We start from the raw sequence: 55,554 nt of genomic DNA, 5'->3' as shown, positions 1-55,554 counted from the left end.
CTCCTTCATGGCTATCAAGTAATTTATCAACATGATTTGAATAGTCATTATAAGCTAGATACATTCCTAAATGATCTAATTCATCATTCAATTTTACTTTTGGGTTACGTGATGCTTTACTTCTTTGATATAAAAAATTCAAAAAGTGACTAGGCGAATCTATAATTTCCGCATATACTCTTAAATCTCCTACCGAGATACACCATACTGGTAAAGACGAATTTTGTATTAAGTCTGTTTTTTCGATTTGTGCAGCTATTTCATTGAAATCATCTAGAGTGATACAACAAGCTTGAATGAACTTAATATCCTTTATTTCTTTAACGAATTGGTACTTTCTTTTCGATTCCTTACGATAAATTTCAATTTTATTATTTTTAATAAATTCTTTATAAAATCTAATAGCTTGACTATATGGGTTTTCTGTCAATTGCTTTATTGACGATTTAAAGTTTTCTTCGTCAGAAAATGGTGAAGCTGGTGAAATTGCACCTGCTTTAACTTCAACAATTATCATTACATCATCATAAATAATTACCCCATCACATTCGCACCATTCATTTCTTCCATTCGTTCCAACAGGAGCCTTATAAAAAATATTTTTATACATTTCTTTACTTGTCAAACCAAATGTATCTTCACAAATTTTTGAATATGGCTGTAATAAAGAGGTAAAATGTTCTTCTTCAAAATATGGATTATAAAATAAGGGTTTTTGGAGATATTTTGATCAAACTTTTTTTCAAAGCTACATTTTGTGCCCGTTCTTTTTTTACCTGCAAATATAAAAAAGTTCTAATGCAAGCCCCATTGTATTAAAAATATTGTTAAAACAGATATGCCGGGGGATGGCCCAGTTTTTTTCCTATTTCACTGTAAACAACGCTTACTGCCCGGCGGGAAATGAAGGCGGGGCTTGCAATGGAAATTGACGCTGTTTTTTCCGGCGGAGGCGTGAAAGGGCTGGCACTGATCGGCGCGCTGGAGGTATTGGAAAAGAAGGGGTTTACCTTTAAACGCCTGGCCGGCACAAGCGTGGGGTCGATTTTTGCGGGGCTTAAAGCGGCGGGCTATACAAGCAGCGAAATGAAACAGCTGCTTGACGCGACCGATCTTGGCGGTTTCCTCGACCCGAGAAAAACGTTTCTGCCGATGCCGCTCGCGAAATGGCTTTTGTTGTATTGGCGCCTCGGGCTTTACAGGGGTGCCGAATTCGAAGAATGGCTTGAAAAAAAGTTGGCAGCCAAAGGGGTGTATACGTTTAAAGATGTTCCGGAGGGTTCCCTTTATTTTATGGCATCCGACCTCTCCCATAACCGGCTTGTCGTTTTGCCGGATGACCTGGAAAACTACGGCATCCCTCCCCAGACGTTTCCGGTGGCGCGGGCAATCCGGATGAGCTGCAGCATTCCGTATTTCTTCGAACCGGTCAGGCTGCGGTCTCTTGAGGGCACAAGTATCATTGTGGACGGCGGAGTGTTAAGCAATTTCCCAATGTGGCTGTTTGTGAATCCTGAAGAAAAGAGAGAGCGGCCGGTGCTTGGTATCACCCTCAGCCAAAAAAAGTTTGAGCAGCTGAAAGCAAACATTCAAAATGCGATCCAGCTGTTTGATGCCTTGTTTACGACAATGAAAGACGCGCACGATGCCCGTTACATTTCAAGAAAACTGGAAAAGGACATCATCTTTATCCCGACGGAAGGCATTCTCTCCATCGACTTTAAGCTCACTGATGAAAAAAAGGCCGCCCTCATTGAATCAGGCAGAAAAAAAACAGAAGCCTTCCTGAAGACATGGACGTATTAACGGAAAAAGGCAAAAAGAGAATCGAGCTTAATAGACAGCTCGATTTTTCTTTTTGCCTTTTTTTCCTTCGATCACAGTTAATTGAACGTTAGATCTTTTACGCAACGGGCGTTTTTGAAATTTCACCGTATGATGCGTATGGACTCTCATATTCCGCTTTTTCATTCTTTTTCTCGATTTGCGGGCGGCTTTTAAAAACGCTCTTTGTTCCTGGTTGGAAACACTCATCCCCCTGCGGAGCAATAAACGCAAGCCAACCACCAGTACTGCCGCAAAAATTGCGATTGCCGCCACCCTTTTCAGAAATATAACAGGATCGTGAAACAAAGATGCACCAAGGCCGACCAGGGCCAGGAGAATAATGCTGGCAATGATCCATTGACGAGCTTCCAACAAAAGCCACCTCCTCATGTTTTCTGAATCATTTTTTCCATCATTCTATCAGTTTATACGGTTCTCTCCGCAAATATTTTTGGTGTTCAAGTCTCCTGATTTTCCCGATGCGCTCTCCTGTTTGGAATATTGAATGCATTCCCATCCGCTGGAAATTTCAGATGTTTTTTTAAAGGACAGCAGATGTCGGGTGTTCCGATTCCATTTTCAGCAGTTCATTGAAAGATGCAATGGCCACTTCAATCTGTTTTTCGTCCGGTTCTTTTGTGGTCAAAAGCTGAAGCCAAAGGCCGGGATAGCCGAGATACTTTAAAACCGGTATGTTTCGGGCTTTGTTGGTCAGCTGCAGCACTTCAAATGACACGCCGAGCACGACCGGGATCAGCAAAATCCGATCCATCACACGCAGCCACAGCGGATCGGTTGGCACAAGCGTGTAAATCAGTACGCTGACAATCACGGTGAACAGGATAAAACTGCTGCCGCAACGGTAATGCAGCCTTGACTGTGACTTGACGTTTTCGACGGTCAGCCCAAGGCCGTTCTCGTATGCGTTAATGACTTTGTGTTCCGCCCCGTGGTACTGGAATAACCGTTTAATCAGCGGGGTAAAGGAAATGGCATAAATATATGTGAGCACAAGCAGTAGTTTAAATGCACCTTCAACCAAAATTTGCGCGAGGCTGCCCGGAAAAATGGGTCTCATCAACTCGGCCAAAAACACCGGGATGATCGTCATGAAAAATTTGGCAAATAGAAACGACAGGACACCGGCGACGGCCACACCCAAAACGAGCGTTGTTTTTGAAGGGGATTCTTCCTTTATTTTTGCATCGTCTTTCGGGTCGACATCATACCGTTCGCTTGCAAAATTTAAATGTTTGGCCCCGTTTGCGCTCGATTCAATGATCGCAACAATCCCGCGCAAAAAAGGGATTGTTTTCATGGCTTGCACGGATGGGATAGTTTTTTTTGGCAGATAAAAATAGTCGATACTGTTGTCTTTGCGGCGGATGGCGGTTACAGAAATGTGTTTTCCACCAAACATGACCCCTTCAATGACCGCCTGGCCACCATATGCTGGTTTTGTCACTTTTTTCTATTCCCCCAAATATCACTAATCTATTCATCATTCAGCCATAAGGCAAAAGCTGTTTTCAAATCCTCATTTCTACCTTCATTTTACTAAAAAATTTTAAAAACGACTAGAGGAAAGCTTTCTGGTAAAGATAAGAACAGTTGGCATAACTTAAACGTTCTGGGGTGGGAATATGGCAATCGGCAGCGAAAAACTGAAATACCAGGAACATACATTGACTTTTTTCCAAATGGTGATTGTAACTGGTTTTACCGGCGGAATCATTTGGAGCGTTGTAGCTTATTTGTGCTTTTACCTTCATTTTACAACGATTGAGCCTAATATCCTTCTGGAACCTTTTACAGTTGGAAGCTGGCGGAAAATATGGATTGGCAAAATGATCGCCATTCTTGCTTACGGGCTTATCTCGATCGGTGTTGCCATTGTCTATTATCTTTTCTTTAAAAAAATCAAATCAATGTGGGCGGGGGCGGCATACGGCCTTTGCTTGTGCGCGCTCGTGCTGCTCGTACTGAATCCGATTTTCCCGGGCATGAAGCCGCTTTTAAAACTGGATGCCAATACGATCACCACATGTGCATGCATATACATCCTATACGGAGTCTTTATCGGATATTCGATTTCTTTTGAGTATGAAAGGGGCCAAAAGTTTAAAAAAAGGGTAGCCGGACAGACAAATACCCGGCAGTGAAAGTTAAAAAAATAGAAATTTCCTTCAATTTATGATAAAATGGGCACGTTAAAAAATGTCAAAATAAGGTGCTAGGAATGGAAAAATATCTTGTTGTAAACGGCCCGAACCTAAATTTGCTCGGGAAAAGGGAGCCGGGCATATACGGGACGGATTCTTTGCAGTCCCTGATGGAGCGTATGAAAAGGCTAGCGGAAAAGCACCGCGTTTCAGTCGGCTTTTTCCAGTCGAACCATGAAGGCGCATTGATTGACAGGCTCCATGCTGCGGAGGAAGAGGGTTATGCCGGTATCATTTTTAATCCCGGCGCACTGACGCATTACAGTTATGCTTTGCGGGATGCAATCAGTTCCATCAGTGTACCGGTTATTGAAGTACATATTTCAAACATCCACGCCCGCGAGGAGTTCCGCCACCGTTCCGTTACGGCGGCAGTTTCGCGCGGGCAAATTGCGGGCCTCGGGCTTTACGGCTATGAACTGGCGCTTATGGCTTTTCTCGGGGCAAGAGAGGGAGAGGAATAACGATGTCCAAATTGGAAAAACTAAGGGAAAAATTTTCGGAATCAGGCATTGACGGGATCTTGATCACGAGCCCGTACAACCGCCGCTATATGTCCAATTTTACAGGGACAACCGGAATTGTCCTGATATCTGAAGATGCAGCGAAATTCATTACCGATTTCCGGTATGTCGAGCAGGCTTCCGAGCAGTGTGAAGGCTATGAAATTGTTCAGCACCAGGGCCCGGTGGAACAGGAAGTGGCCAAACAGGTGGAGGCGATGGGCATCAAAAAGCTCGGCTTTGAACAGGACTATATGAGCTACGCACTTTTTAAAACGTACGAGCGTGTGCTAAAAGCCGAGCTTGTCCCTGTTTCCGGCCTTGTTGAAAATTTGCGCTTGATAAAAACGGAAGCGGAAATTAAGATATTAAAGGAAGCTGCGGATATTGCGGATGCTGCTTTTAAACATATTTTGGATTTTATCAAACCGGGTATAACAGAATTGGAAGTCTCCAATGAACTGGAATTTTTCATGAGGAAATGCGGCGCAACCGCTTCTTCCTTCGATACGATTGTCGCATCCGGCACACGCTCTGCACTGCCGCACGGTGTAGCCAGCAATAAAGTGATCGAAAAAGGCGATTTTGTGACGTTGGATTACGGTGCGCTCTACAAAGGTTACTGTTCCGATATCACAAGGACGGTTGCGGTCGGGGAGCCTTCGGAACAATTGAAAGAGATCTATCATATTGTGCTCGAATCACAAGTTTTGGCCGTAGAGAAGATCAAACCGGGCATGACAGGTGTGGAAGCAGACGCGGTCAGCCGCGATTATATTGCGTCAAAAGGTTACGGAGAAGCATTCGGACATTCCCTGGGCCATGGGATCGGCCTTGAAATCCATGAAGGACCGAATCTTTCCAAGCGTTCAGCCTACACTTTGGAACCGGGCATGGTCGTGACGATTGAACCGGGGATTTACCTGCCGGGCGTCGGCGGCGTGCGGATTGAAGACGATGCTTTGATTACGGAAGATTCCAATGAATTGCTCACACATTCCACAAAAGAACTTATTATATTATAATGATACAGTCCCCATCAGGGATTGTATGAAGATGTAGGAGGAAAAATATGATTTCAGTAAACGATTTTCGCACCGGCTTAACGATTGAAGTGGACGGCGGTATCTGGCGCGTCCTTGACTTCCAGCACGTTAAACCAGGAAAAGGCGCTGCGTTTGTGCGCTCCAAACTCCGCAATTTGCGCACCGGCGCGATCCAGGAAAAAACTTTCCGTGCTGGCGAGAAAGTGGAAAGGGCCCAAATTGACAACCGCAGGATGCAGTATTTGTATGCAAACGGCGACCAGCACGTTTTCATGGATACGGAAACGTACGAACAAATCGAACTGAGCACTGCCCAAATCCAGGATGAGTTGAAATATTTGCTGGAAAACATGGAAGTGCAGGTCATCATGTACCAAGGGGAAACACTAGGGATCGAACTTCCGAATACGGTTACGCTCACGGTCACCCATACGGAACCGGGCGTGAAAGGCGACACCGCAACAGGCGGATCGAAACCGGCCACCCTTGAAACCGGCCTGACCGTGCAGGTGCCTTTCTTCGTCAACGAAGGCGATAAATTAATCATCAATACAACGGACGGTACTTACGTATCCCGCGCTTAATTTGAAAAAAAGCTTGACGGCATGTTCTGCCACAAGCTTTTTTATTTTGGCGGAGTGATTGTCATTTGTTGTTTTTGTGCACGTAGGCATTGATCCTATGATTGAGTTTACATAATGAAATTATAGTTAAATTATGAATAACAGAAACTGTTCTTTGCATATTTTTTGATGCGTTGAATAGATTGTATTATCAATGAACCAAGCTGTATGGGTTTTTAGTAAGCGAGGGGATTAGGATGAAAAATTTGCTGGGCGTTTTGCCAAAGGCGATTTCACAGCAGTTGGAAAATTTGAGGGAAAACATCCTTGATGATGTGGAGGAAATCCGCATCCGCGTGAACCGCCCGCTTGAAGTGACCGCAAAAGGAAAGCCTTATTTTATACGCTATATACCGACGGAAAACGACGCCGAACAGCTGATTAACCGGCTGGCCAATTTCTCATTTTATACATTGGAAGAAGAGCTGAAAAAAGGGTATGTCACAATCGAAGGCGGGCACCGCGTAGGGATTGCCGGAAAAGTGATCCTTGAAAATGGACAAGTAAAGGCGATCCGTTATTTCTCTTCTTTTAATATCAGGATCGCCCGCGAAAAAATCGGGGCCGCAGAGCCGTATGTCCCCTACCTGTACAAGGGCCGTTGGCTGTCCGCCATGATCATCGGCGCACCCCAGGCCGGGAAAACCACTTTTTTAAGGGATGTTGCACGGCTCATCTCAAGCGGCGTCCCGGAACGTGGGATTCCACCCTGTAAAGTGGGCATTGTCGATGAGCGGTCTGAAATCGCGGGCTGTGTGCGCGGCGTTCCGCAGCTCCATTTCGGTCCGCGTGTTGATGTGCTCGATGCCTGCCCGAAAGCGGAGGGGATGATGATGCTGATCCGGTCAATGAGCCCCGAAGTCTTAATCGTCGATGAAATCGGGCGTGAGGAAGATGCACAGGCGATCATGGAAGCGGTAAATGCCGGAATTTCTTTAGTCATGACGACCCATGGCGAAACATACCGGGACATTCAGAAGCGCCCGATCTTAAAGAAAATCCTGAGCCAGCAGGCGTTTGACCGCTTTTTTGAACTGGCGCGCGGGGGCAGGCCGGGATTCGTTGCGGCAATCCGGAATGCGGATGGGGATTTGATCAAAAGCAATGAGGGTGTTTCCCGTGCTTAAATTGATCGGTGCAGCATTGATTGTGCTGGCAACGAGCCTGGCCGGATTCGAGATGGCGAGACGTTTAAGCGAGCGCCCCCGCCAGTTAAGAATATTCAAAAGTGCGCTTCAGGCGTTGGAAACTGAAATTATGTACGGGCACACGCCGCTCCATGAAGCAGCAAGAAAACTGGCTTTGCAGCTGCCGGAACCGGCCTCCTCTTTCTTTCAAACGTTTGCCGGGCAATTAACAACAGTGGAAACGACGGTAAAAGAGGCATGGGAAAAAAGCCTTGCACAAATTTGGGGGAACACGGCCCTAAAGGAAAGCGAGCATGAAGTGCTGCTGCAGCTTGGGGAAAACTTGGGAAAACATGACCGTTATACCGAGCAGAAACAGATCATGCTCGCACTCACGCATTTGGAACGGGAAGAAAAAGAAGCGCATGAGCGGCAGATGCGCTATGAAAAAATGGCAAAAAGCCTTGGCGTTCTCACGGGATTACTGATCGTCATTTTGCTGATCTGACCTTTCCGGGGCGGATCAAATTTGGGGGAGAGGCAATGGGCATTGATGTGGATATCATTTTCAAAATTGCCGGGGTCGGCATTGTCGTAGCATTTCTGCACACCATACTGGACCAGGTTGGCAAGAAAGAATATGCGCAATGGGTGACGCTCCTCGGGTTTCTTTACATCTTATTTTTGGTCACTTCCATTGTGGGGGATTTATTTTCCAAAATCAAAACCGTTTTTCTTTTTCAATAGGCTGTGTTCGTGATCCATGTTGATTATCTCATTTCTTAGACTCCTGCGGGATAGTAGAGACCTCGCAACAAGGTATCGAGTGAGGGGTCTCGCGATGCGTTCGGAAAGTGAGCGAATTTCGCGATCATCAACAATAAAATTTAACAAATCTTTTCAATAAAGAGGCCAAGCCAAAAACGAAAGGAGGGGATTTCCCATTGAAATGCTGCAAATTGCAGGTATTGCGCTCATCACCACATTCCTTGCGCTGATTTTAAAAGAGCAAAAGCCGAATTTCGCGTTTTTGCTGACGCTTTTTGCCGGCTGTTTCATTTTTCTTTTTCTCATGGACAAGATTTATGACATTATCCGGCTCCTGCAAAAAATTGCCCAAAAAGGCAATGTGGACACGATGTACATCGAAACGATTTTAAAGATTATCGGAATCGCCTATATTGCCGATTTTGCCGCCAATATTACAAAAGACGCCGGGCAGGGGGCGATGGCGGCAAAAGTTGAAGTGGCGGGGAAAATCATCATTTTAACGATGGCCATTCCCATTATCACGGTATTGATCGAAACGATTGTTAATCTCGTTCCGAAAGGCTAGGAGTTGAAAAACATGCGGCGCAGGATATGGATCAAAGTGCTGGCCATTTTGTTTGCATTATTTTACTGCGGGCAATCGGTTTGCGCTGCAGGGGAAAATTCGGGTAAGGATGACAGCATATCTGAAAAAATTGTCGATGAACAATTGAATCAATTGGACTTATCGGAATTGAAAACGTATTGGAACAAAATTGTCAGTGAATATGGCGGCTATTTGCCGGAAAGCCAAAAAGGGAGCCTGATGGATTTCATCAAGGGCGAAAAGCATTTTTCTTTGCAAGCCTGGCTGAAGGGCTTTCTCTCGTTTATTTTCCAGGAACTGCTCATCAACGGTAAGCTGCTCGGCTCCCTCATTATCCTTACAATCCTGAGCATGCTGCTGGAAACAATCCACCATTCCTTCCAGCAGGGGACGGTCAGCAAAATCGCATATGCTGTCGTTTTTATGGTGCTGGTGGTCATTGCGCTGAACAGTTTTCATGTCGCACTCGATTACGCACTTGAGGCCATCCGGGCGATGGGTGGGTTTATCCTTGCCCTGATGCCGCTTTTGCTTGCGCTCTTATCGACTTCAGGGGGCGTCACTTCGGCGGCATTTTTCCACCCCGTGATCATTTTTTTGTCGAGCACAAGTGGGATGTTGATCCAGTATATTGTGCTGCCGATGCTGCTGCTTTCCACTTTGCTCAGCGTTGTAAGCACCCTCTCCGAACAGCATAAAGCAACGCGCCTTGCGCAACTCATGCGCAACCTCGCAATCGGGATACTGGGCGCGTTTATGTCGGTTTTTTTAGGAGTGTTATCCGTGCAGGGGACGGCAACCGCCATTACCGACGGGCTTGCGATCCGCACCGCAAAATTTGTAACCGGAAATTTCGTCCCGGTTGTCGGGCGGATGCTGACAGATGCTGCCGATACGGTGATCAGCGCTTCCGTATTATTGAAAAACACGCTCGGGATCGCGGGAGTGGCCATCGTGCTTCTAATTGCGGTGTTCCCGGCGATTAAAATTTTCACGATGTCTTTAATGTTCAAACTTGCTTCCGCCCTGCTGCAGCCGCTCGGCGGGGGGCCTGTCATCAGTTGCCTCGACATTATCAGTAAAAATATGCTGTATGTATTTGCCGCGCTGGCGATTGTCACGATCATGTTTTTTCTCAGCATCACCATGATCATCACTGCCGGAAACCTCACGATGATGATGCGTTAAGGGGGAAATGTATGGATTATTTAACAAAATGGGTGCTTCATATCATCATTTTTATCCTTTTGACCATGGTCGTGGACATGCTCCTTCCCGAATCCGGGATGCGGAAGTATACAAAACTGGTGATTGGCCTACTTTTAATCACCATTATTTTAACGCCTGTCTTCCAGCTTTTTTCCATGAATCCCGAAGACATCATTGCCAAATTTAAAGTGGGAGGCGCAAATTTTTCAAACGGGGAAGAAAATGCGCTGGAAACGCAGAAAAAAGAAATAAATGCCATGCAGCAGGAATATACATTACAACAAATGGCTGTCCAACTGAAACAGGATGCGGAAGGGGAGGTTGAAAAGCAGTTCGGCAAATCCATATCGGATATTAAGCTTGAATGGAAAGACGGAAAGGGAAGCGGGGATATGGCAGCTTTAGGAAACGTGACCAATGTAAAAAAAATCAAAGTCTACTTAGCAGCTGAAAACGAAAAAGGCTCAGTAGCTGTGATTGAACCGATCGAAATAGGCGCGGATGAAAATACGGAAAAAGAAAGCTCCACAGAAAAGAACTCCATCATCTCAATGTTGTCAAACCGCTGGAATGTACCAAAAGAAAAAATCGAACTCCATATCGAAGGGGGGCTTGGAAACGAAAATGGACCGTAACCAGGGGCCGTTTAACAAACTGAAAGAAAAGTGGCTGCCTTCCGGACCGCCTGATGAATCGAAAAAACATAAAAAGCTCTATTTGGTCACCCTTTTATTTGTTTGCGGGCTCGGGGCCATGTTTATCAATGACCTGTTCGGGCATTCAGGCCAAAAAAATGAAGCTGTCACTGTTTCATCCTCCGCAAAGACTGCGGGAAAAGAAACGGCGGCATTCGGATCAGGCACATCTAAGAAATCGAAAACGATCCTCGCTTACGAAAACCAGTATGAAAAAGAGCTGAAGAGCATTCTTGAACAGATTCAGGGTGTCGGCTCCGTCACCGTCCGCGTCAATGTTTCCACATCTGAAAGCAAAGTGTATGAAAAAAACTCCACAATCCAGAACGAAACAACAACCGAAACCGACAAAAACGGTGGGGAACGGAAAATCGAAAGCATATCAAAGGACGATAAAGTCGTAACGGTCCAGGACGGGGATAAGGAAGTGCCGCTTGTTACCGAAACAAAAATGCCGGAAATTACCGGTGTGCTCGTTGTCTGCGACGGCGGCGGCGATATTTCCATCCAAAAATCGGTAAAAGAAGCCGTATCGAATGCTTTGAATGTGGCAAGTTACCGGGTTTCCGTGATGCCGAAAAAGAATTAGGAGGAATGAATGATGCTTTTGAAAAAACAAACAGTCTGGCTGTTGACAATGCTTAGCCTTGTCGTCGTATTATCGGTTTATTACGTGACGGCCGATCCGAAAACAACGAACCAGGTTGTCCAACAAAATAAAGAAAAGGAGACTTCGTCATCAAAAGAAAATGCGTCTTCTTCGCAAAAAATCAAGTTGACAACGAAGCCCGCCAGCGATGAAGTCTTTGAAGCGCTCCGCCTCGAGCGGCAGGATGAACTGAGCAAAAAGCAGGAAGAACTGACAAATAAACTCGCTTCAACCGACCTCACGCCGGAAGAAAAAAGCAAGGCGATGGATGAAATGAAAAAATTGACGGAAACTGCGAACAAAGAGCAGGTGCTGGAAAGCCTGATCAAGGCAAAAGGATATGAAGATGCGCTCGTGCAGGCAGATAGCGACGAAGTCATTGTAACCGTGAAATCGAAAAAGCATGACAAAGCGGCTGCAAACGAAATCGTCCAGCTCGTCAACCAGGAACTCGGCAATACGCCGAAGCTGGCGGTAGAGTTCCAGACAAATTGATGAAACAAAGAATACGATTCAGACAGGGGCGTCCAGCCCTTTTTTTCTATATTTGAAAAATTATAGAAAAGTATGAATGGTTCGTTCTTTTCTGAAAGGTAAACCGCTTTACCCCTTGTATTTTCTGGAGAAGCCGGGCCCGGCCGGAAATTTCCGGAAGGCTGTATTTTATACAAATCATTGAATTATTGCCCGCTGTTATCGTATGATATGGATAGTTATTCATAAAATGTTAATAAATTTGAATTACGAATTTCAATTTAAGGAGTGGCATTTATGCTGAAAGTAGAGGATATCCAAGCTTTAATCGAGCTTGTTGACCGTTCAAGCCTAGATGAATTTGAATATGAAAATGAAGGAACTGTCATTAAAATGAAGAAAAATTCCGGCGTGCAGGTAGTTGAACGCCCGTTGCGGGAAGCTGCTGCGCCTGTTCCTGCCCCGCAGCCACCGGTACATTCTGAGGCAGCACAGCCTGCAACGCCTGTACAGTCCCAAACCCCGGCGACATCTAATGACGAAAACTTACATAAAATCGTATCACCGATGGTCGGCACATTCTACCAGGCATCTTCACCGGAAGCTGAACCGTATGTACAGGTCGGCTCCAAAGTCAGCCCGAATACGGTCGTATGTATAATCGAAGCGATGAAATTGTTTAACGAAATTGAAGCGGAAGTGGAAGGGGAAATCGTAGATATTCTCGTAAAAGACGGCCAGCTTGTTGAATTCGGCCAGCCGTTATTTTTGGTAAAGACAAAGTAAGGAGCGGACTCTCATGATAAAAAAAGTTTTAATCGCAAACCGCGGCGAAATCGCGGTGCGAATTATCCGCGCCTGCCGCGATTTGGGGATCGAAGCGGTTGCCGTTTATTCGGAAGCGGATAAAAATGCGCTGCACGTCCAGCTTGCCGATGAAGCGTACTGCATCGGCCCGAAAGCATCGAAAGACAGCTATTTGAATTTTATGAACATTATCAGTGCCGCCACTTTAACCGGCTGCGACGCGATCCATCCAGGATATGGGTTTTTGGCGGAAAACGCTGATTTTGCCGAACTATGCCGCGAATGCAACATTGAGTTTATCGGCCCGAGCCCGGAAGCAATCGCGAAAATGGGCGCAAAAGACGTCGCAAGGGAAACGATGAAACAGGCGGGCGTCCCGATCGTGCCGGGGTCGGACGGGCTTGTCAAAGATGCCGAAGAGGCGAAGGCAGTAGCTGAATCGATCGGCTATCCGGTTATCATAAAAGCTACGGCCGGCGGAGGCGGAAGGGGAATCCGCGTTGCGAAAAACGAAGAGGAGCTTGTAAAGGGTATCCAAATTACGCAGCAGGAGGCCTCCACCGCTTTTGGTAATCCTGGCGTCTATCTTGAAAAATACATCGAGGATTTCCGACATGTCGAAATCCAGGTCATGGCTGATAAATACGGCAATGTCATCCATTTGGGGGAACGGGACTGCACCATCCAAAGAAGGCTGCAAAAACTGCTTGAAGAATCGCCTTCACCGGCGCTGTCAAGCGAGATGCGCGAAGAGATGGGGCAGGCAGCCGTGAAAGCCGCAAAAGCCGTGGATTACACGGGTGCAGGGACAATCGAGTTTATTTTTGACCACCGCAACCAGAAATTTTATTTCATGGAAATGAATACCCGTATCCAGGTGGAACATCCGGTTACGGAAATGGTGACAGGCGTCGATCTTGTCAAAGAGCAGATCCTTGTTGCATCGGGAGAGCCGCTGTCTCTGAAACAGGAAGATGTCACATGGAACGGCTGGGCTATCGAATGCCGCATTAATGCTGAAAACCCGGAAAAGAATTTTATGCCGTCGCCTGGAAAAATAAATTTTTATCTTCCGCCGGGCGGGATCGGCGTTCGGGTAGAATCGGCCGCATACTCGGGTTACACTATTCCACCGTATTATGATTCGATGATTGCGAAAGTAATCGCCTACGGGAAGACGCGCGACGAAGCGATTGCACGGATGAGGCGGGCGCTCAGCGAGTTTGCCGTGGAGGGTATCTATACAACGATTCCGTTCCATCAGCGCCTGCTCGAACATGAAGTTTTTATCGAAGGAGATTTCAACACGAAATTCCTTGAAAAATACGATGTAATGAAATAACGTGTATGTAGGAGGTGTAAAAATGGCAGAAACCAACCAAATGTTAGAAATGCACCACGATGAAGAAGGCTTGGGAAAAGTAGAGATCGCCCCTGAAGTGATTGAAGTTATTGCGGGAATTGCGGCATCTGAAGTCGAAGGCGTTGCGCAAATGCGCGGCAATTTCGCAACCGGGGTAGCAGAGCGCCTCGGCAAGAAAAACCACGGTAAAGGCGTTAAAGTAGAGCTAGCCGAAGACGGCATTAAAGTGGATGTATACTGCACGATGAATTTTGGCGTTTCAATTCCGTCTGTTGCCCAGGAAGTACAAGATAATATCCGGCAGGCGCTCTTGAACATGACTGCTCTTGAAGCGGCAGAAGTCAATATCCATATTGTTGGAATTCAATTCGATACCCAAAAGAACGAACCTGAATTCCAGACGGAAGGGTAAGTGGAAGGGCCAGGGCTCAAGTCCCGGCCTTTTTTTGGCGGCCCCATTCTGCTACAATAGATTCAAGTGAATTTGAAGTTTTTAAAGGAGTTATTGCCGACATGATGAAAAGAAGAACCGCCCGCGAAAAAGCGCTCCAGGCCATATTCCAGATCGACATGAACAAAGAAGCTCCGGAAGAAGCAGTCCGGAATGTGCTGAACGGGCAGGAAAGCGATGAATATCTGGAAAAGCTTGTAAAAGGCACTGCTGCGCATCTAGCGGAAATTGACGGCATGATCAGCCGGCATCTTGAACACTGGACACTGGACAGGCTCGCAAAAGTCGATTTAAACATTTTGCGCCTTGCTGCTTATGAACTAATGTATGCGGAAGATGTGCCTGCCAATGTTGCAATTAACGAAGCACTTGAAATTTCGAAACGGTTTGCGGATGAAAAGTCCGCCAAGTTTATTAACGGTGTTTTGAACAACATGAAAAATACAATTCAATCATCTTAATGACGGGGGATGGAGAAATGGCAGCGGAAATCATTGACGGTAAACAATTGGCAGCTGAAATCAGAAAAGATATCCAGGCAGAAACGGAGCAGTTGAAAAAACAAGGAATTACCCCGGGACTTTCCGTCATTTTAGTCGGAAACGACCAGGCTTCACGTACATATGTCAAAAATAAGGAAAAAGCGTGCCGCGAGCTCGGCATGAAATCTGTTTTGATCGAACTACCGGAAAATATTTCGGAACAAACATTATTCGAACATATTGAAAATTTAAACGAAGATCCCGATATCCACGGTATTCTGGTGCAGCTTCCTTTGCCGCCGCATATCGGGCCGAATAAAGTGATTGAAGCAATTGACCCGGCAAAAGATGTGGATGGCTTCCATCCAATCAATATTGGCAGGATGATGACGGGTCAGGATGCATTTTTGCCGTGTACCCCCCGCGGCATCTTAAAAATGGTGCAGTCAAAAGGAATTGAAATCGCCGGCAAGCATGTCGTGGTCATCGGCCGCAGTAATATTGTCGGTAAACCGGCCGGCCAGCTCTTCTTAAATGAAAATGCGACTGTCACGTATTGCCATTCGAAAACGACGGATTTAAAATTTTACACGCAGCAGGCGGATATTTTGATCAGCGCAGTAGGGAAAGCGAAATTTGTGAAAGCAGATTTCGTCAAAGACGGCGCCGTGGTGATCGATGTCGGCATGAACCGGGATGAAAACGGAAAGCTTTGCGGGGATGTCGATTTTGACGCGGTTAAAGAAAAAGCTTCCTTTATCACGCCTGTTCCTGGCGGCGTCGGCCCGATGACGATCACGATGCTGCTGGCCAACACGTTAAAAGCTGCGAAAAAAGTACGGTAATGTTGTAAAAGGCCCTTGGTTTAAGTTTTCTGGAACTTGGTGCAGCCTGCGGGGATCTCACGGCAGGAAAAGCGGGTGCCCCTAAGTGTCAAAGAAAACAGGACGGGCCCGGTAAAAAGCTGACTCCCAAAAGAAGGAGGCAGCTTTTCTTAATGGAAAGAAAGGCGGTGGAAGTATGGCTCCGCAATATTTAACGGTACAGACGTTGACAAAATACATCAAGCGGAAATTTGATGCCGACCCTTATTTGGCGGATATTTATGTCAAGGGGGAAATTTCCAATTTTAAACGCCACACAAGCGGCCATATGTATTTTACATTAAAAGATGAGAGAGCAAGGATTCTCGCCGTCATGTTTTCCTCTGCCAACCGGTTTTTGAAATTCAATCCGGAAAACGGCATGAAGGTGCTTGTCAGAGCTTCGGTTTCGGTGTACGAAGCAGGCGGCAGTTATCAGCTGTATGTGAAAGGCATGCAGCCGGACGGGATCGGCGCACTTTACCTTGCATATGAACAGCTGAAGGACAAGCTGGAGAAAGAAGGATTGTTTGCAAAAGAAAAAAAGAGGCCGATACCGGCTTACCCGAAAGTCGTCGGCGTTGTCACCTCGCCGACGGGTGCCGCTGTCCGCGATATTATCACAACGATCAGGCGAAGATTTCCGGTTGTCAAAATCATTTTGCATCCTGCGCTCGTACAGGGTGAAAATGCCGCGCCTTCCATTGTCAAGGCGATTGAGGAGGCGAACCGGCTGGGGAAAGCGGATGTGCTGATTGTCGGCAGGGGCGGCGGCTCAATCGAAGAACTGTGGGCGTTTAACGAAGAAATGACGGCACGGGCAATTGCCGCATCCACGATTCCTGTCATTTCCGCAGTCGGCCATGAGACGGATTTTACGATTGCTGATTTTGCGGCTGATCTGCGCGCCCCGACACCGACGGCCGCGGCCGAACTTGCCGTTCCACATATCGACGAAGTACGTGAAAAAATTTTAAACATGCAGGCAAGGCTTTTGCGGAGCGTGCGTGAAAAAGTGCGCCATGAAAGCAGCCGCCTCGCGTATCTCGAGCGGTCGCCCGCTTTGAAAAACCCGTACCGGCTGATCCGCCAGCAAATGGAACAGGCTGACCGCCTGGCGGAAAGCTTGCACAGGGAAGCCGGACGCCTGATCGGAGCGGCTGGGGAACAGTGTCGGAACTTGTATGAGCGCCTTTTGCGCAACCGGCCGGAGCAGAAACTTTTGCAGGCGCGGCGGGATTTTATAAGCCTTCACGGGAATTTGGTGAAACAAATGCAGGCGGTGCTGCGGGAAAAACAGCACCGGTTCGGGAAGAACATTTCCGCCCTTGAAGCACTCAGCCCGCTCAAAGTGATGGAAAGGGGATACAGCCTGGCAATGGCGGAAGACGAAACGATCATCAAAAAAACAAGCCAGGTCAAAAAAGGAGACACCATCCAGGTCGTGTTAACGGACGGGGGGCTCTTGTGCACGGTGGATGAAATTCGGAGGAGGAGAGAAAATGGCTGAATCATTAACATTTGAAGAGGCGATGGCGCAGCTCGAGGACATTGTCCGCAAACTGGAAGAAGGGGATGTTCCCTTAGAGGAAGCAATTTCCATCTATAAACAGGGAATGGAGCTGTCCAAACTGCTGCACGGCAAATTGAAGAATGTCGAAGAACAATTGACGAAAGTCATGTCCGAGGACGGGGAAGAAAAGGATTTTGAAATTAAGGAGGAGGAATAACCTTGCACGAGGCGACGTATGATGTGAAAGAAATTGAAAAACGGCTGGCGCAATATATTGCGGGACTAAAAGCGCCTTCCGTGTTAAAAGAAGCAATGGATTATTCCATCCAGGCCGGCGGAAAGAGAATTCGCCCCTTGTTCTTATTGTCAACCGTGTCCGCGCTCGGTGAACGTGTTGAAAAAGGCATGCAGACGGCGTGCGCAGTGGAGATGATCCACACTTACTCCCTCATCCATGACGACCTTCCGGCAATGGATGATGATGATTTGCGGAGGGGAAAGCCGACAAACCATAAAGTGTTCGGGGAAGCGGTTGCAATCCTAGCGGGGGACGGGCTTTTGACACACAGTTTCCAGCTCATTGCCGAAGACCCCTATCTGGATGATGCATTAAAAGTGAAACTGATTGCGCTCCTGGCAGAATCGGCCGGCCCGGAAGGCATGGTGGCGGGGCAGGTTGCCGATATGGAAGGGGAAAACAAAAAACTGACTTTAGATGAACTTGAATATATTCATGCCCATAAAACCGGTAAGCTGCTTACGTTCAGTGTCCTGGCCGGGGCGATGATCGGCGGCGTAACGGACATGCAGCTTGAACAATTCAGGCAGTTTGCCGAACATCTCGGCATTGCATTCCAAATCCGCGACGATATTTTGGATATTGAAGGGGATCAGAAAAAAATTGGAAAACGGGTTGGCAGCGACGAATCGCGCCATAAAAGTACATACCCGGCACTTTTGACGCTTGAAGGCGCAAAAGCGGAACTCAAGAAGCACATCCGGCTGGCAAAAGAACGGCTGAAAGAAACTGGCGCGGATACGGGCACGTTACTGGAGCTGGTACGGATGGTTGAAACGCGGGACCATTAATGCGCGCCATGTCGTTTTTGTGTTATAATACAGTAAGGTTAGCCCCTTGATGATTGGTAGCGCTTTTACAGAAGCGTTTTTGCCGAAACTGGCTGAAACGGGTCGGTATTTGCCGGATTATGTTTAAAGCGGGAATTTCTTGTCTAAGCGAAGGTTTCGTTTATAATAGAATTTAAGCTTACGCCGTTATTTTGAAATGAAAGCGAGTGATCCGTATTGGATCTTGAATCGATTAAGGACCCGTCCTTTTTGAAAAAAATGGACATTCCCGCGCTGATACAGCTGAGTGCGGAGATCCGCCGTTTTTTGATTGAAACGCTGTCGAAAACGGGCGGGCATATTGGGCCGAATCTCGGTGTTGTGGAACTCACGCTTGCTTTGCATAAATGTTTCGACAGCCCGAAAGACAAAATCCTGTGGGATGTAGGCCACCAGTCGTATGTGCATAAAATTTTAACCGGACGTGCGGGCCAATTCAAAACATTGCGTCAGTACCGCGGCCTTTCCGGATTTCCGAAGCAGAATGAAAGCATCCATGATGTATGGGAAACCGGGCACAGTTCCACGTCCTTGTCCGCGGCGATGGGCATGGCTGTGGCACGGGATTTAAAAGGCGAAAAATCCTATATCGTTCCTGTGATCGGCGACGGCGCGCTGACAGGCGGGATGGCTTTTGAAGCACTGAACCATATCGGCCATGAGAAGAGGGACATCATCGTTGTTTTGAATGATAACGAGATGTCGATCGCCCCGAATGTCGGAGCACTTCATCAGGTGCTCGGCAAACTGCGGACGGCGAGCAAATATCGGCGCGCCAAAGATGAACTGGAATTTTTGCTGAAAAAAATCCCGGCTGTCGGCGGAAAGCTCGCGGCAACCGCAGAACGGCTGAAAGATTCCCTTAAATACCTGCTTGTTTCTGGCATCTTTTTTGAAGAACTGGGGTTCACGTACTTCGGCCCTGTTGATGGCCATCATTTCGAAGCGCTTCTTGAAAATATCCAGTATGCGAAAAAAACGAAAGGCCCGGTACTCCTGCACGTCATTACAAAGAAAGGCAAGGGATATAAACCTGCCGAAAACGATACAAGGGGCGCCTGGCACGGCACAGGGCAGTATAAAATTGAAACCGGAGATTTTATTAAGCCGGTAAACGCCCCACCGGCATGGAGCAAACTTGTCAGTGACACCGTCTTGAGGCTTGCCAAAGAAGACCCCCGCATTGTTGCGATTACGCCGGCAATGACGGTCGGTTCCAAGCTGGAACGGTTTCAGCAGGAACTGCCGGACAGGGTGTACGATGTCGGCATCGCGGAACAGCATGCGGCCACTTTTGCGGCCGGCCTTGCGACACAAGGGATGAAGCCGTTTTTGGCCATTTATTCCACGTTTTTGCAACGGGCTTACGACCAGGTTGTCCACGATATTTGCCGGCAAAATTTAAATGTGTTCATCGGCATTGACAGGGCCGGCCTTGTCGGCGCGGATGGCGAAACACACCAGGGCGTGTTTGATATTGCCTTCCTGCGAAGCCTGCCGAATATGGTCTTAATGATGCCGAAAGATGAAAATGAAGGCCAGCATATGGTCTATACGGCTTTAAAATACGGCGACGGCCCGATCGCGATGCGGTTTCCGCGCGGCAACGGCCTCGGCGTTCCGTTGGATCCGGATTTGAAGGAAATCCCGATCGGCACGTGGGAAGTGCTGAAAGAAGGTACGGATGCCTGCATCCTTACATTTGGAACGACAATCCCGCTGGCGATGGAAGCAGCAAAATATTTACAAAAGCAGGGAACATCGGTAAAAGTGGTCAATGCACGGTTTTTGAAGCCGCTTGATGAGGCGGTGCTGGCATCCATTCTTGCAAGCGGCATGCCGGTGTTGACCGTTGAAGAAGGGGTGCTTCTAGGCGGCTTCGGCAGCGCAGTGTTAGAGTTTGCCCATGAACACGGCTTCCACCACAATTCCATTCGCCGTATCGGCATTCCGGACCGCTTTATCGAGCATGGCAGCGTAAAAGAATTATGGCGGGAAATCGGCTTGACAACTGAACGGATTATCGAAGAAATACAAGGCGAATTAACTGCAAAACATCAGAAAAGGGCTTAGCATCAATGAAAAAAGAACGTGTAGATGTTCTCCTCGTAGAACGCGGATTAATGGAAACAAGAGAAAAAGCAAAACGGGCGGTGATGGCGGGGCTTGTGTTTGCAAACGAAACCCGACTTGATAAACCGGGCGAAAAAATCCCGGTTGATACACCACTTGCCGTTAAAGGAAACCCGCTTCCATATGTTTCGCGGGGCGGGCTGAAACTGGAAAAAGCATTAAAAGTGTTTAATCTTGACATAAAAGGAAAAATCCTTCTCGATATCGGAGCCTCAACCGGCGGATTTACCGACTGCGCCCTGCAGCACGGCGCCAAAATGTCGTACGCCCTTGATGTCGGCTATAATCAGCTGGCATGGAAGCTCCGCCGGGATGAACGGGTTGTCGTCATGGAAAGGACGAATTTCCGTTACGTAACCCCGGGAAATCTGACAAAAGGAGTCCCGGATTTTGCATCGATTGATGTGTCTTTTATTTCTTTGTCCCTCATCCTTCCGGTATTAAAAACATTGCTTGCGCCGGACAGCGATGTTGTCGCCTTGATCAAGCCGCAGTTTGAGGCAGGGCGCGAGCAGGTTGGCAAAAAAGGGATCGTAAAGGATAAAAAAGTGCATCGGGAAGTCATTGAAAAAATCATCCATCTTGCAATACATGAAAAGTTTTCGGTTGAAAACCTTTCCTATTCCCCGATTACCGGCGGTGAGGGCAATATCGAATTTTTAATCCACCTCAAATGGCCGGCTTATGAAAAGGATAGGGGGCAGAACCGCCTCCCGGTGGCCGTAAAAGACGTGGTGGAAGAAGCCCACGCCGCACTGAAAAAAGGGTAATGTTATTTACAAAACAGCCTATTGGTTTTCCAGTAGGCTTTTTTGCGCAGGCTGTACCGCCTAGAAAGGGACAGGCTGATGTCTAACCGGGTACGTGTGCGAAAAAAGCAACTGATACGGCATTAAGATTTTCTTACAGGCATGGCTGCTTCTTTCAATGTACATTTTCCCGGAAATACGCTAACATACAGATAGATGCATATTTACAAAAGTAAGCACGCCTTGAGGTGAGGACATGAATAAAGGACAGCGCTTAATTAAAATACGGGAAATGATTACGAATTACGATATTGAGACGCAGGACGAGCTTGTTGAGCGTTTGCGGAACGCCGGATTCAATGTGACGCAGGCGACGATTTCAAGGGATATAAAAGAACTTCATCTTGTGAAAGTGCCGCTCAATAACGGCAGATACAAATACAGTCTGCCTGCCGACCAGCGCTTCAATCCGACGCAGAAGCTGAGGCGGGCGTTGGCAGACGCATTTGTCAGCGTAGATACGGCCGGGCATTTAATTGTGATGAAAACTTTGCCGGGGAACGCCCATGCAATCGGCGCTCTGATTGATATTTTGGATTGGGAAGAAATCATCGGGACTTTGTGCGGGGATGACACATGCTTGATCATTTGCAAAAATCAGGACGAGACCGAATCGGTTGCACAAAGATTTTTGGACATGCTTTAAGAAAGTGGTGATGTTCACTTGCTGCAAGAACTATCGATTAAAAATTTCGCCATTATCGACCAATTATCTCTATCGTTTGAAAATGGCTTAACCGTCCTGACAGGGGAAACAGGCGCCGGCAAATCGATTATCATTGACGCCATCCAGCTTCTGACAGGCGGCAGGGGATCGTCCGAATATGTGCGCCACGGCGAGGACCGCGCTGAAATCGAGGGGTTATTTCTAGTGGACGACGGGCATCCGTGCATGGAACGGGCCCGCGAATTCGGCATAGACATCGAAGAAGGCATGGTCATCTTGCGGCGCGATATTTCGAAGGCCGGAAAAAGCGTATGCCGCATTAATGGAAAGCTCGTCACCATTTCAGTTTTGCGCGAAATCGGGTCAACATTAATTGATATACACAGCCAGCATGAGACCCAGGAATTATTAAATGAAACATTCCATTTGCCGCTTCTCGATCATTATGGCCGGGTGGAAATTGAAGCGGCGCTTGACGATTACCGGGAAGTGTATAAAAAATACGAAACTGTATCCGGCCGTTTAAAAAGAATGAACGAAAACGATCAGCAGCTTGCCCAGCGTCTTGACCTCATTCAGTTCCAGCACGGTGAAATCCAAAGGGCCGACCTGAAGCTCCGTGAAGATGAAGAACTGGCCGATGAAAAAAGGAAGTTGATGAATTTTGAACGCTTGTTTGAATCGCTGAATACAAGTTATGAGGCGCTGCAGGGCGAACAGCACGGCCTCGACTGGATCGGGCTTGTCATGGGACAGTTGGAAACGGCTGCCGAAGCGGATCCTGCGCTTGCGCCGCTCTTGGAGACGGTGCAAAATTGTTTTTATACGCTCGAAGATACGGCCCGTACGATCCGCTCCCAACTTGATATGCTTGAATTTGACCCGGAGAGGCTGAACCAGATTGAAGCACGGATGAATGAAATCAACCAGTTGAAACGGAAATATGGCAGCTCGATCGAAGAAATATTGGAATACGGCGCGAAAATTGAAGAAGAAATTGAGTCAATCCTAAACCGTGACCATCATGTGGAACAGCTGCAAAAAGAACTGCAAACGGTCAAGCGCGATTTGTATTTGGAAGCTAAACAGCTCAGCGATTTGCGAAAAAAATGGGCGGAAAAGCTGACAAAGAATATCCATTCCGAATTAAAACAGCTTTATATGGACAAAACAACATTTGAAGTCCGTTTCCTTTCCACTGCGGATGATTATTTTGAAGCGGATGAGATCCCATTCAGGCGCGATGGGCTTGACCAGGTTGAATTTTATATTTCCACAAACCCGGGCGAGCCGCTCAAGCCTTTGGCAAAAACGGCATCTGGCGGGGAACTGTCCCGGATTATGCTCGCCTTAAAAACCATCTTCTCAAAACATCAGGGGATCACTTCAATTATTTTTGACGAAGTGGACACAGGCGTCAGCGGTCGGGTCGCCCAGGCGATCGCGGAAAAAATATACCGCATTTCGGTCCATTCGCAAGTGCTGTGCATCACCCATCTCCCACAGGTCGCCGCTATGGCGGATGTCCATCTGTTTATTATGAAAGAAACGGTAAAAGGACGGACGAGAACAAAAGTAAAACCGTTAGGGCAGGAAGAAAAAATTAAAGAAATCGGCCGCATGATTTCCGGCGTCGAAATGACTGACCTGACAAGGCAGCATGCAAAAGAACTGCTAGAACTGGCCGAAACGATTAAATAAGGGGTCCGGGGCCCGCCTTTTGGAAAAAAGGTGGAGCCGACCCCTTTCTATCCAGTTTGGGCAGGTTTTTTTCCAACGGTCCGGTTATATTTAAAGCGCTTCAAGGCTAAATTAAAATCATAGCCAAATAAAATAAAGGCTAAACCAAAAGGGTGGACTAGAAGCGAGGAGAGTGGATTGTTTGAACTTTGAAAACGTAAGAAAGCTGATTGGCGGATTTCTCCTTGTTTCACTTGTGCTATTAGGTTTTTCGCAACCTTTTCAACAATACCTTCACTTTCCGAAGCAAGTTCGCTTAATGGAAGGCCAGCAAATTGAATTCCATAAATCCGCCGCTGCAACAGTTGCTGTAAAAGGGAACAGTGCGGATATCAAGGAAAATAAGCAATCGGTTTCGATTAAAGGGAAAACAGCCGGAAAAGAAGAAATGTTTCTTGAACTGGCAGGCGTCCCGATTAAAAAAACCGATGTGGAAGTGTATAAAAACATCAAGATGATTCCGGGCGGCCAGTCGATCGGCGTCAAGCTGAAAACGCTCGGTGTCCTCGTCGTCGGCCACCATCTTGTGCAAACGGACAAAGGAAAAATCTCTCCCGGGGAACAAGCCGGCATTCAAGTCGGCGATATGATTCTCGAAATGGGCGGGAAAAAAATCGAAAATATGTCCGATGTTGCCCCAATTGTGCAAAAGGTGGGGGAAGAGGGGAAGGCACTTCCGGTTGTCATCAAAAGGGATGACCGGACGATCCGGACAACAATCCATCCGCAAAAAGACAAAACCGAACAAAATTATAAACTCGGGTTGTATATCCGGGATTCCGCTGCTGGCATTGGCACCATGACGTTTATCGACCCGAAAACAAAAAAATACGGAGCGCTCGGCCATGTCATTTCGGATATGGATACCAAAAAGCCGATCGTCGTTGAAAACGGCCGGATTGTCAATTCGGTAGTCACGTCCATTGAAAAAGGGAAAAACGGCAGCCCAGGGGAAAAACTTGCGCGCTTTTCCGAAGAGGGCCAAATCGGGACGATCACAAAGAACAGCCCGTTCGGCATTTTCGGCAAGCTAAACGGCAGCTTAAGCAGCTTGGGTAACGGGTATGCCAAACCGATCCCGATTGCGCTGTCCGACCAGGTTAAAACGGGGCCGGCCAAAATTTTAACCGTTGTGGACGGAAAAAAGGTCGAAGCGTATTCGATTAAAATCGTCAGCACCATTCCGCAAAAATTTCCGGCAACGAAAGGAATGGTCATCAAAATTACCGATCCTAAACTCCTGAAAAAAACAGGGGGGATTGTACAGGGCATGAGCGGAAGCCCGATTATCCAGAACGGCCGGCTTGTCGGTGCGGTGACGCATGTATTTGTCAACGATCCGACATCCGGATACGGCGTCCATATCGAATGGATGCTCAATGAAGCAGGCATAAAAGGAAGGGGCGCGTCCCCTTCCGCTTTCGAAAAAAAATAAAATTTATAAAAAAGCAGGAATTTTTCCGCCATTGTCGAAACATATTTATGTAAAGAGATACGGTTATTTTTTTTTTTGAGGAGGACAGTGGTAGTGAAAAAAATCAAAGTATTTATTGTCGATGACAACCGTGAACTTGTACGTCTATTAGAAGAGTATATATCATCGCAGGAAGATATGGAAATTACCGGCACAGCCTACAGCGGAACGGAATGCCTTGAAAAGCTGAAAGACGCGGCGCCGGATATTTTATTGCTCGATATCATTATGCCGCATCTGGACGGACTCGGGGTTTTGAAAAAACTAAGGGAAACGGGCCATTCGCCGATGCCAAATGTGATCATGTTGACAGCTTTCGGCCAGGAAGACGTCACGAAAAAAGCAGTCGAACTCGGCGCTTCTTATTTTGTCTTAAAACCGTTTGATATGGATATGCTTGTTTCCCATATCCGGCAGATAAGCGGCAAAGCAAGCACTGTACTGAAGTCCCCGTCCGGCCTCGGCCGCGTACAGGCTGACTCAAAACCGAAAAATCTCGATGCGAGTATTACGAGCATCATCCACGAAATTGGGGTGCCCGCCCATATTAAAGGGTACATGTATTTACGGGAGGCGATTTCAATGGTGTACAATGATATTGAACTGCTCGGTTCGATTACAAAAGTGCTGTACCCGGAAATTGCCAAAAAATACAATACCACTGCCAGCCGTGTGGAGCGCGCTATCCGCCATGCGATAGAAGTTGCGTGGAGCAGGGGGAATATTGAATCGATTTCCACTTTATTCGGGTACACGGTTTCTATGACAAAAGCCAAACCTACAAACAGTGAATTTATTGCCATGGTCGCAGACAAACTTCGCCTTGAGCACAAAGCTTCCTGAAAGGGTTAGGGGCCGGCAGACGATACAAATCCTTACAACCGGCCATTTTATGTGTGTTTAAAAGTATCCGTACGGGAATGCTCGCTTCCCTGTGCCCTTCTTTTCATCTCCGTGCCGATTGAAGAATATATAAAAGATGGGAATTGAAAAGAAAAGGATGTGGGGCATTTGACATTTATTTTTGCGCATCGCGGTTCAGCAGGGACCCATCCGGAAAATACAATGGAAGCTTTCTTGCAAGCGGAAAGGGCGGGAGCGGATGGCATCGAACTGGATGTCCAACTCTCTAAAGACGGGGAAATTGTCGTCATCCATGATGAAACCGTGAACAGGACAACATCAGGTAAAGGTTTTGTGAAAGATTTTACGCTCGCCGAATTGCAAAACTTGGACGTACGTGACCGTTTTGGTGTGGCGGGAAAACTCCGCATCCCGGCGCTGAAGGAAGTTTTCGGCTGGCTGAAAACGAACCGGCTCCTCTGTAATATTGAACTGAAAACAGCGAAAATCAGCTATCCGTCAATCGAGGAAAAAACGGTTGCTTTAATCAAAGCTTATCAACTGGAGGAGCGGGTCATTTTTTCTTCGTTTAACCACTATTCGATTATCCATTGTTACAGGCTGGCACCTGAAATCGAAATTGCCCCCCTATACTCGGAAATGCTGTTTATGCCTTGGGTTTATGCAAAATCCATCCGGGCGGGGGGGATCCATCCACGTCTCGTGACCACCAGTGACCAGATTATTCAAACAGCGATGGAAAACGGCATCGCTGTCAGGCCATATACAGTCAATACCGAAAAAGATATGCGGAGGCTGTTTGAAATAGGCTGCACCGCCATTATTACGGATTATCCGGAAATGGCGGAACGGATCAGAAAAGAATACGAATAGCGGAAAGGGGCTGTACCGAAACGAAAAAACCCGTCGAGAAACTAAATTTCTTAACGGGTTTTTTTCTGCCGATGGCCATGAATGTTTTTGCGTTTATTTGCTGAAACGCTTCTGCACTTTGTTGTGTTTACGGTCTCGGTGCAGGATAAAACCGGCAGTAAATGCAACCCCGCCTGTGCAAAAAAGCAGCCCTGCCAAAAACTGTACGGAGAGTGAAGGAAACGGGTGGTGCAAAATGCCGAAAATCATATCCCTCATCCATTTTATGCCGGCAGTCGCCATGATGACCGGAAAAGCCAAAATAAAAAGCGCAATCAACCTTCCCATCCCGTTCCCCCTTTTCCCGTATTTTTCCCATTATACCATCCGTATTTTTAGTGTGGCAATGCTTCCAATTGTATATAAAAGCGATTCTATATGTAATAAAATGGCAATGCCTGTGGGACGCTTTGGCATTGGCTATGGTTGCTGCGGAATCCGTATTTCATTGTGAATCCGGTACGTTCAACAGTCGTAAAAATTGAATAGGAGGATGGCAAATCAAACAGGACTGAAAAAGGGGGAACAAAATTGCAAAACGTCTTAATTGTAGGCGGCGGAAAAGGCGGGAAAGCAATTTTAAAAATTTTATCGGAAAGTGCGCGGTTCCATGTCTCGGCGATCGTGGACATCAATCCAGATGCCGCCGGAATCAGGCTGGCTAAAGAAATGGGCGTGAAAACAGGGGAGGACTGGCGCAGTTATGCCCGCTCAAATGTTGGCATCATCATCGAAGTGACCAGCAATGAGCATGTATTCCGGGAAATCGTTGCCGAATGCCCGAAAAAAACGGTTGTCCCCGGTAGTGTCGCCTACTTGATTGCCAAATTGCTGGAGGAAAAAGAAGCCCTCATCCGGAAACTGGAAAATGAAACGAAAAAGCATGAACTGATCCTTCAGTCGACAGCAGAAGGTATGACAGTAATTGACAAAGGCGGCAATATTATTTTTATGAACCGGAGTGCGGAAAAGATCAACGGTGTATCCGCCTGCAGTGTGGTGGGCAGGCCGATTTCATGTGTCATCCCGAACAGCAGGCTGGAGCATGTACTCAGAACAAAGAAAAGCGAATCAAATGTGGAAATCGAATTGCAGAACGGCACAAAAATACTTGCATCCCATATCCCGATGTTCAACGAAGACGGTGAAGTTGCCGGGGCCATTTCGGTATTCCGCGATATTACTGAAGCCGTAAAGCAGGCTGAGGAAATCACAAATTTAAAAGAAATCAAAATATGCTGCAGGAGATCATTCATTCGAGCGATGATGCGATCTCGGTCGTTGACGAAAAAGGGCACGGCATCCTCATTAATCCCGCCTATACAAGGATTACCGGCTTAAGCGAGGAGGAAGTGATCGGCAAACCGGCAACCGCGGACATATCGGAGGGCGAAAGCATGCATTATAAGGTGCTGCAGACAAAAAAACCGGTCCGCGGCGTAAAAATGCGGGTCGGCCCGTTAAAAAAGGAAGTGGTTGTCAATGTGGCGCCGGTGATCGTGAACGGAGTATTAAAGGGGAGCGTCGGTGTCATCCACGATGTGTCCGAAATCGAGTCGTTAACGAAAGAACTGAGCCGTGCAAGGCAAATGGCGCGGGTAAGTACGGCCAAATATACATTTGATGATATTATCCATGCATCAGATGAGATGGATATGGCGGTCGAGCAGGCAAAACTTGCGGCGCAGACGCCCGTCACAATATTATTGCGCGGGGAGTCCGGCACTGGAAAAGAATTGTTTGCCCATGCGATCCACCAGGCCAGCAGCCGCAGAAATCATAAGTTTATCCGTGTAAATTGTGCGGCCATTTCCGAATCTCTGCTTGAGAGCGAACTTTTCGGCTATGAAGAAGGAGCTTTTTCGGGCGCGAAAAGGGGCGGAAAAAAAGGACTGTTTGAAGAAGCGGACGGCGGCAGCCTGTTTTTGGATGAAATCGGTGAGCTCAGCGCCCATATGCAGGCAAAGCTGCTGCGGGTGCTGCAGGAAAAGGAAATCGTCCGCGTCGGGGGGACAAAACCGGTGCCAGTTGATGTCCGCATCATTGCCGCCACGCACGTTCATCTTGAAAAAGCTGTTGCCAAAGGGAAGTTCAGGGAAGACTTATATTACCGGCTTGACCGAATGCCGATCCGCATTCCGCCGCTCAGGTCGAGAAAACAGGAGATTCCGTTATTATGCAAGCGACTCATCCAGAAAATCAACCAGGATTACGGCCGGAACGTGGAAGGAATATCGGAGGCGGCGCTTTCGGTCTTATGCAGGTACGATTGGCCGGGGAATGTCCGCGAACTTGAAAATGTACTCGGCCGGGCGATTATTTTTATGGGTTTCCAAGAAAAAATCATGGATGCCGTGCACCTGGCCGGGCTTGGGCTAACGGCGGGGAAAAGGCTTGAAAAAAATGACAATTTTGTGGCGGGAGAAGGGAATCTGGACAGGTTGATGGCAGCGTTTGAAAAGCATGTGGTCGAAAAAGCATTGGCGGAAAACGCCGGAAATAAAACAAAAGCAGCGAAGCAGCTCGGCATTTCATTAAGAAGCCTGTATTATAAATTGGAGAAATACAATCTTGCAAAAAACGGCATGCAATAATTTGCATCTTCGTGCAAAAAGTAGCAAACTGGTAAACGTAAGTTTATTTTCCCGCGTGCCCCGTCTCCGCTTCCATAAATGTTTGGAAGGCATCGTTAGGGTGCAAAATGAAATACCACGCAAAATGGCATTATTTTTGCATTTTTGATTGGCAAAGGAGCATGGTTGTTCACCGTAAAATTTGCGGAAAAAGCGGGCAAGAAGGGATCCTGATGCTGGGGTGCCGCGCGAAGATGCCCGATGCGTGCTGCGGAGCAAATTCAGCGGTGTACAACAAGAAAGCCCCGCATCAAGGGCACTTTAATAGCAAAACCGCCCATGATGCATAGAAAAGAGTAACAGCACTTTTTTGCGGAAAACGGAGGACACCAAAATGGAAATTTTTGATTATATGGGAAAATATGATTACGAACAGCTTTTGTTTTGCCATGATGCCGCATCCGGTTTAAAGGCAATCATCGCCATACACGATACAACGCTCGGCCCTGCGCTCGGAGGAACAAGAATGTGGACGTATGAATCCGAAGAAGCGGCAATTGAAGATGCACTGAGGCTTGCAAAAGGCATGACCTATAAAAACGCCGCGGCGGGGCTGAATCTTGGCGGGGGTAAAACGGTTATCATCGGCGACCCGCACAAAGACAAAAATGAAGAAATGTTCCGTGCGTTCGGCCGCTTTATCCAAGGGCTCGGCGGCCGCTATATCACGGCGGAGGATGTCGGCACCACTGTTGAAGATATGGACATCATCCATGAAGAAACCAATTTTGTGACAGGTGTTTCGCAAACGTACGGTTCATCCGGCAATCCGTCGCCCGTTACCGCATACGGCTGCTATGTCGGGATGAAAGCCGCGGCAAAAGAAGCGTTCGGAAGCGATTCGCTGGAAGGAAAGACCATTGCGGTCCAAGGTGTCGACAATGTCGCCTTTGAATTGTGCCGTTATCTTCATGGGGAAGGCGCCAATCTTATTGTGACCGATATTGCCGCTGATGCTGTGAAACGCGCGGTTGACGCTTTCCGGGCTAAAGCGGCGGATCCAAAGGACATTTACGCAGTGGACTGCGATATTTTTGCACCGTGCGCATTGGGGGCGATATTAAACGATCACACCATTCCGCTGCTGAAGGCAAAAGTCATTGCCGGTTCGGCGAATAACCAGCTGAAAGAGCCGCGTCACGGGGATCTGATCCATGAAATGGGTATCCTCTATGCACCGGATTATGTTGTCAATGCCGGCGGTGTCATCAATGTCGCCGATGAACTGCACGGTTACAACCGGGAAAGGGCTATGAAAAAAGTTGAGCAAATATACAATAATGTGGAAAAAGTCATTGAAATTTCAAAGCGCGACCGGATTCCGACATATTTGGCGGCCGACCGGATGGCAGAAGAACGGATCCGAAAAGTTTCCCGCTCGAGGTCGCAGTTTTTGCTATATAATAAACACATTTTGGAAAAACGGCTGCAGTATTAACACCGGCAGTCAACATGCCGCTATTGCTGCTTCGGCAATGCGGCCTAAACGAAGAAGGAGGTACACGGTTTGGCAACAGAATATGATGTAGTTGTGCTGGGCGGCGGCACTGGGGGCTATGTGGCGGCTATCCGCGCTTCCCGACTCGGATTAAAAACCGCAATTGTCGAAAAAGAGAAACTTGGCGGCACATGCCTGCATAAAGGCTGCATTCCGACGAAAGCCCTTTTAAGAAGCGCGGAAGTCTACCGGACAATCCGGAAAAGCGGGGATTTTGGCATTGACGTAACTGGCGCCGAATTGAACTTTGCAAAAATCCAGGAGCGGAAAAAGGCGGTAGTGGGCCAGCTGCACCGAGGTGTAGTGCATCTTATGAAAAAAGGGAAAATCGATGTGTACGAAGGCACAGGCAGAATCCTCGGCCCATCGATCTTTTCTCCGCTTCCAGGAACGGTTTCGGTGGAAAGTTCCGGCGGCGGAAACGAAATGCTCCTTCCAAAACATTTGATTATCGCAACCGGTTCGCGCCCGCGCGTTCTGCCGGGATTTGAGGTTGACGGGGAATATGTGCTCACGTCCGATGAGGCATTGGAACTTTCGGAACTCCCGGCATCGGTGATCATTGCCGGCGGCGGTGCGATCGGGGTTGAATGGGCGTCCATGCTTTCCGACTTCGGCGTGGAAGTCACGATTTGCGAGGTAGCAGACCGCCTTTTGCCGGGCGAGGACTGCGAAATATCAAAAGAGATCGCCCGCCTGCTGAAGAAAAAAGGGGTTACGGTTTTAACAGGCACTACTTTAAATCCCGCTTCCCTTCATACCGGGGAAGGCAAATTGCGGATCGAAGCAGACGTCGGCGCAAAAACGCTTGAGGCGGAAAAACTGTTATTGTCTGTCGGGAGGGTCGCCAACATAGAAAATATCGGCCTTGAAAATACGGAGATAGAAATCGAAAACGGCGCGATCCGTGTGAATGAATTTTACCAGACAAAAGAATCCCATATTTATGCAATCGGAGATTGTGTAGGCGGATTGCAGCTTGCCCATGTGGCATCGCGGGAAGGCATCATTGCGGTTGACCATATTGCCGGCAAAAATCCGGATCCGCTCAATGAAACATTTGTCCCGAAATGCGTGTACGCAAACCCTGAAATTGCGAGTGTCGGATTAAGTGAAGACAAGGCGAAAGAAAAAGGGTACAATGTGAAAGTTGGCAAATTTTCTTTTAAAGCGGTCGGAAAAGCGCTCGTCCACGGCGAATCGGACGGCTTCGTCAAAATGGTTGCAGATGTAGAAACGAACGATATATTAGGTGTACATATCATTGGACCGCATGCAACAGATATGATTTCAGAAGCCGGATTGGCGCGCGTATTGGATGCAGCCCCTTGGGAGGTGGCCATGGCAGTCCATCCGCACCCGACGCTGAGTGAAGCAATCGGGGAAGCGGCGCTCGCTGTCGACGGGCTTGAAATCCATGCGTAATGCTTTGAATGGGGAGTGAACAATATGACTGAAAATCGGCATAAAAGCTTGGGCTTAAGCGACCGGGATGTCATCGAGATGTATGAAACGATGCTTTTGGCGCGCAAATTGGACGAACGGATGTGGCTGTTGAACAGGTCCGGGAAAATCCCGTTTGTCATTTCCTGTCAGGGGCAGGAAGCCGCCCAGGTCGGCGCAGCATTTGCGCTCGACAGGAAAAAAGACTATGTTTTGCCGTATTACCGCGATCTCGGGGTAGTGCTCGCTTTCGGCATGACCGCGCGCGACATCATGCTGTCCGGATTTGCGAAAGCGGAAGACCCGAACTCGGGGGGGCGCCAGATGCCGGGCCATTTCGGGCAGAAGAAAAACAGGATCGTGACGCAGTCTTCGCCTGTCACAACACAGGTTCCGCATGCGGTCGGCATTGCGCTTGCCGGAAAAATGGAGAAAAAGGACTTTGTTTCCTTCGTGACGTTCGGGGAAGGCTCTTCCAATCAGGGCGATTTCCATGAAGGGGCGAACTTTGCCTCTGTCCATAAATTGCCGGTGATTTTCATGTGCGAAAATAACCAGTATGCGATTTCCGTCCCGATTGAGGAACAGCTCGGGAATCCTCGCGTTTCCGACCGGGCAATCGGCTACGGCATGCCGGGCGTGACCGTTGATGGAAATGACCCGCTCGCTGTCTATGAAGTTGTCAAAGAAGCGGCGGACAGAGCACGGCGCGGAGAAGGGCCCTCATTGATCGAGGCGGTCGTCTACCGGTTTACGCCGCACTCTTCCGATGATGACGACCGCTACCGGGCCCCGGAAGAAGTGAAAAAAGCGAAGGAAAAAGATCCTATCGCCACGTTTGGCCAATATTTAAAAGAGCTGGGCCTTTTGGACGTGCAAAAAGAAAAGGAAGTTAATGGACACGTCATGCAGATCGTGAATGAAGCGACCGACTATGCCGAAAATGCGCCGTATGCAAAGCCGGAAGATGCACTACGTTATGTATACGGCGAGGAGTGAGGAGGAAAGACCATGGCGGTAATTTCATATATTGATGCGATCACAAAAGCGTTGCGCGAAGAGATGGAGCGGGACGAAAAAGTTTTTGTAATGGGGGAAGATGTCGGGAAAAAAGGCGGGGTGTTCAAAGCGACAGCAGGATTATATGAAGCGTTCGGCGCCGGAAGGGTGATCGACACCCCTCTCGCCGAATCCGCGATTGTCGGCGTCGGGGTCGGTGCGGCGATGTATGGGATGCGGCCGATTGCCGAAATCCAGTTTGCCGACTTTATCTTGCCGGCAGTAAACCAAATTATTTCCGAAGCGGCCAAAATCCGCTACCGTACGAACAATGACTGGCATTGCCCGCTTGTCGTGCGCGCGCCTTACGGGGGCGGTGTCCACGGCGCCCTGTACCATTCGCAATCGATCGAAGCGGTATTTGCAAACCAGCCGGGCCTTAAAATCGTGATGCCGTCCACGCCTTATGACGCAAAAGGTTTGCTCAAGGCAGCGATTCGCGATGACGATCCTGTCCTCTTTTTTGAACATAAGCGCGCTTACCGTTTAATTAAAGGGGAAGTGCCCGATGATGATTATGTGCTGCCGATCGGAAAGGCCGAAGTGAAAAGGGAAGGCGAGGACATCACGGTTATCACATACGGGCTTTGTGTCCATTTCGCCCTGCAGGTGGCGGAAAAGCTCGCACAGGATGGCATTGATGCCCATATTCTTGACCTGCGCACTGTGTACCCGCTTGACAAGGAAGCGATTATGGAGGCGGCGGCAAAAACGGGAAAAGTGCTGCTCATCACCGAAGACAATAAAGAGGGGAGCATCATCAGTGAAGTGGCCGCTATCATTGCGGAACACTGCCTGTTTGATCTTGACGCCCCGATTATGCGTTTAGCTGGCCCGGATGTTCCGGCGATGCCGTATGCACCGACGATGGAAAAATATTTTATGGTCAATCCCGATAAAATCGAAAAAGCGATGCGGGAGTTGGCCGAATTTTAAGATGCAGGTAAGGAGGGTGTCAATTGGCGATTAAAAACATTACAATGCCGCAGTTGGGGGAAAGTGTGACGGAAGGGACGATCAGCAAATGGCTCGTATCCCCCGGCGACCATGTCAATAAATACGACCCGCTTTGTGAAGTGTTGACGGATAAAGTCAATGCGGAAGTGCCTTCATCTTTTACCGGCGAGATTGTGGAACTGATCGCGGCCGTGGATGAAACCGTCGCGGTCGGCGAAGTAATTTGCACGGTCAAAATCGAAGCGGCTGAAGAGGAAAGCGGAATGCGGCAAGAAGGGGAACCGGAATCCGTGCCTGTCTCCCCGGAACCGCCGGAAAACCGCGGAGGGAAAAAAATGCGCTATTCGCCGGCTGTTCTGAAGCTTTCCCAGGAACACGGCATCGACTTAAGCAAAGTAAAGGGAACGGGAAAGGAAGGCCGGATCACCCGCAAAGACCTTTTAAAAATTATTGGAAGCCTTAACGAACCGCAAGCGGAACAACTGCAAGCTCCGGCTTCCCAACCTTCCCCTGCTGCTGAAAAACAAACGCTGCCGGCGCCTGGACCGCAACAGGCGGCTGCTGAAGACCTTGTCATTCCCGTTGCCGGCGTGCGCAAAGCAATCGCAAACAATATGGTACGCAGCAAGGAGAAAATTCCACATGCGTGGATGATGGTGGAAGCCGATGTAACGAATCTTGTGCAATACAGGAATGCCGTGAAAGAAGATTTTAAACGGCGTGAAGGCTTTAATCTTACTTATTTTTCCTTTTTTGTAAAAGCTGTTGCTCAGGCGTTAAAAGAGTATCCGCAGCTCAACTCAACTTGGGCCGGGGACAGCATCATCCAAAAACACGAGATCAACATTTCGATTGCAGTAGCAGCGGAAGATAAGCTGTATGTCCCGGTGATCAAACGGGCCGATGAGAAATCGATTAAAGGCATTGCCCGCGAAATTGCGGATTTGGCGCAAAAAGCCCGTACAGGGAAACTGGCGCCTGAAGATATGGAAGGCGGCACATTTACCGTCAACAATACCGGTACGTTTGGCTCGGTGCAGTCGATGGGGATCATCAATTACCCGCAGGCTGCCATTCTGCAGGTGGAATCGATTGTCAAGCGCCCTGTCTTCATGGATGGCGGAATGTTTGCCGCCCGCGATATGGTGAACCTTTGCCTTTCGCTCGACCACCGCATTTTGGACGGACTGGTCTGCGGCCGCTTTTTAAAACGCGTAAAAGACATTTTAGAAGCGGTCACACCGGAAACCGCACCGCTCTATTAATGATCCATTGCCCGCTTTTATTCAAGCGGGTTTTTCTGTTTTGCGGAAAGTGTGGCAAATTATCGAAACTGATTGTTTTTGAATGAATTTAATTGATTTATACTGTTTTTGATTGTAAAATAACGACCGGAAGGATTGCAATTTCAGATGGCTGGCTGCGATTGAGAAGGAAAAAAGGGGGATAATAAGATTTGTTCTGCAGCCTGTTTTCCAGGCTTCCAGGAGAGAAAAGGATAAATGAAAGCAAAGGTTGTGTGAGGAATGATTTATACTGTTACGCTGAACCCGTCCGTCGATTATATTGTCCAGGTAGAAAATTTTGAACTCGGCGGGTTGAACCGCTCTGTTATGGATACGAAATTTCCGGGCGGAAAAGGCATCAATGTATCGCGCGTTTTGAAAAGGCTCGGCGTCGATTCCACGGCGCTTGGTTTTCTCGGCGGTTTTACAGGTGGCTATATTGAAAAATTTCTGCGGGAAGAAGGCATTTCAACGGACTTTGTCCATGTTTCTGAAGATACAAGGATCAATATTAAATTAAAATCAGGTGTAGAAACCGAGATCAACGGGAAAGGCCCGTCCATTTCGGAAGCAGAGCTGGACAAGCTGCTTGCCCAAATTGAAAAACTGAATGAAAACGACATGATTTTATTTTCCGGCAGCATCCCGAGTTCCCTGCCGTCCACGATTTATGTGGATTTGATCAAAAGATGCCAGAAAAAAAATATAAGGGTGATTGCCGATGTTTCCGGCGAACCGCTGAATCACGTCATTAAAGCGGACCCGTTTTTAATTAAGCCGAACCACCATGAAATTGGAGAGATTTTCGGCGTAAAAGTGGAAACGCCGGAAGAAGCACACAAATACGGCAGCCGCCTACTGGATATGGGCGTTGAAAACGTGATCATTTCGATGGCAGAAAAGGGCGCGCTCTTCCTGAATCAAGAGGTTTCTTATTATGCAGTGGCGCCGAAAGGGACGGTGAAAAATTCCGCCGGCGCAGGGGATTCTGTCGTAGCCGGATTTATGAGCGGGATTGCAAAAGGAAAGCCATACGAAGAAGCTTTCGCGCTCGGCGTCGCCTGCGGAAGCGCAACGGCATTCTCGATGGAACTGTGCACGAAAGAAGAAGCGGAAGAACTTCTTAAGCAAGTGAATGTAAAACCGTTATAAGATTAGAAAAACCGGGAAAGTTCCCGGTTTTTTCGGCATAAAAAGGGACAGCGAGAAACCGCTATCCAAAGCATCTAGGGAGTTTAGGGGTATGGATCTAGATGTACTATTATTGTACCCCGGATTCAAAGAAAATAAACGCCTTTTGGCAAGTTTTTTACACATTTTACTATGAATAAGCAAAAAAATGCAGCGCCAAACAGAACGTTTGAAAGGTGGCGGTAAATCCTGCTATGATAGTCTGTAACAGTAGTACAAGCAAGAAAGGAAGGGAAAAATGACTGTAAATTTTAATCTCTATATGAATGACGTCGTCCGGCAGGCCCGTGAAGAAGCTGTCAATGCCGGCTACAGGGAACTGCGGACGCCTGAAGAAGTGGACGAAGCTTTCGCCAAAAAAGGGACAACGCTTGTTTTGATCAACTCTGTGTGCGGCTGCGCAGGCGGAATCGCTCGTCCGGCTGCAGCGCATGCCATCCATTACGATAAGCGGCCTGACCAGCTTGTTTCAGTGTTTGCCGGGCAGGATAAGGAAGCAACCGCGAGGGCGCGCAGCTATTTCACCGGTTACCCGCCGTCCTCCCCGTCTTTTGCACTTTTAAAAGACGGAAAGATTGTGAAAATGATTGAACGCCATCAGATCGAAGGGCATGACCCTGCAGCTGTCGTGGCCGAACTGCAGGCATTGTTCAAAGAATACTGTAAAGAACTTTGATTTGGCCTTCTTCAAGCCTGAGCCTTACGATTGGAAAAGGCTTCAGGCTTTTTTATTTACTTTCGGGGGGAAAGACGATGTTCCGGATTGGTTACAGGATTTTAAAAACTGCTGTTGGCGCACCAGTGGCAATCAGCATTGACCAGTTTTTCCATCTGCAAAATTTTTTATCCGCCGCGATCAAATCGTGATCCTTTGCATCCAAAATACGAAAAAGAAATCTTTTACTGCGGCATGGAGCCGGCTTCTCGCATGCATAATAGTCATAGCATTGTCCTCCCTTTGCTTCACACTTCTCGGCTACCGAGCTTATGTCATCGGCATAACTTTGCTGATCTTGATCCCGCTGACGGTGGCATTAAAAGTGCAGGAGGGATTGTTCCTTCAAGTGTCATTTTGCTCCATTTTTATGCAAAAGGGCATATTACGTATGCTTTTCTACTGAATGAGGGCGCCATCATTTTCATCGGCATTGGAACCACATTGGTCATCAATTTGTACATGCCGTGCCTCGATTCAAAACTGCTCGCGATGCGGGCTGAAATTGAAAACAATTTTAAAGCTATTTTCGAAGAAATGATCTCCTATTTGCAGTTTGAGAAAATGTCGTGGGACGGGAGTGAAATTACTGAGACTGCCGCCCTGCTTGAAGAAGGGAAGAAGCTTGCGTTCCGCGATATCGAGAACCGGCTCTCAGCGGGGGATACATTTTATTATGATTATTTTTCGATGCGGGCGAAGCAGTTTGAAATATTGGAAGGTGCCTGCCGACTTTGGCATCGATCTCCCATATGGTGGAACAGCGGATGTTCGTTGCCCGTTTTTTGGAAGAAGTGAAAAACATATTAAGCCGCAAAATACGGCCCACCACCGCCTGGAATCGCTACATACCCTCCAGGAAAATATGAAAAAAATGGAACTTCCGAAAACAAGGGAGGAATTTGAGGCAAGGGCGGCACTTTATGTTTTCTTGCAGGAAATTGAACAATATTTAACAATTAAAAGTGGATTTAACATGTATGGAACCCGCTCCGTTAAGCAAACTAAGGAAAATACAATCAACGGGTGAATGGCATATGCATGTATGGATGGCAGTAATGCTTTTGTTCAGCATGCCGGTATTGCCGGCTGATGGGGGTGTTGCGTCAGGGGACCCTTTGATCATTGTGAATAAAGCAACCAACCGGCTCGCCTGGATCCGAGACGGGAAAATCCGGATGGAAACACCGGTTGCGACCGGAAAAACAAACGAGCTGACGCCGGAAGGGTTGTTTACCATTAAAGTGAAAGCCAAAAACCCTTATTACCGTAAAAAAAATATTCCGGGCGGGGATCCGCGCAATCCGCTCGGGTCACGTTGGATCGGGTTTGACGCTCGCGGCACGGACGGACGGATTTACGGCCTGCACGGCACGAATAACCCTTCGTCAATCGGCCGCTATATTTCAAGTGGCTGCATCCGGCTGCCTAAGGAGGCGCTTGAAAAATTGTACGAAGAAGTGCCAGTCGGGGTGAAAATTTACATCACCCGTTCGAATCGATCGATGCTCCAACTGGCAAAAGAGAAGGGCGCAATCAAATAAAAAGGAACGGGCATTCCCGTTCCTTCTTTGTTAGAACAGCATGGTCAATCCGGAGAGAACTGTGCCGGCCAACATTGCCAGCAGCATCAAATACACCACGATCTTTTGCGTTTTTTTCGACAAAACTTTTTTCACCTCTTGCACGGACAATGATAAGTTTATTCTAGCCCGAATCCGGAAAATGCACAAGCAAAATCATGCGGCGGGGTCATCGTTGTCTGTCCGCACATTTAGCGATATACTGATAAAGTACATACAAATATTGGAGGGTTTTCCATGGTCAATGAAGAACGTTTAGTAAAAGAATTTTTTGAATTGGTTCAGGTGGATTCGGAAACCGGCCATGAAGAAGAAATTGGCAAAGTGCTGAAGAAAAAATTCGAAAGCCTTGGCGTTGAAGTATATGAAGACGATACAAAAGGAAAAACCGGGCACGGCTCCGGAAACCTGATCTGCACATTGAAAGGGAACGTACCGGATGCCGCGCCGATCTATTTTACTTCGCATATGGATACCGTTGTACCGGGAAAAGGCATCAAACCGTCCATTAAAGACGGTTACATCGTCTCGGACGGCACCACGATTCTAGGGTCGGACGATAAAGCCGGGCTGTCCGCTATGTTCGAAATGATCCGGGTGTTGAAAGAAGACAATATCCGGCACGGGGATATCCAGTTTGTGATTACCGTCGGCGAGGAGTCCGGCCTTGTCGGGTCCCGTGAATTGGATCCCTCCCTGTTAAAGGCAAAATACGGTTTTGCACTTGACAGCGACGGCCCGGTCGGCACGATTGTCACTGCCGCCCCGACGCAGGCAAAAATCAAGGCAACAATTTTAGGGAAAACGGCCCATGCCGGGGTGGCGCCGGAAAAAGGCGTCTCTGCGATTACGATTGCTGCAAAAGCCATTTCAAGAATGCCGCTCGGCCGCATCGACAGCGAAACGACCGCCAATATCGGGCGCTTTGAAGGCGGCCGAGCGACGAATATTGTATGCGACCGCGTCGATATTCTTGCCGAAGCCCGTTCGCTCGTGCCGGAAAAAATGGAGGCGCAGGTGGCGAAAATGAAGGAAGCGTTTGAACAAGTGGCACAGGAAATGGGCGGAAAAGCGGAAATTGAAGTGAACGTCATGTATCCGGGCTTCAAATTCGCTGACGGCGACCAGGTTGTTGAAGTTGCCAAAAAAGCGGCAGCGAAAATCGGCCGTGAAAGCAAACTCGAGCAAAGCGGGGGCGGAAGCGACGCCAATGTCATTTCCGGCTTTAATATCCCAACGGTGAACCTCGGCACGGGTTATGAAGAAATCCATACGACCAACGAAAGGATTCCGGTCAAAGAACTGGTGAAACTGGCGGAAATGGCAGTTGCGATTGCGGAAACCGCCGCAGAAGAAAAATAACAGATCCATTGCGACGGGGGGACGCGAAAACGGCCTCCCGCATCCCCTTTTAAAGAAAGGAACGAAACGGATGAATACGCTCAATAAATTTATCATTTTTAAATCGAGGGAAGAGGAGTACGGCATTCATATCCAATCGGTGATCTCCATTGAAAGGGCACAAAAAGTGAACCCGATCCCGAAACTGCCGGAATTTGTTCGGGGTGTGATGAGGGTAAGGGATGAGCTTGTCCCGATTATTGATGTGGAGCATGTTTTCTATCAAACGCAGCTAGTGCATGAAGAGGATGCGCGCATCATTGTGCTACAGACTCAGGCCCTTCCGATAGGCCTGCTTGTGAAAGAAGCGAATGATATTGTGGAAATACTGGAAAATGACCAAAAACAGATCGGTCTTGTTGGTTATGACCGCACAAAATATTTTACGGGCGTGGCAAATCTGGGAGGACGGCTTATTACAGTGGTGGATGCCGATTTGTTCACGGAATCGCTTGAAGGGATAAAAGAAATTGCGGCTTATATGAAAGAGGCAAAAGCGGCCGCAAAATCACAAAACACCGGAGTTGGTGGATGATGAAGCAGTTTTATCTGAAAAACGGCCGCGTCATTCTGCATGTGGATATGAACAGTTTTTTTGCTTCGGTTGAAATGGCGGAAAACCCCGGATTGAAAGGCAAACCGGTAGCGATTGCCGGCAATCCGAAAGAGCGGAAGGGCATTATTGTGACGTGCAGCTATGAAGCAAGGAAATACGGCGTAAAAACGACGATGCCGGTTTGGGAAGCGAAAAAAAGGTGCCCGGATCTGTTGGTCATTCCACCCCATTTTGAGCGGTATAAAAAGGCTTCCGCCGCTATGTTTGCGATCCTGCGCCGGTATTCGCCGCTTGTCGAGCCGGTATCCATAGATGAAGGCTATGTCGATATAACGGATCAATTCGAACCCGGCAGCCCGCTTTTGATCGCCGAATCGATCCAGCAGGAGATTCTGGCTGAGCTTGACCTGCCATCAAGTATTGGCGTCGCCCCAAATAAATTTTTGGCAAAGACGGCTTCGGATATGAAAAAGCCGTTGGGCATTACCGTCCTCCGGAAACGCGATATTCCTCGCTTATTATGGCCGATGCCTTTAATCGATATGCACGGTGTGGGCGGCAAAACGGCGGAAAAACTCGAAAAACACGGTATTTTTACGATCGGAGATTTGGCGCATGCGGATGATGTATTACTAAAGCAATTGCTCGGCATCCGCGGCATCCGCCTGAAAGAAAGGGCGAATGGCAAAGACAATAGGCCGGTCGATCCGGAATCCGTAAATGTTACGAAAAGCATCGGGCGCATGCAGACGCTGCCTGAGGACTTGGATGACGAGCACCGCATCAATGCTGTCCTGAAAAAACTGGCGGATGAAACGGCGGAAAGGATGGAGAAAAAAGGTTATGCGGCAACGAATGTGAGCGTTATGATCCGTTACCGGGACCGGAAGACGGTGACAAGAAGTAAAAAATGCAGCAGTCCTGTTGAAAGCGGTCAAGCGCTTTTTGAAACGGCGCGGGCGCTTTTTATCCGGCACTGGGACAATACCCCGGTCCGCCTTCTCGGCATAACAGGATCCGGTTTAGTTGAGCGCAGGGCGGCAGCGGAACAGTTAAGCCTTTTTACGTATGAAGAAGCCGCAAAAAAAGAGCCGCTGTATAAGGCGATCGAGCAGCTACGCGAAAAATTCGGGGAAAATATTATCCAAACCGGAAGAGAAGCGGAGAATCCGCATGATCCTCCTGTCCTCTAGTCTTTCCAAAAACTGAAAAGCGAAGAGAGGCCATTCTTTTTCGGCTTTTCGGGTTCCTTTTTTTGCTTTTTGATATAAATTTCCTTTTGATTGATGGCATGGTCGTATGCGAGCACAAGCCCGATATCGGTTTCCACGCCTTTTTTCTCGACAATGGAGAAGGGAATGTCGCTTTTGTCCGCTTCCTTGATGTATTTGGAAAGATAGCTGTAATCGAGGGCGCCGTTTAAAAGCAGTTTTGCGTCCGGATGTTCATGGAGAAGCCGGGTTACTTCCGGATAGGTTTCCGCTTCCATGACCTGGTCGTTTGTTAAAGCGGCGACAATCCTTTCCCGGATGGTTCCGAGAAATTTTTTGCGCTCTTCCGGCAACGTTTCTTTTTCCCCGTAAATGCCTTCCTTCAAGTAATCTTCCACATTTTTTCTGTTCCCCATGTTTCCACCCCGCAATTTTCTGTTACCGATAGTTTGTTTAAGAAAGGAACACGCTATCCATTTATGTACGGCGTGTTCCTTTTATTTTTGAGGGCCGGGGCAAGCGCCTCCGCTTTTTTTCTAGCAGTTGCAGACTTCAAGGTCTTCTACCGGCCACCAGAAGAAGCCGTCTTTTTCGAGCAGCTCATCGGCAGATTTCGGGCCCATCGTGCCGGCTTCGTAATTCGGAAAGGAAATGGCTTTGTTTTCCCATACTTGCGAAATTTTGTCGACAAAGCTCCACGATAAGGCGACTTCATCCCAGTGGGTAAAGTTCGTCGCATCCCCGAGGAGGCAGTCATGGATCAGCTTTTCGTATGCTTCCGGCGTATTGATGCCATTTTTGCTGCTGTTGGCAAAGCTCAGCTGTACAGGGGTCGTTTCCATATGCTGGCCCGGTTTTTTCGCATTTAAATGCAGTGTGATCCCTTCTTCAGGCTGGATGTGGATGACAAGCAAATTTGGATGCAGATCATGGTTCGTGTTGTAATACAAATTCATTGGGATGTCTTTAAACTGCACCACAATTTTTGTCGATTTCGCGGCCATCCGCTTGCCGGTACGGATGTAAAACGGCACGCCCGCCCATCTGAAATTGTCGATCATCAGCTTTCCGGCCACATACGTTTCCGTGTTGGAGTCCGGTGCCACATTCAGCTCTTCCCGGTAGCCCGGAACCTTTTTGCCGTTGATTTTGCCAGGCCCGTACTGCCCGCGCACAAAATATTCCGGTACATCTTCCCCTTCAATGGTCCGCAATGCGCGCAGCACCCGCACTTTTTCACTGCGGATTTCATTTGTCGTCAGGCTGATCGGCGGTTCCATCGCTAGAAGCGCCACCATTTGTAGCATATGGTTCTGCACCATATCGCGCAAAGCCCCGCTCGTTTCATAATAGCGCGCCCGTTCTTCCACCCCGAGCATTTCACTTGATGTAATTTGGATATTGGAAATATAGCGGTTGTTCCAAAGCGGCTCAAACAGGGCATTCGCAAACCGGATCACTTCAATATTTTGCACCATCGCTTTCCCTAAATAATGGTCGATCCGGTAAATCTGGCTTTCCGAGAAAGACTTGCGGATCTGGTTGTTCAGCGCTTTTGCCGTTTCCAGGTTATGTCCGAAAGGCTTTTCGATAACCAGCCGCTTAAACCCCTTCGTATCGGTGAGCCCGTCGCTTTTTAAATGGTCGGAAATCGTGCCGAAATATTCCGGAGCCATCGCTAAATAGAATATGCGGTTGCCTTCCAATTGGTACTTTCCATCCAGCTCATCCGCCAGCTGTTTTAATTGTATGTATGAGTCGGAATCCGTCACGTCATGCGGCTGGTAATAAAAATGCGAGGCAAATTCCTCGATCCGCTCGGCATGTTTGTTTGCGCTCAGCACGGAATCCTTCACATGGTTCCGGAACACTTCATCCGTCCATCCCCTTCTCGCCGTGCCAATCACCGCGAAACGCTCCGATAATTTGCCTTTCCGGTACAAATTATATAAGGAAGGAAACAGCTTGCGTTTCGCCAAATCACCTGTTGCGCCAAAAAGCATAAACAATGATTTTGGTGTCTCGGTTCTCTGCATTTTCTATACCTCTCTTTGTTCAAAAAATCACGATTAGAGCTAACCTAATTTCATTATACGGTTATAATGTGCCATTCTGAAACCATTTCATGAAAAAACGAGAAAAAAATGACTTCTATTATTCATATTTTTGGCACAAAACCGATGAACTTCCGGTATCACTTTATTCTAGACTGTCGCCGGCAAATACGCAAATAATATGCAAATGTTTCCTTTCGCTAAAATTATGATAAGATAGTTTATATTTGTGGCCGGAAATGGCAAGTAAAGGGGGAAATCATTTGGAAATTTTATTTTTGGGAACCGGTGCAGGCGTACCTGCCAAAGCAAGAAACGTTACATCAATTGCATTAAAACTGCTCGAAGAAAGGAATGCGGTCTGGCTTTTTGACTGCGGGGAAGCAACGCAGCACCAAATTTTGCGCACGACGTTAAAACCGCGGAAAGTCGAGAAAATTTTTATTACCCATCTGCACGGCGACCATATTTTCGGGCTGCCCGGTTTTCTTGGCAGCCGTTCGTTCCAGGGCGGGGAAAGCCCGCTTGTGATATATGGCCCGAAAGGCATCAAGGATTTTGTGGAAGTCTCCTTGAGGGTGAGCGAAACGCATGTGAAATATCCTTTGTCCGTTATTGAAATCGGCGAAGGGACAGTGTTTGAAGACGGCCAGTTTACAGTTGAGGCGCGCCGTTTAAACCACGGGATCGAAAGCTTCGGCTACCGGATTATGGAAAAAGACAAGCCGGGCGCCCTTGATGCCGAAAAATTGAAAAAAGAAGGGATCCACCCCGGCCCTGTGTACCGGCTGCTGAAAGAAGGCCGGACGGTGACGCTCGATGACGGCCGCACGATCAACGGAAAAGATTATCTCGGCCCGGCGAAAAAGGGGAGGGTCGTCGCTATCCTTGGTGATACAAGGCCGTCCCCGGCAGCTGTCCGGCTGGCGCAGAATGCCGATCTCCTAATTCATGAAGCGACATTTAACCGGGAAAGTGAAAAAATGGCGCATGATTATTTTCACTCCACGACATTTCAGGCGGCGAAAACGGCGAAAGAAGCGGGGGCGAAGCAGCTTCTCCTCACCCATATCAGCTCAAGGTACGGCAAAGAAGACTGGCCTGTCTTAGAGCAGGAAGCGAAAACGGTATTTCCCGAAAGTCTGCTTGTGCATGACTTCATGGAAGTGCCTGTTTCCTAATATAAAAAAGCGGCGGGGCATTTTGGGTTGCCCACCGCTTTGTGTTTTTACGTTATTCTGCTACCGGGGTTTCTTTTTGGACAAGGGACAATTCTTTTGAACGCTTTGTTGCCGCTTTGACGCAATCGATAAATGCCTGTTTCACATCCCGCTCATCAAGGATGCGGATGCCTGCTTCCGTTGTGCCGTTCGGGCTTGTGACGGCTTTCCGGAGTGCTTTCGGCGGCTCGTTTGAAGTTTTTAGCATTTCCGCCGCGCCGATGATCGTCTGGATAATGAGGTGTTTCGCCGCGTGTGCTTCAAGCCCGATTTCTGCTGCCGATTGCTGAAGCGCTTCGGCGATATAATAAATATAGGCCGGTCCGCTGCCAGATAGTCCCGTCAACGCATCGAGCTGCTCTTCTTCCACAACCATCGTAAGGCCGATCGCCGAAAAAATTTCGAGCGCACGCCTACGGTCCGTTTTAGTGGCGGCTGCGTTAAACGCGATCCCGGTTGCCGACTGCCCGACTTTTGCCGAGGTATTTGGCATGGCGCGTGCAATTGGAATGTCCAGGCTCAATTGGTTTTCCATAAACGGGATGGTGATCCCGGCCGCTACCGAAATAAAGAGTGTTCCAGGTGCGATCAGCGGCTGGACGGACCGGAGCACTCCTGGAACATCTTTCGGTTTTACAGCCAAAACGGCAACATCCGGGCCGTCAAAAAGCTGTTCCAATGTTGGTGCGGCCTGGATGCCGTACCGGTGTTCCAATGCCGCAAGCCTTTTTTTGTTTGTACGGTTATGCACCTTGATATCACCGGATTTGACAACGCCTTTTTTCAGTATGCCCCCGATCATAGCTTCGGCGATCGATCCGGCGCCGATAAAAGATACTTTCATCGTTTTTCCTCCTTCCAAGCAAAAAGCCCCTTCATCCGTTAAAGGACGAAAGGGCGTTGTTCCGCGGTACCACCTTTTTTGCGGGAAAATGGCTTCCCGCATCTCATTAGTCTAACGGTTTATTCCGGTTTGGTTTGCCAAACAGCTCACAGGGCAGGTTCGGCCAAGCAGAGGATGGCGAAGTTTTCCAGCCTCGAACTCCACTCTCTTGCATCATGCGTGGCTTACTGGTCCCGGTCATAGCCGATCGCATATTGAAAATGTATTATTCATTATGAAGAAAAAAGGAACCATTGTCAAGAGGATATTCTTGGAATTTTCAGAGAAAATAGGGGCCTTTCCGAAAGTGACATTCCAGGCGGCATGCGATACAATTGTAAGATACATACGAAAAATTGGGGAAGATGGCAATATGAACGGACGTATAAGAAACAAAACGATTGTCATTACCGGCGCATCCGGCGGGCTTGGTGAAAAAATCGCTTTTGCGTGCGCAAAAAACGGGGCCAATCTTGTTTTGCTTGCCCGCAGCCTTGAAAAGCTTGAAAAAATCAAGGCAGAGATCGAGGCGGCTTATTCTGTTGCTTGCGATGCAATCCGGCTCGATGTATCCGAACACGAAAAAATCCCCGCCGTATTTGATGCGATTTACAGCCGGCACGGAAATATTGATATCCTCGTCAACAATGCCGGGTTTGGCGTATTTGACGAAGTCCAGGACATCCGGATGGAAGATGTCAGGGGCATATTCGACGTCAATGTCATCGGGCTGATCGCCTGCACAAAAGCGGTTGCGCCGCATATGCAAAAAAAGCGCGCCGGCCATATCGTAAACATTGCTTCACAGGCGGCAAAAATGGCGACGCCGAAATCAAGCGTTTATGCCGCAAGTAAATTTGCTGTGCTCGGGTTTACGAACAGCCTGCGGATGGAAATGTCACGGTTCGGTGTTTATGTGACCGCCGTAAACCCGGGGCCGATTGCGACCCACTTTTTTGACATTGCCGACAAATCGGGGACATACCGGAAAAATATTGAAAAGTTCATGCTCGATCCTGAAAAGCTGGCGGAAAAAATTGCCGGCGCCATGTTTACAAACCGACGCGAAATCAATGCCCCACAATGGATGAATGCGGGAAGCATGATTCATGCACTTTTTCCCGGGTTTGTGGAAAGGCTCGGGCGGAATGCGTTTTTCAAAAAATGATAGGAAGGAAAATCCACAGGTATTTGCACCCGTGGATTTTTTAATGACTGCGAAAATTGCCGGCAGGGGCTCCCCTCGAACTGAATTGCCACGTGATGAAGCCCGTGACTGCCAACGGAAAGCGGCGTTAACAACGGTCGCCCGCCTTGGTTTGCTGAATCAGCGGAAACATACGGGAAATCAGCGTGGGCAAAAAAACGGGGAGAAAAGCAGCATTCTTTTCTCAAAGTCTGAAATTTGTTGAGAAAAATATTTTTTCTGACGGGTGTACTCCTGCAGAAGATTCCTTTCCCCAGCCGGATACCGAAGTGGATTCCGGTCACCAATTTTACTGGAAAAAAATAGCTGCATTTCCAAAAAAATAATTGGATAGGGAACGTATATTCGAATATAATAGGGTATAGAATAAGAACATAGGTTCGTGATTCTTTCTCGCTAACTAAGTAAGGGAAGAAGGGGTGGAAATTGGGCCAGCGTGTCATTTTTCTTGTTGATATGCAGTCATTTTATGCGAGCATTGAAAAGGCCGACCATCCGGAATACAAAGATAAGCCCGTGATCGTGTCGGGCGATCCGGCGCGCCGGTCCGGGGTGGTGCTGGCTGGCTGCCCGCTTGCGAAAAAACGCGGCGTCAAAAATGCCCTCCGCTTATGGGAAGCGCAGCAGCTCTGCCCTGATGCGGTTATCGTCCGGCCGCGCATGCAGCGTTATTTGGATGTGTCTCTGCAAATTACCGCCATCCTTGAACGATATACGGATATGGTCGAACCGTATTCGGTCGACGAACAGTTCATGGATGTGACGGGCAGCAGGCGGCTGTTCGGGGAGCCGCATGCAATCGCCGCCAAAATCCAGCGGGATATCATGAATGAAACCGGTGTTTACGCCCGTTGCGGGATCGGACCGAATAAAGTGCTCGCAAAAATGGCATGCGATAATTTTGCAAAAAAAAATAAAAACGGCATCTTTGAACTGAATCATCATAATATCGAGGAATATTTATGGCCTTTGCCGGTCGGCGCGATGTTCGGCGTCGGAAGCCGGATGGAGCGGCATTTAAAGCGGCTCGGCATTTATACAATTGGCGCGCTTGCCCGCTTCCCGCTGCCCGTTTTAAAGAAAAGATGGGGCATAAACGGGCAGGTGCTGTGGGAGACGGCAAACGGCATTGATTATTCGCCTGTTTCAAGGGAATCGCATGACGGGCAGAAGGCGATCGGGCACGCGATGACACTGCCGCGCGATTACGCGAGTTTCGAGCGCGAAATTAAAGTGATTCTTCTTGAACTGAGCGAAGAAGTTTGTTCAAGGGCGCGGATATCAGGCGTGATGGGGGGGTGCGTTTCGGTCGGCTGCCAGGGGGCGGACTATACGCATCCGACGGGGTTCCACCGCCAGACGGCCCTCATGACGCCGACAAACGGGACGATGGACGTCTACCGGGCGGCATGCCGGCTGTTTCTCGAATTTTGGAACGGGAAACCGGTGCGCCGTATCAGCGTGCAGCTGTCGCGCCTGTGCAGCGACAAGACCCGGCAGCTGGAATTGTTTGAAAACAAAGAGGCGCAAAGAAAAATCGGCTATACGATGGACCGCATCAAGCAGAAGTACGGGGCCGCGTCGATCATCTGGGCGGTGTCGCTGCTCGATGCCGGCCAGGCTTTGGAACGCGCCAAAAAGATAGGGGGGCATTATAAATGAACGATTATTTGCGGCGCGGAAACAAACTTTGGGAGGGGTCGCGCATGTTTTTGCCCGAGCATAAACAGGCAATTCTAAAACGGAAAAGGGAGCAGGGAAAACTGCAAAAACCTGAACTGGATGAGCAGCATCTCGAAAAGATCAACCGGATGCTCAAGCTTGCCCGAGAGATACAGGCGCCGGTTTCGGTCCGTTTTTTCGAGGACGGGTCGTTCCGCGAGATCACCGGCACCGTAAAAGATTTCCGCCCGCTGGAAAGGGAATTGAAGCTGCTTAAAAAAACAGGGGAGGCCGTTTTTTTAAAAATGGATGCCATTATCGATGTGGAACGGGCATGAAAAAAGCCGGCAAGCTTTCCACGTTTGCCGGCCACGCCTTTCATCTTTTTCTTGCCTGCACGAGCGCCTGCTGGACAACCCAGTTTTGCGGGAACGGGTTGCCGAGCACCCAGTAGCTGATGCCGCGCAGGCCGTATTCGTTCAACAAATTGATTTTTGCCCGTATGCTGCGTGCGTCTTCAAACCAGACTTCATGCTGCTGGCCGGTTTCATCGGTGTAACGGAAATAAGGCGACTGATACGTTGGATGGTAGCGGATTTCCGCGCCGTATTGTGCCGCTAAAGCAACTGCTTCCTGGGGGCTTATGGTGCGCGCAAATGTCCCTTGGTGCCACGGGATTTTCCAGTCGCGCCCGTAAAGCGGCGCCCCCATCATGATTTTATTCGGTGGGATAACGGTGACGGCGTAATCCAGGACATGTCTCACTTCGTTGATCGGCGCAATTGCCCACGGCCTGCCGCCTGCCCAGCCCCATTCATACGTCATGAGGATGATAAAATCGACGATTGCGCCATGCGCCCCGTAATCATGGGCTTCATAAAGCAGCCCTTGCTGTGTTCCGGAATTTTTCGGCGCGAGCGCGGTCGAAACGAGAAAGCCTTCAGGGCGCAGGCGGCGGACGGCGCGCTGCAGAAAGGCTGTATAACGGTCGCGGTCTTCAGGGTACACATACTCAAAATCAAAGTTTACGCCGCGGTAGCCTTTTTGCCTCATGGCTGTTAAAAGATTATTGATCAGCGTGCCCTGCAGTGGTTCGTTCCGGAGCAGCCGGGCCGCCAAATCGGAACTGAAGCCCCTTTCCGTAAAATTGGCGAGAATCAAAAGCGGCTGGACACCGTTTGCTTCCGCCGCCTGGATGACAGGGCGGTCATTGAGCGGCGTCAGGCTGCCGTCTTCCCGGAAAGCATGGCGGAAAGGGGACAGGTACGTAAAATAATGCCCAAGCCTGTATACTTCCCCGGCGCCTGCAACATCAAAAGAAGTTGTATAGGCGTTGACTTCTTTTACCGGCCGTGCGGGAGCCGGGATACGAAGCACCTGGCTTACAGCAAGGGATGCGCTTGTAAGCTGATTTGCCCGGGTAATACTTTGCGGGTTCACTCCATAAGCCCGGGCAATCCCGTACAATGTTTCGCCTGCTCTGACCGTATGGTTCCTGTAAGGGATATAAAGTACCTGCCCCGGAGAAAGTGAGGCGGGATTGCGGAGCACATTGGCTTCGATCAGGGACCGGGCCGTAACGCCGAGGCGCGCGGCAATCGTTCCGAGCTGGTCCCCTTCCTGGACGATATATTGGAAAAACCGGTCAGGAATAACAAGTGCCTGGCCGGGCACAAGCGGCGACGAGCCACCGAGCCCGTTTGCCGCCAAAAGCTGCGCAAGATCCGCATTAAGGCGGTTTGCAATCCGCCAAAGCGTATCGCCTTGCTGCACAGTATAAATTTCCATCTTCGACACTCCCCGATTTCATGCTCCTATACCATATTCATGGACATAAGCGGATGTTCAGAAAAACGGGAAGGATGCGTTAAAAATTGCGGTTTCCGAGGACAATGTTTTCCAAAAATTCATCAACCGCTTTTTCATACTGTTCCCGGTTCAAATTAAATGACTGGGCATGGGCTCCGTTTTCGGCAATAAACAGCTGTTTCGGCCCTCTTTTCTTTTCGTACAGGGCTTTTGTCATTTCCGGCAGAATGTAATCGTCCTTGGCGCTGTGGATAAACAAAACAGGCTTTCTGATGCGGTCGACCACATCGATCGGTGAAACATGGCGGAGCGAGTAGCCGTCGCGGATGCGGACAAAAAGGTCGGCAAGCGGGAAAAACCATTTTCCAGGCAACTTTGCCTCGTGTGTAAACTCCTGGATCAATTGGGTGCGAAAACTGGAAAACGGGCAGTCGGCGATATAAAAATCCGCCCGGTCACAAAGCTGCCCGGCATACAAAAGAAGCGTTGCGGCGCCCATCGATTCGCCGTGGATGCCGAAAAAAATGTCTTCCCCTTCGCGCGCCAGCAGCGCATCGACAACCGCTTTCAAATCAAATTTTTCGTAGTAGCCGTAGCTCGTCGATTTGCCACCGGATTCTCCGTGGCGCCTGTGGTCGTAAAGGATGGCATTAAAGCCCCGTTTAAGAAAAACATTCATGTACTTGATCGAATTCATTTTGTTTTCTGTTACGCCGTGACAGAAAATCATGAATTTTTTTGAATCGGGGTAGGGCTTGACCCAGACAGATTTCAGCATATAGCCGAAAGGGGAGAGGATCCACACTTCTTCTTTCGGCAGAGACGCGTATGCTTCAAGATCTAGCCGCTTTGCCGCAACTTCGCGGTCAATGATCAGGTGTTCGTCTTTTTTGCGCATATGCATCACCTGCTCGGAAATATAAAATCCGAGCGCGCCTGCCGAAAGCGCCGCCGTGCCCAAAAAAGATAAAACTTTTTTCAAAAAAATCCCTCCGTATCTTAAAATAAACGTTTAAGACGATTATACGATTATATGCCCGCAAGCCGAATGATTGCAAACAAAAACCGACGCGGCGAAATGAGCCGTGCCGGTTGCCGTATTATTGCGGGCTGTTCTGCCGTTTTGCCGGATGGATAGCTTTTTCCAAATCTTCCGCGGCCATCATCTGTTTCGGTGTATCCGCTGAAGGTTTCCCTTTTTGGCTATAGCCTTTGTCGAGTTTTTTCATACCAATCCCCCGAAAAGAAGATAGGGTTAGGATGCCCGAAAAACGGTCCAATTATCCGGAAGCGGCTTATTTTAAATTCATCAGCTTCTGCTTCAGCTCGTTTTCCATTGTCACCAGTTCCTGTTCGACCTGGACCCGCCTTGCCCTACCTTCCTGCTGGATGCGGAGCGTTTCTTCGAGCGTTGAAATCAAGTTTTCCTGCGTCTTTTTCAACGTTTCGAGATCCACAAGGCCGCGTTCGTTTTCCTGCGCCGTTTCAATCGTGTTGGCCTTCAGCATTTCCGCATTCCGCAGCAGCAGCTCATTTGTCGTTTTTGCCACCTGCTTTTGAGCCTCAACCGCATGGCGCTGGCGGATAAGCGTTAATGCGATGGCAATCTGGTTTTTCCATAACGGGATCGCGGTCATGATCGAAGACTGGATTTTCTCTGCCAGTGTCTGGTTTGTGTTTTGGATGAGGCGAATTTGCGGCGCGCTCTGGATGGTGATCTGCCGGCTCAATTTCAGATCGTGCAGCCGTTTTTCCAACCGGTCGGCAAACTGGATCATGTCGCTTACTTCCTGGAAAGCCATCTGGTCGCCGGTTGCTTCCGCTTTTTTCTTCAGCTCGGGAATTGTTTTGGTGCGCAGTTCATCAAGCTTGAGTTCACCGGCCGCAATATAAATATTGAGCGCGTGGAAATAATCTTTGTTTTTTTCATACAGCTGCTCGAGTATTTGGATATCTTTCAGCAGCGTTTTTTTCGAAAGGTCGAGCTTCACGCTGATGCGGTCGATCTGGGCGCTCGTTTTCTGGTATTTCGACAGCAGTTCCTGTACAGAGTTGGAAATTTTGCCAAGCATGCGCGAAAAGAAGTTTTTCTTTTCGGGCACAAGTTCCTCCGGGTTGACCTGCTCGAGTTTGCGCATTAGTTCGTTTAAAATATCGCCGATTTCCCCGATATCTTTTTTCTGTACCTGGTCAAGCATCGCATGCGAAAAATTCAGCAATTTCGACTGCGCCTGTGTGCCGTATAAAATGACGGCCTGGTGGTTTGCAGGGTCGATTTGTTTTGCCAGTTCATACGCTTTTTCGCGGTTTTCTTCCGGAAGCATGTCGACAAGGCGTGCAGGTTTCCGGCCCCCGGCAGGCTGCACCTCTCGTATTTCCTTGTCTCCGGGATCCTGGCTGCCGAAAGGATCGGCAAGCAGGTCATCAAGGTTTTCTCCAGCCGGTTCCTGCCAGAGCGGTTGTTTTTCTTCTGTCATTTTTTCAAACTCCTTTCATGCCGGAGGGAGATTTGCGTTCCAGCGAATGTTTCGCGTAAGCCAGTTCAAAGTCGAGCTCGTCCAAATCGGTCGAAAGCATATGGTACAAATCCTTTTCCGTCTCACGGCCCAATTGCTTTAATGCTTCTTCCGTATCCTGTAAATGATCGGACATTTTTTTATTTTTGACAGGCTGACCATTTAACAGGGCGTATTTTTCCGCCAGTTCCACCATGGAATCCAGGTGGTAAAAATAAAACGATTCCGCCTGGTAAAAGCGCTTCGGTTCTTTTTTAACCAAAGCATGTATTTTCCGGATCACTTTATTCATATCATAAAAAAGCTTGAATGTACCGATGCTGCGGACGGAAAAAAATGTTTTTTGCAGCCGCTTGATTTTTCTATCGGCTTCTTTCAAGTTTTTACGGATATACAAATAATCCTTTCTGGACAGCTGCTGTTCTTTCAGAAAGCTCCTCACCATAAGCCACTTCACGAGGCGGTTGACCAAAAAACCGCCTGCAAATGACAGCAGAAGGGACAGCCAAAACAAACGGCCGAAAGCAAAATAAATGAGCATCCAAAGCAGGAGTATGCTTGGAAAGGTAATGGCCGTGCGGATTACCGCGCCAATAAAAAATTTCATGATTGGACACCCCTGTACATTTCTTGATAAATTTGGCCATATGTCTAATACGGAAAGCCGGGAAGAAAAGATTCAAAAAACACGTAAATCTTTTCTTTAACGCTACTATACCAAAGATTCCGCGGATTTTTAAACCGAACGGCGCCTAATTTGACAATTTTTTTTATGGACATTTGATTTCTGCAAAACTGTACAGGAGATGGTATGTTAAAAAATGCGGCCGGAAATGGTAAAATAGAAAAAAACGGAAATTTACGGGAAGGGCGGTGAAGGTTGTTTGCAAACTTGCACATATGTCGGAAAAACGTTGTAAATCCGGGCACATTTGCGGTTTTGCAGGCAGCGGAAAATGGCGAAAAACAGGCAGACACAGCTGAAAAAAGAAAAGCAGGAAGAAAAGCTCCGATTGCAGGATGCGCTGGGGAGCGATGTGCTTGAGAAGCTGAAACAAGCGAAGCAGGAATTGACCGTGGAGGAGGAAGAAAAGAAAAAAGCGGAAGCGGAAAGGAGAAGGGCAGAAAGGAAGCGGCGCGAAAAAAACAAATCGTTTGCGGAACTGCTGGAAGAATCTGATATGGATTGGAGAAAATTTAAATAATTGACGAGACCCCGCCTGAAAAGTGCATGCGGGGCTTTATTATGCCCCGGCAACAAGGACATGACGATATACTTCCGGCGCGCTCCCGATACATCATCAGGATGCCGGAAAAAACAGAATGAAGGCGGTAATTTTTTTCATGGTTCTGGCCGCCCGGTTTCTTTTTTGGGTTGTGTTTGCTTTGCAGAACTGCGGAGGAAAGCACGGATGTCTTCAGCGGAAATCCCGATCTCCCTCGCTTCTTTCAACAGCAGCATCCATTCTTTTTTTGGCTGTGCGCAATATCCATAGTCAATTCCTCCAATTTTATTTGTTTGAATCTTGCCAGTTTTTAAACTTGATAAATTCCTTCATCTTGATGAAATCCTCTTTTTTCATCCCCTCATCAATGACCTTCCTTAAAAGTTCGATCCACTTCTCGTCAAAAGTGTCTTCCGCCAAGTTTTTTCCGCAAGCACATCAAGCAGCAAATATTCGACAGTTGTATCAAGCGGGCGCGCGATTTTTGCGAGAAACTCAAGGGAAGG

Annotated in this window: 63 protein-coding genes and 2 pseudogenes (1 of these 65 running past the window's edge); 50 read left to right on the top strand and 15 right to left on the bottom strand. The window is 48.3% G+C overall.

What is annotated here, in order from left to right:
• Window positions 1-625 (bottom strand): hypothetical protein (locus GBH70_RS02690; protein WP_216643707.1); only part of this gene is annotated, 625 nt, incomplete at its 3' end.
• Between the two features lie 296 nt (window positions 626-921).
• Between GBH70_RS02690 and GBH70_RS02685 the strand changes: the two genes are divergently transcribed.
• A complete protein-coding gene (locus GBH70_RS02685; RefSeq protein ID WP_151679578.1) occupies window positions 922-1,806 on the top strand; it encodes a patatin-like phospholipase family protein in 885 nt (294 codons plus the stop codon).
• A 27-nt stretch (window positions 1,807-1,833) separates the two neighbouring features.
• Here the strand turns inward: GBH70_RS02685 and GBH70_RS02680 are convergent, their stop codons facing one another.
• Window positions 1,834-2,199, bottom strand: a complete 366-nt coding sequence (locus GBH70_RS02680) for an SA1362 family protein (RefSeq protein ID WP_253693366.1) — start codon at window positions 2,197-2,199, stop codon at window positions 1,834-1,836.
• A gap of 169 nt (window positions 2,200-2,368) precedes the next feature.
• Window positions 2,369-3,292 (bottom strand): DUF1385 domain-containing protein, encoded by a 924-nt coding sequence (locus GBH70_RS02675; protein WP_151679576.1) that lies wholly within the window; start codon window positions 3,290-3,292, stop codon window positions 2,369-2,371.
• Between the two features lie 178 nt (window positions 3,293-3,470).
• On the opposite strand from GBH70_RS02675, the gene GBH70_RS02670 reads away from it, so the two are divergent.
• From GBH70_RS02670 to GBH70_RS02540, 27 genes are all read left to right on the top strand, one after another.
• A complete protein-coding gene (locus tag GBH70_RS02670) occupies window positions 3,471-3,989 on the top strand; it encodes a YqhR family membrane protein (protein ID WP_151679575.1) in 519 nt (172 codons plus the stop codon).
• 77 nt (window positions 3,990-4,066) lie between these two features.
• A complete protein-coding gene (gene aroQ, locus GBH70_RS02665) occupies window positions 4,067-4,513 on the top strand; it encodes a type II 3-dehydroquinate dehydratase (protein WP_151679574.1) in 447 nt (148 codons plus the stop codon).
• Between the two features lie 2 nt (window positions 4,514-4,515).
• On the top strand, window positions 4,516-5,577 hold the full coding sequence (locus tag GBH70_RS02660; protein WP_151679573.1) for a M24 family metallopeptidase: 1,062 nt from the start codon (window positions 4,516-4,518) through the stop codon (window positions 5,575-5,577).
• Window positions 5,578-5,624: 47 nt separating this feature from the next.
• A complete protein-coding gene (gene efp / locus GBH70_RS02655; protein WP_151679572.1) occupies window positions 5,625-6,182 on the top strand; it encodes an elongation factor P in 558 nt (185 codons plus the stop codon).
• A gap of 236 nt (window positions 6,183-6,418) precedes the next feature.
• Entirely contained in the window at window positions 6,419-7,348 is a 930-nt protein-coding gene (gene spoIIIAA, locus GBH70_RS02650) for a stage III sporulation protein AA (protein ID WP_151679571.1), read from the top strand.
• Window positions 7,341-7,856 carry a stage III sporulation protein SpoIIIAB gene (gene spoIIIAB / locus GBH70_RS02645; RefSeq protein WP_151679570.1) on the top strand — a complete coding sequence of 172 codons (516 nt, stop codon included), beginning with the start codon at window positions 7,341-7,343 and terminating at the stop codon, window positions 7,854-7,856. Before spoIIIAA ends, spoIIIAB begins: the two co-directional genes overlap by 8 nt.
• A gap of 35 nt (window positions 7,857-7,891) precedes the next feature.
• The gene (spoIIIAC, locus tag GBH70_RS02640; RefSeq protein ID WP_151679569.1) at window positions 7,892-8,095 is read left to right on the top strand and encodes a stage III sporulation protein AC; all 204 of its coding nucleotides are present in this window, start codon (window positions 7,892-7,894) and stop codon (window positions 8,093-8,095) included.
• Window positions 8,096-8,297: 202 nt separating this feature from the next.
• The gene (gene spoIIIAD / locus GBH70_RS02635) at window positions 8,298-8,684 is read left to right on the top strand and encodes a stage III sporulation protein AD (protein WP_253693363.1); all 387 of its coding nucleotides are present in this window, start codon (window positions 8,298-8,300) and stop codon (window positions 8,682-8,684) included.
• A gap of 12 nt (window positions 8,685-8,696) precedes the next feature.
• Window positions 8,697-9,893, top strand: a complete 1,197-nt coding sequence (gene spoIIIAE / locus GBH70_RS02630) for a stage III sporulation protein AE (RefSeq protein WP_151679568.1) — start codon at window positions 8,697-8,699, stop codon at window positions 9,891-9,893.
• 11 nt (window positions 9,894-9,904) lie between these two features.
• On the top strand, window positions 9,905-10,549 hold the full coding sequence (gene spoIIIAF, locus GBH70_RS02625) for a stage III sporulation protein AF (protein WP_151679567.1): 645 nt from the start codon (window positions 9,905-9,907) through the stop codon (window positions 10,547-10,549).
• Complete coding sequence (gene spoIIIAG, locus GBH70_RS02620; RefSeq protein ID WP_253693359.1) at window positions 10,527-11,198, top strand: stage III sporulation protein AG; 672 nt, start codon at window positions 10,527-10,529, stop codon at window positions 11,196-11,198. The genes spoIIIAF and spoIIIAG overlap by 23 nt, the downstream gene beginning before the upstream one ends.
• Before the next feature lie 12 nt (window positions 11,199-11,210).
• A complete protein-coding gene (locus GBH70_RS02615; RefSeq protein ID WP_151679565.1) occupies window positions 11,211-11,753 on the top strand; it encodes a SpoIIIAH-like family protein in 543 nt (180 codons plus the stop codon).
• A 276-nt stretch (window positions 11,754-12,029) separates the two neighbouring features.
• Window positions 12,030-12,518, top strand: coding sequence for an acetyl-CoA carboxylase biotin carboxyl carrier protein (gene accB / locus GBH70_RS02610; protein WP_151679564.1), 489 nt, complete (start codon window positions 12,030-12,032; stop codon window positions 12,516-12,518).
• Window positions 12,519-12,531: 13 nt separating this feature from the next.
• Window positions 12,532-13,881 (top strand): acetyl-CoA carboxylase biotin carboxylase subunit, encoded by a 1,350-nt coding sequence (accC, locus tag GBH70_RS02605; RefSeq protein ID WP_151679563.1) that lies wholly within the window; start codon window positions 12,532-12,534, stop codon window positions 13,879-13,881.
• 22 nt (window positions 13,882-13,903) lie between these two features.
• Window positions 13,904-14,314 carry an Asp23/Gls24 family envelope stress response protein gene (locus GBH70_RS02600; protein WP_151679562.1) on the top strand — a complete coding sequence of 137 codons (411 nt, stop codon included), beginning with the start codon at window positions 13,904-13,906 and terminating at the stop codon, window positions 14,312-14,314.
• A gap of 104 nt (window positions 14,315-14,418) precedes the next feature.
• On the top strand, window positions 14,419-14,814 hold the full coding sequence (gene nusB / locus GBH70_RS02595; RefSeq protein ID WP_172967436.1) for a transcription antitermination factor NusB: 396 nt from the start codon (window positions 14,419-14,421) through the stop codon (window positions 14,812-14,814).
• Between the two features lie 17 nt (window positions 14,815-14,831).
• Window positions 14,832-15,680, top strand: a complete 849-nt coding sequence (gene folD / locus GBH70_RS02590) for a bifunctional methylenetetrahydrofolate dehydrogenase/methenyltetrahydrofolate cyclohydrolase FolD (protein WP_151679560.1) — start codon at window positions 14,832-14,834, stop codon at window positions 15,678-15,680.
• Window positions 15,681-15,855: 175 nt separating this feature from the next.
• The gene (gene xseA, locus GBH70_RS02585) at window positions 15,856-17,208 is read left to right on the top strand and encodes an exodeoxyribonuclease VII large subunit (protein WP_151679559.1); all 1,353 of its coding nucleotides are present in this window, start codon (window positions 15,856-15,858) and stop codon (window positions 17,206-17,208) included.
• On the top strand, window positions 17,201-17,428 hold the full coding sequence (locus tag GBH70_RS02580) for an exodeoxyribonuclease VII small subunit (protein ID WP_151679558.1): 228 nt from the start codon (window positions 17,201-17,203) through the stop codon (window positions 17,426-17,428). Before xseA ends, GBH70_RS02580 begins: the two co-directional genes overlap by 8 nt.
• A gap of 2 nt (window positions 17,429-17,430) precedes the next feature.
• A complete protein-coding gene (locus GBH70_RS02575; protein WP_151679557.1) occupies window positions 17,431-18,300 on the top strand; it encodes a polyprenyl synthetase family protein in 870 nt (289 codons plus the stop codon).
• Between the two features lie 216 nt (window positions 18,301-18,516).
• Window positions 18,517-20,412 carry a 1-deoxy-D-xylulose-5-phosphate synthase gene (gene dxs, locus GBH70_RS02570; protein ID WP_151679556.1) on the top strand — a complete coding sequence of 632 codons (1,896 nt, stop codon included), beginning with the start codon at window positions 18,517-18,519 and terminating at the stop codon, window positions 20,410-20,412.
• A 5-nt stretch (window positions 20,413-20,417) separates the two neighbouring features.
• Entirely contained in the window at window positions 20,418-21,242 is an 825-nt protein-coding gene (locus GBH70_RS02565; RefSeq protein WP_151679555.1) for a TlyA family RNA methyltransferase, read from the top strand.
• Window positions 21,243-21,477: 235 nt separating this feature from the next.
• Window positions 21,478-21,927, top strand: coding sequence for a transcriptional regulator AhrC/ArgR (gene ahrC, locus GBH70_RS02560; RefSeq protein WP_151679554.1), 450 nt, complete (start codon window positions 21,478-21,480; stop codon window positions 21,925-21,927).
• Window positions 21,928-21,945: 18 nt separating this feature from the next.
• A complete protein-coding gene (recN, locus tag GBH70_RS02555; RefSeq protein ID WP_151679553.1) occupies window positions 21,946-23,649 on the top strand; it encodes a DNA repair protein RecN in 1,704 nt (567 codons plus the stop codon).
• Window positions 23,650-23,830: 181 nt separating this feature from the next.
• The gene (spoIVB, locus tag GBH70_RS02550; protein WP_151679552.1) at window positions 23,831-25,123 is read left to right on the top strand and encodes a SpoIVB peptidase; all 1,293 of its coding nucleotides are present in this window, start codon (window positions 23,831-23,833) and stop codon (window positions 25,121-25,123) included.
• A 93-nt stretch (window positions 25,124-25,216) separates the two neighbouring features.
• Complete coding sequence (spo0A, locus tag GBH70_RS02545; RefSeq protein WP_151679551.1) at window positions 25,217-26,005, top strand: sporulation transcription factor Spo0A; 789 nt, start codon at window positions 25,217-25,219, stop codon at window positions 26,003-26,005.
• Between the two features lie 168 nt (window positions 26,006-26,173).
• Window positions 26,174-26,899 (top strand): glycerophosphodiester phosphodiesterase, encoded by a 726-nt coding sequence (locus GBH70_RS02540; RefSeq protein WP_151679550.1) that lies wholly within the window; start codon window positions 26,174-26,176, stop codon window positions 26,897-26,899.
• A 93-nt stretch (window positions 26,900-26,992) separates the two neighbouring features.
• Here GBH70_RS02540 and GBH70_RS02535 read toward each other — a convergent pair whose 3' ends face one another.
• On the bottom strand, window positions 26,993-27,226 hold the full coding sequence (locus GBH70_RS02535; protein WP_151679549.1) for a DUF2627 domain-containing protein: 234 nt from the start codon (window positions 27,224-27,226) through the stop codon (window positions 26,993-26,995).
• 243 nt (window positions 27,227-27,469) lie between these two features.
• Here GBH70_RS02535 and GBH70_RS02530 point away from each other — a divergent pair.
• From GBH70_RS02530 to GBH70_RS02485, 13 genes and pseudogenes are all read left to right on the top strand, one after another.
• Window positions 27,470-29,532, top strand: a pseudogene (locus tag GBH70_RS02530) (sigma-54 interaction domain-containing protein).
• A 373-nt stretch (window positions 29,533-29,905) separates the two neighbouring features.
• Window positions 29,906-31,009 (top strand): Leu/Phe/Val dehydrogenase, encoded by a 1,104-nt coding sequence (locus GBH70_RS02525; protein ID WP_151679548.1) that lies wholly within the window; start codon window positions 29,906-29,908, stop codon window positions 31,007-31,009.
• Between the two features lie 69 nt (window positions 31,010-31,078).
• On the top strand, window positions 31,079-32,494 hold the full coding sequence (gene lpdA / locus GBH70_RS02520; protein WP_151679547.1) for a dihydrolipoyl dehydrogenase: 1,416 nt from the start codon (window positions 31,079-31,081) through the stop codon (window positions 32,492-32,494).
• Window positions 32,495-32,518: 24 nt separating this feature from the next.
• Entirely contained in the window at window positions 32,519-33,511 is a 993-nt protein-coding gene (locus GBH70_RS02515; protein ID WP_151679546.1) for a thiamine pyrophosphate-dependent dehydrogenase E1 component subunit alpha, read from the top strand.
• Between the two features lie 12 nt (window positions 33,512-33,523).
• Window positions 33,524-34,507: an alpha-ketoacid dehydrogenase subunit beta gene (locus tag GBH70_RS02510; RefSeq protein ID WP_151679545.1), complete on the top strand. Its 984-nt coding sequence runs from the start codon at window positions 33,524-33,526 to the stop codon at window positions 34,505-34,507.
• 23 nt (window positions 34,508-34,530) lie between these two features.
• The gene (locus GBH70_RS02505; RefSeq protein ID WP_151679544.1) at window positions 34,531-35,793 is read left to right on the top strand and encodes a dihydrolipoamide acetyltransferase family protein; all 1,263 of its coding nucleotides are present in this window, start codon (window positions 34,531-34,533) and stop codon (window positions 35,791-35,793) included.
• A gap of 261 nt (window positions 35,794-36,054) precedes the next feature.
• Window positions 36,055-36,966 carry a 1-phosphofructokinase gene (gene pfkB, locus GBH70_RS02500; RefSeq protein ID WP_151679543.1) on the top strand — a complete coding sequence of 304 codons (912 nt, stop codon included), beginning with the start codon at window positions 36,055-36,057 and terminating at the stop codon, window positions 36,964-36,966.
• A 277-nt stretch (window positions 36,967-37,243) separates the two neighbouring features.
• Window positions 37,244-37,681, top strand: a complete 438-nt coding sequence (locus tag GBH70_RS02495; RefSeq protein ID WP_151679542.1) for a BrxA/BrxB family bacilliredoxin — start codon at window positions 37,244-37,246, stop codon at window positions 37,679-37,681.
• Window positions 37,682-37,758: 77 nt separating this feature from the next.
• The gene (locus GBH70_RS17755; protein ID WP_371862222.1) at window positions 37,759-37,872 is read left to right on the top strand and encodes an aromatic acid exporter family protein; all 114 of its coding nucleotides are present in this window, start codon (window positions 37,759-37,761) and stop codon (window positions 37,870-37,872) included.
• Window positions 37,869-38,125, top strand: a pseudogene (locus GBH70_RS17750) (aromatic acid exporter family protein); the annotation flags it as partial. The gene GBH70_RS17755 and the pseudogene GBH70_RS17750, both read left to right, overlap by 4 nt.
• Before the next feature lie 57 nt (window positions 38,126-38,182).
• The gene (locus GBH70_RS17745; protein WP_371862226.1) at window positions 38,183-38,518 is read left to right on the top strand and encodes a hypothetical protein; all 336 of its coding nucleotides are present in this window, start codon (window positions 38,183-38,185) and stop codon (window positions 38,516-38,518) included.
• Window positions 38,442-38,750, top strand: coding sequence for a hypothetical protein (locus GBH70_RS17740; protein WP_371862225.1), 309 nt, complete (start codon window positions 38,442-38,444; stop codon window positions 38,748-38,750). Before GBH70_RS17745 ends, GBH70_RS17740 begins: the two co-directional genes overlap by 77 nt.
• 7 nt (window positions 38,751-38,757) lie before the next feature.
• The gene (locus GBH70_RS02485; RefSeq protein ID WP_151679541.1) at window positions 38,758-39,264 is read left to right on the top strand and encodes a L,D-transpeptidase; all 507 of its coding nucleotides are present in this window, start codon (window positions 38,758-38,760) and stop codon (window positions 39,262-39,264) included.
• Window positions 39,265-39,294: 30 nt separating this feature from the next.
• Here the strand turns inward: GBH70_RS02485 and prli42 are convergent, their stop codons facing one another.
• Entirely contained in the window at window positions 39,295-39,387 is a 93-nt protein-coding gene (gene prli42, locus GBH70_RS02480; RefSeq protein WP_151679540.1) for a stressosome-associated protein Prli42, read from the bottom strand.
• Window positions 39,388-39,540: 153 nt separating this feature from the next.
• On the opposite strand from prli42, the gene GBH70_RS02475 reads away from it, so the two are divergent.
• Genes GBH70_RS02475 through GBH70_RS02465 form a run of 3 tightly spaced genes read left to right on the top strand, consistent with a single transcriptional unit; the run spans window position 39,541 to window position 42,453 of the window.
• Window positions 39,541-40,665: a tripeptidase T gene (locus GBH70_RS02475; protein WP_151679539.1), complete on the top strand. Its 1,125-nt coding sequence runs from the start codon at window positions 39,541-39,543 to the stop codon at window positions 40,663-40,665.
• The gene (locus GBH70_RS02470) at window positions 40,631-41,239 is read left to right on the top strand and encodes a chemotaxis protein CheW (protein ID WP_308689605.1); all 609 of its coding nucleotides are present in this window, start codon (window positions 40,631-40,633) and stop codon (window positions 41,237-41,239) included. Before GBH70_RS02475 ends, GBH70_RS02470 begins: the two co-directional genes overlap by 35 nt.
• A complete protein-coding gene (locus GBH70_RS02465) occupies window positions 41,239-42,453 on the top strand; it encodes a DNA polymerase IV (RefSeq protein ID WP_151679538.1) in 1,215 nt (404 codons plus the stop codon). Before GBH70_RS02470 ends, GBH70_RS02465 begins: the two co-directional genes overlap by 1 nt.
• On the opposite strand, the gene GBH70_RS02460 is transcribed toward GBH70_RS02465, so the two are convergent.
• On the bottom strand, window positions 42,450-42,887 hold the full coding sequence (locus tag GBH70_RS02460; protein WP_151679537.1) for a YueI family protein: 438 nt from the start codon (window positions 42,885-42,887) through the stop codon (window positions 42,450-42,452). The two genes, GBH70_RS02465 and GBH70_RS02460, sit on opposite strands and share 4 nt — an antisense overlap.
• Window positions 42,888-43,007: 120 nt before the next feature.
• Window positions 43,008-44,507: a glucose-6-phosphate dehydrogenase gene (zwf, locus tag GBH70_RS02455; protein WP_151679536.1), complete on the bottom strand. Its 1,500-nt coding sequence runs from the start codon at window positions 44,505-44,507 to the stop codon at window positions 43,008-43,010.
• 281 nt (window positions 44,508-44,788) lie between these two features.
• Here zwf and rnz point away from each other — a divergent pair, with 281 nt between their 5' ends.
• Window positions 44,789-45,706: a ribonuclease Z gene (rnz, locus tag GBH70_RS02450; RefSeq protein WP_151679535.1), complete on the top strand. Its 918-nt coding sequence runs from the start codon at window positions 44,789-44,791 to the stop codon at window positions 45,704-45,706.
• 52 nt (window positions 45,707-45,758) lie between these two features.
• Here the strand turns inward: rnz and proC are convergent, their stop codons facing one another.
• Window positions 45,759-46,589: a pyrroline-5-carboxylate reductase gene (proC, locus tag GBH70_RS02445; protein WP_151679534.1), complete on the bottom strand. Its 831-nt coding sequence runs from the start codon at window positions 46,587-46,589 to the stop codon at window positions 45,759-45,761.
• 412 nt (window positions 46,590-47,001) lie between these two features.
• Here proC and GBH70_RS02440 point away from each other — a divergent pair, with 412 nt between their 5' ends.
• From GBH70_RS02440 to GBH70_RS02425, 4 genes are all read left to right on the top strand, one after another.
• Complete coding sequence (locus GBH70_RS02440) at window positions 47,002-47,796, top strand: SDR family NAD(P)-dependent oxidoreductase (RefSeq protein ID WP_151679582.1); 795 nt, start codon at window positions 47,002-47,004, stop codon at window positions 47,794-47,796.
• A 185-nt stretch (window positions 47,797-47,981) separates the two neighbouring features.
• A complete protein-coding gene (locus GBH70_RS02435; protein WP_151679533.1) occupies window positions 47,982-48,161 on the top strand; it encodes a hypothetical protein in 180 nt (59 codons plus the stop codon).
• Window positions 48,162-48,261: 100 nt separating this feature from the next.
• Window positions 48,262-49,497, top strand: a complete 1,236-nt coding sequence (locus tag GBH70_RS02430) for a DNA polymerase IV (protein ID WP_151679532.1) — start codon at window positions 48,262-48,264, stop codon at window positions 49,495-49,497.
• A complete protein-coding gene (locus tag GBH70_RS02425) occupies window positions 49,494-49,835 on the top strand; it encodes a YolD-like family protein (RefSeq protein ID WP_151679531.1) in 342 nt (113 codons plus the stop codon). Before GBH70_RS02430 ends, GBH70_RS02425 begins: the two co-directional genes overlap by 4 nt.
• A 40-nt stretch (window positions 49,836-49,875) precedes the next feature.
• Here the strand turns inward: GBH70_RS02425 and GBH70_RS02420 are convergent, their stop codons facing one another.
• From GBH70_RS02420 to GBH70_RS02405, 5 genes are all read right to left on the bottom strand, one after another.
• A complete protein-coding gene (locus GBH70_RS02420; RefSeq protein WP_151679530.1) occupies window positions 49,876-51,285 on the bottom strand; it encodes a glycoside hydrolase family 18 protein in 1,410 nt (469 codons plus the stop codon).
• 79 nt (window positions 51,286-51,364) lie between these two features.
• Window positions 51,365-52,288, bottom strand: a complete 924-nt coding sequence (locus GBH70_RS02415; protein WP_151679529.1) for an alpha/beta hydrolase — start codon at window positions 52,286-52,288, stop codon at window positions 51,365-51,367.
• 118 nt (window positions 52,289-52,406) lie between these two features.
• On the bottom strand, window positions 52,407-52,535 hold the full coding sequence (locus tag GBH70_RS17490) for a hypothetical protein (RefSeq protein WP_259371264.1): 129 nt from the start codon (window positions 52,533-52,535) through the stop codon (window positions 52,407-52,409).
• A gap of 66 nt (window positions 52,536-52,601) precedes the next feature.
• A complete protein-coding gene (locus GBH70_RS02410) occupies window positions 52,602-53,783 on the bottom strand; it encodes a toxic anion resistance protein (RefSeq protein WP_151679528.1) in 1,182 nt (393 codons plus the stop codon).
• Window positions 53,784-53,787: 4 nt separating this feature from the next.
• Window positions 53,788-54,429 (bottom strand): 5-bromo-4-chloroindolyl phosphate hydrolysis family protein, encoded by a 642-nt coding sequence (locus GBH70_RS02405; RefSeq protein WP_253693356.1) that lies wholly within the window; start codon window positions 54,427-54,429, stop codon window positions 53,788-53,790.
• A gap of 349 nt (window positions 54,430-54,778) precedes the next feature.
• Between GBH70_RS02405 and GBH70_RS02400 the strand changes: the two genes are divergently transcribed.
• Window positions 54,779-55,027, top strand: coding sequence for a YqkE family protein (locus GBH70_RS02400; RefSeq protein ID WP_151679527.1), 249 nt, complete (start codon window positions 54,779-54,781; stop codon window positions 55,025-55,027).
• Window positions 55,028-55,164: 137 nt separating this feature from the next.
• Here GBH70_RS02400 and sinI read toward each other — a convergent pair whose 3' ends face one another.
• Both sinI and GBH70_RS02390 read right to left on the bottom strand, forming a co-directional pair.
• Window positions 55,165-55,284: a DNA-binding anti-repressor SinI gene (gene sinI / locus GBH70_RS17735; RefSeq protein WP_151679526.1), complete on the bottom strand. Its 120-nt coding sequence runs from the start codon at window positions 55,282-55,284 to the stop codon at window positions 55,165-55,167.
• Between the two features lie 141 nt (window positions 55,285-55,425).
• Window positions 55,426-55,554, bottom strand: partial view of a helix-turn-helix domain-containing protein gene (locus tag GBH70_RS02390; protein ID WP_253693353.1) — the 3' portion only. It continues 123 nt past the right edge of the window; 129 of the gene's 252 nt are visible here — the last part of the coding sequence; its start codon lies beyond the right edge, outside the window; it ends in the stop codon at window positions 55,426-55,428.

It is taken from the genome of Weizmannia acidilactici (genome assembly GCF_008974225.1).
Classification (GTDB): Bacteria; Bacillota; Bacilli; order Bacillales; family Bacillaceae_C; genus Weizmannia; species Weizmannia acidilactici.
The sequence above is the reverse complement of the archived record's forward strand: the minus strand, read 5'-3'. Positions and strand labels throughout refer to the sequence as shown.

Bases quoted from the DNA above. Each gene is read 5' to 3' on its own strand.
- GBH70_RS17755 (WP_371862222.1), top strand. From the start codon at position 37,759: ATGTTCCGGATTGGTTACAGGATTTTAAAAACTGCTGTTGGCGCACCA.
- GBH70_RS02525 (WP_151679548.1), top strand. From the start codon at position 29,906: ATGGAAATTTTTGATTATATGGGAAAATATGATTACGAACAGCTTTTG.
- GBH70_RS17490 (WP_259371264.1), bottom strand. From the start codon at position 52,535: ATGAAAAAACTCGACAAAGGCTATAGCCAAAAAGGGAAACCTTCAGCG.
- GBH70_RS02440 (WP_151679582.1), top strand. From the start codon at position 47,002: ATGAACGGACGTATAAGAAACAAAACGATTGTCATTACCGGCGCATCC.
- spoIIIAC (WP_151679569.1), top strand. From the start codon at position 7,892: ATGGGCATTGATGTGGATATCATTTTCAAAATTGCCGGGGTCGGCATT.
- GBH70_RS02485 (WP_151679541.1), top strand. From the start codon at position 38,758: ATGCATGTATGGATGGCAGTAATGCTTTTGTTCAGCATGCCGGTATTG.
- GBH70_RS02495 (WP_151679542.1), top strand. From the start codon at position 37,244: ATGACTGTAAATTTTAATCTCTATATGAATGACGTCGTCCGGCAGGCC.
- GBH70_RS17745 (WP_371862226.1), top strand. From the start codon at position 38,183: ATGCCGTGCCTCGATTCAAAACTGCTCGCGATGCGGGCTGAAATTGAA.
- GBH70_RS02565 (WP_151679555.1), top strand. From the start codon at position 20,418: ATGAAAAAAGAACGTGTAGATGTTCTCCTCGTAGAACGCGGATTAATG.
- folD (WP_151679560.1), top strand. From the start codon at position 14,832: ATGGCAGCGGAAATCATTGACGGTAAACAATTGGCAGCTGAAATCAGA.
- GBH70_RS02510 (WP_151679545.1), top strand. From the start codon at position 33,524: ATGGCGGTAATTTCATATATTGATGCGATCACAAAAGCGTTGCGCGAA.
- pfkB (WP_151679543.1), top strand. From the start codon at position 36,055: ATGATTTATACTGTTACGCTGAACCCGTCCGTCGATTATATTGTCCAG.
- GBH70_RS02515 (WP_151679546.1), top strand. From the start codon at position 32,519: ATGACTGAAAATCGGCATAAAAGCTTGGGCTTAAGCGACCGGGATGTC.
- GBH70_RS02670 (WP_151679575.1), top strand. From the start codon at position 3,471: ATGGCAATCGGCAGCGAAAAACTGAAATACCAGGAACATACATTGACT.
- GBH70_RS02405 (WP_253693356.1), bottom strand. From the start codon at position 54,429: ATGAAATTTTTTATTGGCGCGGTAATCCGCACGGCCATTACCTTTCCA.
- accC (WP_151679563.1), top strand. From the start codon at position 12,532: ATGATAAAAAAAGTTTTAATCGCAAACCGCGGCGAAATCGCGGTGCGA.
- accB (WP_151679564.1), top strand. From the start codon at position 12,030: ATGCTGAAAGTAGAGGATATCCAAGCTTTAATCGAGCTTGTTGACCGT.
- GBH70_RS02600 (WP_151679562.1), top strand. From the start codon at position 13,904: ATGGCAGAAACCAACCAAATGTTAGAAATGCACCACGATGAAGAAGGC.
- GBH70_RS02615 (WP_151679565.1), top strand. From the start codon at position 11,211: ATGCTTTTGAAAAAACAAACAGTCTGGCTGTTGACAATGCTTAGCCTT.
- GBH70_RS02420 (WP_151679530.1), bottom strand. From the start codon at position 51,285: ATGGAAATTTATACTGTGCAGCAAGGCGATACGCTTTGGCGGATTGCA.
- xseA (WP_151679559.1), top strand. From the start codon at position 15,856: ATGGCTCCGCAATATTTAACGGTACAGACGTTGACAAAATACATCAAG.
- GBH70_RS02580 (WP_151679558.1), top strand. From the start codon at position 17,201: ATGGCTGAATCATTAACATTTGAAGAGGCGATGGCGCAGCTCGAGGAC.
- spoIIIAF (WP_151679567.1), top strand. From the start codon at position 9,905: ATGGATTATTTAACAAAATGGGTGCTTCATATCATCATTTTTATCCTT.
- GBH70_RS02465 (WP_151679538.1), top strand. From the start codon at position 41,239: ATGAAGCAGTTTTATCTGAAAAACGGCCGCGTCATTCTGCATGTGGAT.
- spoIIIAE (WP_151679568.1), top strand. From the start codon at position 8,697: ATGCGGCGCAGGATATGGATCAAAGTGCTGGCCATTTTGTTTGCATTA.
- GBH70_RS02535 (WP_151679549.1), bottom strand. From the start codon at position 27,226: ATGGGAAGGTTGATTGCGCTTTTTATTTTGGCTTTTCCGGTCATCATG.
- spoIIIAD (WP_253693363.1), top strand. From the start codon at position 8,298: ATGCTGCAAATTGCAGGTATTGCGCTCATCACCACATTCCTTGCGCTG.
- GBH70_RS02410 (WP_151679528.1), bottom strand. From the start codon at position 53,783: ATGACAGAAGAAAAACAACCGCTCTGGCAGGAACCGGCTGGAGAAAAC.
- spoIIIAA (WP_151679571.1), top strand. From the start codon at position 6,419: ATGAAAAATTTGCTGGGCGTTTTGCCAAAGGCGATTTCACAGCAGTTG.
- GBH70_RS02475 (WP_151679539.1), top strand. From the start codon at position 39,541: ATGGTCAATGAAGAACGTTTAGTAAAAGAATTTTTTGAATTGGTTCAG.
- aroQ (WP_151679574.1), top strand. From the start codon at position 4,067: ATGGAAAAATATCTTGTTGTAAACGGCCCGAACCTAAATTTGCTCGGG.
- GBH70_RS02660 (WP_151679573.1), top strand. From the start codon at position 4,516: ATGTCCAAATTGGAAAAACTAAGGGAAAAATTTTCGGAATCAGGCATT.
- ahrC (WP_151679554.1), top strand. From the start codon at position 21,478: ATGAATAAAGGACAGCGCTTAATTAAAATACGGGAAATGATTACGAAT.
- nusB (WP_172967436.1), top strand. From the start codon at position 14,419: ATGAAAAGAAGAACCGCCCGCGAAAAAGCGCTCCAGGCCATATTCCAG.
- efp (WP_151679572.1), top strand. From the start codon at position 5,625: ATGATTTCAGTAAACGATTTTCGCACCGGCTTAACGATTGAAGTGGAC.
- GBH70_RS02460 (WP_151679537.1), bottom strand. From the start codon at position 42,887: ATGGGGAACAGAAAAAATGTGGAAGATTACTTGAAGGAAGGCATTTAC.
- GBH70_RS02400 (WP_151679527.1), top strand. From the start codon at position 54,779: ATGGCGAAAAACAGGCAGACACAGCTGAAAAAAGAAAAGCAGGAAGAA.
- GBH70_RS02425 (WP_151679531.1), top strand. From the start codon at position 49,494: ATGAACGATTATTTGCGGCGCGGAAACAAACTTTGGGAGGGGTCGCGC.
- proC (WP_151679534.1), bottom strand. From the start codon at position 46,589: ATGAAAGTATCTTTTATCGGCGCCGGATCGATCGCCGAAGCTATGATC.
- GBH70_RS02685 (WP_151679578.1), top strand. From the start codon at position 922: ATGGAAATTGACGCTGTTTTTTCCGGCGGAGGCGTGAAAGGGCTGGCA.
- zwf (WP_151679536.1), bottom strand. From the start codon at position 44,507: ATGCAGAGAACCGAGACACCAAAATCATTGTTTATGCTTTTTGGCGCA.
- sinI (WP_151679526.1), bottom strand. From the start codon at position 55,284: ATGCTGCTGTTGAAAGAAGCGAGGGAGATCGGGATTTCCGCTGAAGAC.